At 68.1% G+C, this 57,671-nt stretch carries 32 protein-coding genes and 5 pseudogenes (1 of these 37 running past the window's edge); 12 read left to right on the top strand and 25 right to left on the bottom strand.

Going from position 1 to position 57,671, the window contains the following annotated elements:
• Together tnpA and tnpC are read left to right on the top strand one after the other, a co-directional pair.
• Nucleotides 1-167, top strand: the 3' portion of a protein-coding gene (gene tnpA / locus ACLF3G_RS23490) for an IS66-like element accessory protein TnpA (protein WP_430671865.1). Its footprint begins 142 nt before the window's first position; the window shows 167 of its 309 coding nt (coding positions 143-309); its start codon lies beyond the left edge, outside the window; it ends in the stop codon at nt 165-167.
• A gap of 163 nt (nt 168-330) precedes the next feature.
• Nucleotides 331-1,440, top strand: a pseudogene (gene tnpC, locus ACLF3G_RS23485) (IS66 family transposase); the annotation flags it as partial.
• Between the two features lie 73 nt (nt 1,441-1,513).
• Here the strand turns inward: tnpC and ACLF3G_RS23480 are convergent.
• The 7 genes from ACLF3G_RS23480 to ACLF3G_RS23450 form a co-directional block, all read right to left on the bottom strand.
• Nucleotides 1,514-6,121, bottom strand: coding sequence for an AAA family ATPase (locus tag ACLF3G_RS23480; protein ID WP_430671836.1), 4,608 nt, complete (start codon nt 6,119-6,121; stop codon nt 1,514-1,516).
• 22 nt (nt 6,122-6,143) lie between these two features.
• A complete protein-coding gene (locus tag ACLF3G_RS23475) occupies nt 6,144-7,757 on the bottom strand; it encodes a CHAT domain-containing protein (protein ID WP_430671835.1) in 1,614 nt (537 codons plus the stop codon).
• 255 nt (nt 7,758-8,012) lie between these two features.
• Nucleotides 8,013-8,795, bottom strand: coding sequence for a peptidoglycan recognition protein family protein (locus tag ACLF3G_RS23470; RefSeq protein WP_430671834.1), 783 nt, complete (start codon nt 8,793-8,795; stop codon nt 8,013-8,015).
• A 236-nt stretch (nt 8,796-9,031) separates the two neighbouring features.
• Nucleotides 9,032-12,412 (bottom strand): hypothetical protein, encoded by a 3,381-nt coding sequence (locus ACLF3G_RS23465; RefSeq protein WP_430671833.1) that lies wholly within the window; start codon nt 12,410-12,412, stop codon nt 9,032-9,034.
• Between the two features lie 13 nt (nt 12,413-12,425).
• Nucleotides 12,426-20,042, bottom strand: coding sequence for a neuraminidase-like domain-containing protein (locus ACLF3G_RS23460; protein WP_430671832.1), 7,617 nt, complete (start codon nt 20,040-20,042; stop codon nt 12,426-12,428).
• A gap of 3 nt (nt 20,043-20,045) precedes the next feature.
• Nucleotides 20,046-20,417, bottom strand: coding sequence for a hypothetical protein (locus tag ACLF3G_RS23455; RefSeq protein WP_430671831.1), 372 nt, complete (start codon nt 20,415-20,417; stop codon nt 20,046-20,048).
• Between the two features lie 50 nt (nt 20,418-20,467).
• A complete protein-coding gene (locus tag ACLF3G_RS23450; protein ID WP_430671830.1) occupies nt 20,468-28,183 on the bottom strand; it encodes a SpvB/TcaC N-terminal domain-containing protein in 7,716 nt (2,571 codons plus the stop codon).
• A gap of 1,055 nt (nt 28,184-29,238) precedes the next feature.
• Between ACLF3G_RS23450 and ACLF3G_RS23445 the strand changes: the two genes are divergently transcribed.
• Nucleotides 29,239-30,468: an IS110 family transposase gene (locus ACLF3G_RS23445; protein WP_430671829.1), complete on the top strand. Its 1,230-nt coding sequence runs from the start codon at nt 29,239-29,241 to the stop codon at nt 30,466-30,468.
• Nucleotides 30,469-30,702: 234 nt separating this feature from the next.
• On the opposite strand, the gene ACLF3G_RS23440 is transcribed toward ACLF3G_RS23445, so the two are convergent.
• From ACLF3G_RS23440 to ACLF3G_RS23415, 6 genes and pseudogenes are all read right to left on the bottom strand, one after another.
• On the bottom strand, nt 30,703-31,200 hold the full coding sequence (locus ACLF3G_RS23440; RefSeq protein WP_430671828.1) for a DUF5681 domain-containing protein: 498 nt from the start codon (nt 31,198-31,200) through the stop codon (nt 30,703-30,705).
• Nucleotides 31,190-32,602: a site-specific DNA-methyltransferase gene (locus tag ACLF3G_RS23435; RefSeq protein WP_430671827.1), complete on the bottom strand. Its 1,413-nt coding sequence runs from the start codon at nt 32,600-32,602 to the stop codon at nt 31,190-31,192. The genes ACLF3G_RS23440 and ACLF3G_RS23435 overlap by 11 nt, the downstream gene beginning before the upstream one ends.
• Before the next feature lie 36 nt (nt 32,603-32,638).
• On the bottom strand, nt 32,639-33,004 hold the full coding sequence (locus ACLF3G_RS23430; protein WP_430671826.1) for a hypothetical protein: 366 nt from the start codon (nt 33,002-33,004) through the stop codon (nt 32,639-32,641).
• Nucleotides 33,005-33,561: 557 nt separating this feature from the next.
• A pseudogene (locus tag ACLF3G_RS23425) lies at nt 33,562-33,900 on the bottom strand (ATP-binding protein); the annotation flags it as partial.
• Nucleotides 33,900-34,221, bottom strand: a pseudogene (locus ACLF3G_RS23420) (IS21 family transposase); the annotation flags it as partial. The pseudogenes ACLF3G_RS23420 and ACLF3G_RS23425, both read right to left, overlap by 1 nt.
• Before the next feature lie 645 nt (nt 34,222-34,866).
• Nucleotides 34,867-35,106 (bottom strand): LOG family protein, encoded by a 240-nt coding sequence (locus ACLF3G_RS23415; RefSeq protein ID WP_430671825.1) that lies wholly within the window; start codon nt 35,104-35,106, stop codon nt 34,867-34,869.
• A gap of 429 nt (nt 35,107-35,535) precedes the next feature.
• Here ACLF3G_RS23415 and ACLF3G_RS23410 point away from each other — a divergent pair, with 429 nt between their 5' ends.
• From ACLF3G_RS23410 to ACLF3G_RS23380, 7 genes and pseudogenes are all read left to right on the top strand, one after another.
• Complete coding sequence (locus ACLF3G_RS23410) at nt 35,536-37,134, top strand: MBL fold metallo-hydrolase RNA specificity domain-containing protein (protein WP_430671824.1); 1,599 nt, start codon at nt 35,536-35,538, stop codon at nt 37,132-37,134.
• Between the two features lie 130 nt (nt 37,135-37,264).
• A pseudogene (locus ACLF3G_RS23405) lies at nt 37,265-37,456 on the top strand (VIT1/CCC1 transporter family protein); the annotation flags it as partial.
• Between the two features lie 809 nt (nt 37,457-38,265).
• Nucleotides 38,266-38,715 carry a host attachment protein gene (locus ACLF3G_RS23400; protein WP_430671823.1) on the top strand — a complete coding sequence of 150 codons (450 nt, stop codon included), beginning with the start codon at nt 38,266-38,268 and terminating at the stop codon, nt 38,713-38,715.
• Nucleotides 38,716-39,177: 462 nt separating this feature from the next.
• Nucleotides 39,178-39,471 (top strand): universal stress protein, encoded by a 294-nt coding sequence (locus tag ACLF3G_RS23395; RefSeq protein WP_430671822.1) that lies wholly within the window; start codon nt 39,178-39,180, stop codon nt 39,469-39,471.
• A gap of 309 nt (nt 39,472-39,780) precedes the next feature.
• Nucleotides 39,781-40,362: an Hsp20/alpha crystallin family protein gene (locus tag ACLF3G_RS23390; protein WP_430671821.1), complete on the top strand. Its 582-nt coding sequence runs from the start codon at nt 39,781-39,783 to the stop codon at nt 40,360-40,362.
• A 2-nt stretch (nt 40,363-40,364) separates the two neighbouring features.
• The gene (gene groL / locus ACLF3G_RS23385) at nt 40,365-41,987 is read left to right on the top strand and encodes a chaperonin GroEL (RefSeq protein ID WP_430671820.1); all 1,623 of its coding nucleotides are present in this window, start codon (nt 40,365-40,367) and stop codon (nt 41,985-41,987) included.
• Between the two features lie 61 nt (nt 41,988-42,048).
• The gene (locus tag ACLF3G_RS23380; RefSeq protein WP_430671819.1) at nt 42,049-42,342 is read left to right on the top strand and encodes a hypothetical protein; all 294 of its coding nucleotides are present in this window, start codon (nt 42,049-42,051) and stop codon (nt 42,340-42,342) included.
• 1,089 nt (nt 42,343-43,431) lie between these two features.
• Here ACLF3G_RS23380 and ACLF3G_RS23375 read toward each other — a convergent pair.
• From ACLF3G_RS23375 to ACLF3G_RS23320, 12 genes and pseudogenes are all read right to left on the bottom strand, one after another.
• Nucleotides 43,432-43,575: pseudogene (locus ACLF3G_RS23375) on the bottom strand (IS5/IS1182 family transposase); the annotation flags it as partial.
• A 361-nt stretch (nt 43,576-43,936) separates the two neighbouring features.
• On the bottom strand, nt 43,937-45,181 hold the full coding sequence (locus tag ACLF3G_RS23370) for an anaerobic sulfatase maturase (protein ID WP_430671818.1): 1,245 nt from the start codon (nt 45,179-45,181) through the stop codon (nt 43,937-43,939).
• Nucleotides 45,168-45,569, bottom strand: a complete 402-nt coding sequence (locus ACLF3G_RS23365; RefSeq protein WP_430671817.1) for a hypothetical protein — start codon at nt 45,567-45,569, stop codon at nt 45,168-45,170. The genes ACLF3G_RS23370 and ACLF3G_RS23365 overlap by 14 nt, the downstream gene beginning before the upstream one ends.
• A 12-nt stretch (nt 45,570-45,581) precedes the next feature.
• Nucleotides 45,582-45,986 (bottom strand): YidH family protein, encoded by a 405-nt coding sequence (locus ACLF3G_RS23360; protein WP_430671816.1) that lies wholly within the window; start codon nt 45,984-45,986, stop codon nt 45,582-45,584.
• Between the two features lie 207 nt (nt 45,987-46,193).
• The gene (locus ACLF3G_RS23355) at nt 46,194-47,408 is read right to left on the bottom strand and encodes a hypothetical protein (RefSeq protein ID WP_430671815.1); all 1,215 of its coding nucleotides are present in this window, start codon (nt 47,406-47,408) and stop codon (nt 46,194-46,196) included.
• A 69-nt stretch (nt 47,409-47,477) separates the two neighbouring features.
• Nucleotides 47,478-49,850 carry an arylsulfatase gene (locus tag ACLF3G_RS23350; RefSeq protein WP_430671814.1) on the bottom strand — a complete coding sequence of 791 codons (2,373 nt, stop codon included), beginning with the start codon at nt 49,848-49,850 and terminating at the stop codon, nt 47,478-47,480.
• Between the two features lie 185 nt (nt 49,851-50,035).
• Nucleotides 50,036-51,058, bottom strand: a complete 1,023-nt coding sequence (locus ACLF3G_RS23345; protein WP_430671813.1) for a hypothetical protein — start codon at nt 51,056-51,058, stop codon at nt 50,036-50,038.
• Complete coding sequence (locus ACLF3G_RS23340) at nt 51,055-51,870, bottom strand: hypothetical protein (RefSeq protein WP_430671812.1); 816 nt, start codon at nt 51,868-51,870, stop codon at nt 51,055-51,057. The genes ACLF3G_RS23345 and ACLF3G_RS23340 overlap by 4 nt, the downstream gene beginning before the upstream one ends.
• Before the next feature lie 317 nt (nt 51,871-52,187).
• The gene (locus ACLF3G_RS23335; protein WP_430671811.1) at nt 52,188-52,991 is read right to left on the bottom strand and encodes a hypothetical protein; all 804 of its coding nucleotides are present in this window, start codon (nt 52,989-52,991) and stop codon (nt 52,188-52,190) included.
• Nucleotides 52,988-53,677 carry a DUF3313 domain-containing protein gene (locus ACLF3G_RS23330; RefSeq protein WP_430671810.1) on the bottom strand — a complete coding sequence of 230 codons (690 nt, stop codon included), beginning with the start codon at nt 53,675-53,677 and terminating at the stop codon, nt 52,988-52,990. The genes ACLF3G_RS23335 and ACLF3G_RS23330 overlap by 4 nt, the downstream gene beginning before the upstream one ends.
• A 130-nt stretch (nt 53,678-53,807) precedes the next feature.
• Nucleotides 53,808-54,332, bottom strand: a complete 525-nt coding sequence (locus ACLF3G_RS23325) for a fasciclin domain-containing protein (protein ID WP_430671809.1) — start codon at nt 54,330-54,332, stop codon at nt 53,808-53,810.
• A gap of 380 nt (nt 54,333-54,712) precedes the next feature.
• Nucleotides 54,713-55,972, bottom strand: coding sequence for an AAA family ATPase (locus ACLF3G_RS23320; protein ID WP_430671808.1), 1,260 nt, complete (start codon nt 55,970-55,972; stop codon nt 54,713-54,715).
• 151 nt (nt 55,973-56,123) lie between these two features.
• Between ACLF3G_RS23320 and ACLF3G_RS23315 the strand changes: the two genes are divergently transcribed.
• Both ACLF3G_RS23315 and ACLF3G_RS23310 read left to right on the top strand, forming a co-directional pair.
• Nucleotides 56,124-56,957 carry a DUF2092 domain-containing protein gene (locus ACLF3G_RS23315; RefSeq protein WP_430671807.1) on the top strand — a complete coding sequence of 278 codons (834 nt, stop codon included), beginning with the start codon at nt 56,124-56,126 and terminating at the stop codon, nt 56,955-56,957.
• 455 nt (nt 56,958-57,412) lie between these two features.
• A complete protein-coding gene (locus ACLF3G_RS23310) occupies nt 57,413-57,628 on the top strand; it encodes a hypothetical protein (protein WP_430671806.1) in 216 nt (71 codons plus the stop codon).
• The last annotated feature ends 43 nt before the right edge of the window (nt 57,629-57,671 follow it).

Raw genomic sequence — 57,671 nt, 5'->3', positions numbered from 1 at the left:
GGGAGATGCGTGCCGGTGCCGCCGCGCGGCTCGATTTCGTGCCGATCGTGGCGGAGGCGCCGGCAGCAATACCCGAGCCGGCGGCTGCGCTGGCCAGCACGTTGCCCGCGGTCGAGGTGAGGCTTGCCGGCGCGGTGCTGCGCGTCGAGCCCGGCACCGGCAGTTAGGGACGAAGTCGGAACGGCTGCCCGAAGACCAGCCGCTGTTCGCGTTTGAGGAGATGGAGGCGACGCTGGCCGGCAGTGCGGTCGAGGCGGGCAAAGTCTCGCCGACGCGCGACAACCAGGCCAGGCGCCGCCGGGCCGGCCGCGGCCGACTGCCCGCCCCGGCCGTTTCGAGGTGGTGCGCCACGTTCGGCCTGCGTTCTCCTGCCGGAGCTGTGAGGCGATGACGCAGGCGCCGATGCCCGCGCTGCCGATCGAGCGCGGCAGGCCAGGACCTGGACTGCTGGCCCATGTGCTGGTCTCGAAATACTGCGATCACCTGCCCCTCTATCGTCAGTCGGAGATCTACGGCCGCGACGGGCTGGACCTGCCCAGGGGGCTGCTGGCGGGCTGGGTCGGCAGGTCGGCCGCCCTGGCCGAACCGATGGCAGCGTTCATCGGCCGCCACGCCCTGTCCGGCCCGCGGGTGCATGCCGATGACACGCCGATGCCGATGCTCTCGCCTGGCCGCGGCAAGACGCAGACGGCAAGGGTCTGGGCCTACCTGCGGGATGACCGGCCGTTCGGCGGGCCCGACCCGCCCGCGGTGTTCTACGAGTTCACGCCGGACCGGAAGGGCGAGCACCCGCAGCGGCGCCTGCGCGACTTCTGCGGCATCCTTCAAGCCGACGCCTATTCGGGGTTCAACGCGCTCTACGACACCGGCCGGGTTGTCGAGGCGGCGTGCTGGACCCATGCGCGGCGCTACTTCCATGACGAGTTGCTGGCGAACGGCAGCCCGATCGCGCGCGAGGCAATCGAGCGCATGCAGCCGCTGTTCGCCATCGAAGCGGAGATCAATGGCCAGGTGCCCGAGGCGCGCTTGGCAGCGCGTCAGGCCCGCTCTGCGCCGATCATGGCCGATCTGCACGTCTGGCTGGAAGCGACGCTGCGCCGCATCTCTGGCAAGTCCGACCTGGCCAAGGCCATTCGCTACACACTCGCGCATTGGACCGCGCTGACGCTCGTGCTGCGCGACGGCCGCGCCTGTCTGCACAACAACGCGGTCGAACGGCGGATGCGGCCTCTGGCGCTCGGCCGGAAGAACTACCTGTTCGCCGGGTCGCTGGAGGGCGGCAGGCGGGCGGCGATCATCTACACCCTCGTCGGCACGGCGGAGCTCAACGGCTGGGATCCGCAGGCCTACCTGCGCGTCCTGCTCGAGCGCATCGCAGATCACCCGATCAACCGCATCGGCGAGCTCGCCCCGTGGAACCTTCGGCCTAACGCCAACTGAGCCGCGTCAAGCCGCCACGGCCGCAGCCGACAGCGCACGCTTACTCATTATATAGCTTCGCGCGTGTTGCGTGTCACGGCGCGACACAGGGCAGCCCCCCGCGCGCATCTGGAATGAAGTCGCGCACCTCCTCGGCCGTGAGCTGTCGCCCAGCGACACGACAGGCTAGCGCGAGGAGTTTGTCGAGCGATGTGTGCCAGAGCCTAACCGTACCGTCGGCTCCGTGGCTGGCAATGCGGCCATCAGGGAGGAACGTCGCGCCGAACACGCTCGCCTCGTGCCCCTGGAGGACCAGCGGCGCGATTCTTGGCGCGGCCGGATCCCAAAGCCGCACGCTGTGGTCCTCGGCAGTAGTGGCGAGCCACCTGCTGTCTGGGCTGAAGATCACAGAGAGGACGCGCCCGGTATGGCCGCGTAACGCAGCCGCGTGCGGCGCGGCACCATCGCCCACTACGCCGCCCAGGTCGAGGACCTGAACGGTTCCGTCCCAGGAGCCGAACGCAACACGCCGGCCGTCCGGGCTGAAGGCCGTCGCGAAGACGCGGTCATTGAAGATGGCCTCCGCTCGCTGGCGCGGCGCCGTGCCGGGCTGGATGGCGTAAAGGCGCCCTCGGTGGTCGAATCCTGCGGTCGACAGCCAGGCGCCGTCTGGGCTCAGCGCGACGTGCACAATTTGGTCGTGCTGCGGCCCCGGCGACTGGGACGCCTCGCATGGATCGGGTGCGCCGAGATCCCATACGCGGTGCGCCGACGCGCCCCCCGTCGCCGCGAAGCGCCCGTCCGCGCTCCACGCGGCCGCGCGCGCCCCCGGTCCCTGCCGGCACAGGTGCCGCGGGCGGGCGTTCGGAGGGCCGGATGCCAAGTCCCAGAACGCCACGCTTCCTGCTTCGTCCCAGACGGCAGCAAGGAGCCAGCGGCGGTCGGGGCTGAACTGGAGGCTAGCATACTCCACCGGGCCCGGCGCGGTGAGCGTCAGCGGCGCCGCCTCGGGCTCCGCCAGGGACCACAAGGTGATGCGCGGATCGGTGTTGGACGCCGCGGCCAGCCAACGCCCCTCGGGACTGAAGGCGACCTCCCGTGCCGGAGCCGGCAGGTCAAGCATCCGGGCCGGCCGTCGCGGATCGCGCAGCGACCACAGCACGATCCTGCGTTTGTCGTTCGGCGCGGTTGCGAGCCACGCCCCGTCCGGGCTGACCGCGGCGCTCAACAGGGCCGTGCCGTCGTCGCGCAGCACCAACGGGTCGACCGCCGTATCAGGAATCCGCCAGAGCCTCGGCGTCGCGTCATTCCCCCAGGCGACGAGGTGGCGCGCACCCTCGGCACCCCCGAGGGCCAAGTTGGCGATCGGCCGGTCTTGTCCGACAAGGCGCCGCATCACGAGGGCACGCGGAGTGCGCAGGTCCCATAGCAGCGCCGTCGTATCAGCCGCTCCGGTTGCGAGCCAGGCCGAATCCGGACTGAACCGCATCGCGCTGAGCGCGGCGGTATGGCCGTGCAGAAGGATTGGTGCCGTGTTGGGCCCCGCTAGAGACGAGAGGTCCCAGAGGCGCCCTAACGCGTCGATGCTGCCGCTCGCCAGCCAGCGCCCGTCGGGGCTGAAGGTGAGCGCCGTGACCCATTGGCCGTGCCCGGCACGCAGCATGGCCGCAGACGGCGGAGTGTCTCGCGTCAGGTCCCAGACCTCGGCAGCATATCCGTAGCCGGCCGCAAGCCGCGTGTCATCGGGGCCGAGGGCGACCGCCGTTAGAACATCTTCCGCGTACTGCACCTGCTCCTGGTTGTAGATGAGCTTCCTCGGCGGTCCTGGCGTCGGGGTTGCCGCAAGGTCCCTCAGATGGACATGTTTGTCGTTGCTGCGCAGCGCCGCGCTGGCAAACCAGCGGCCTCCGCCGCTGAAGGAAACACTGTCTACCGTGCCGCCGTGCCTGCCCTCAGTGCAGGGCGACGCGTCGAAGCCTTCGGCCGAGAACGCCCAGAGGCAGACGTGGCCGGACGCCGTCCCGAAGGCAAGCCAGTGCCCACCAGGGTGGATCGCCACGGAGTGCACCGCGCCGAGTTCGGGCGGCGCGGCGTGAGGCCCCTCCGTCACGCTGCCCTCCTCCGGACGCCAGAGACGCAGCGTGCCATCCTCGCCGCCGGTCGCCAGCCAAGCACCGTCTGGGCTGAAGGCCAGCGCCCGAACCGCTCCGTCGTGGCGCCCGGCCGTCAGTGGCGGCGCGACGGGATCGGGACCGTCGAGCCTGCGTATCTGAACGACGCCGTCCTCTCCACCCGTCGCCAGCAGGCGCCCATCGGCCGAGATCGCGGCAGTCGTCACCCGGCCCTCATGGCCAGCGAGGGGCTCGCCGCCCGCTGCGCGAAGCTGGCGACGCACCTCGTCTAGCGTGTCCAGCGGATGCCCCACGCCGGCCCTGGTAGCGATGTTCGCCGAATGCACTGCTAGCAGCAGGCTGCGCTGCGGCATCGGGGCGCCCTCGGCCGTGTGGCGCGCGATGGTCTGGACAGTCGCGGCGACCTGGTTTGCACGTCCGGCCTCTTGCCAGTTGCGCCAGCTGACCCAAGCGAGGCCGGAGGAGAGGACCGCAGCGATGGCAAGCGACGCCATGACCGCCGCCCTGATTCGTGCGCGCCGCCGCCGTGTGCCCTGTGCCGTGCGGGACGACGCCTCGACGAAAGCGCGCAGCGACGCGTCGATCTCCTCGCCACGACGCAGCACGAGGTCCTCCGCCTCGGACAGCGGCAGTCCGGGCGCAAGCAGCAGACTGGGACGGTCTGTCTGCGCAGCCTCGCGCCAGCGGGACTCCGCCTCCTCCAACCGCGCGCGGGCGCGGAGGTCGCGGCGATCCTCCGTGATCCGCTCGCGTGCGCGGTCCCAATGGGTGAGCAGCGCCTCATGCGCCACACGCACCCGCACGCCACCCTCGTCGCCCTCCACCACGAGGATACGTGCCTGTGGCGCGGTGAGTGCATCCACCAGCCGGCGCGCTTCGCTGCCCTCTGGGAAGCGGGAGAGCGGGGCGGCACGCGCGGCCGGCGCCCCGGAGGCGCCGTCCACCACGACCAGGGCGCGCAGCACCGCGGGGAAGGCGGCCTGCACGGGCAAGGGCAGCGCGGACAGAACCTCCTCCGCACGACGCCCGATCGCGCCTTCCAGGCCGCCGAGCGCCTCGTAATCAGCGAAGCGCAGCATCCCGTGGTCGCCGCGCCGGTTCCACAGCTGGTCGAGAAGGTAGCTGAGCAGCGGCAGGGCGCCTGGGTTCCGCGCCGCAGCCTCTCGGATTGCGTCGTCCAGGGTCTCCCCCGTCCGCTCCTCTACCTCGAAGCGCAGCCCGGCCTCGCGCGCCGGGCGGCGGATGATCTGGCCGATCTCGCCCCCGTCCGGCGGCGTCAGCACGTAGGTGCCCTCGCCCGCGCAGAGTGCCGCGAGGACCGGGTTCGATGCGAGGCGGCCGAAGAAGTCGCTGCGCATCGTGGCGAAGACCCAGACGATCCCGGACTGCGCCAATGCCTCCAGTGCGGCCGCGTAGCGGGCACTGGCCGCCGGTGCGATGCCACTGGTGAACAGCTCTTCGAGTTGGTCGACGATGAGGACGAGCCGCGCCTCGCCGAGTTCGGTCAGGCCGGCGCCGCGGCCGGCGGCGGAGAGACCCTGGCGGATCGGCTGCGCCGCTTCGGCAGGCGCGGCGTCGAGCAGCCGCTGGAGCGACGCCGCCCCGTAGCCGAGCGGCGGCTGCGCAAGCTCCGGCAGCGCGTTTGGGGTCAGCAGCGCCTGGGCGAGCCCGGCGATCGGGTCCGCGGCAGCGCCGGGGCGGGTGATGACGTAGCGGCACAGCGCGACGCGGCCGACCATCCCCGGCAGCAGCAGGTCGGGCAGCAGCGCGGCCTTTACGAGGCTCGACTTGCCAGAGCCGGAGGCGCCCATGACGGCGACGAAGGTGGTGCCCTGCGCGATGCGGCGCTCCAGCGCCTCACGCACCTCATTGCGTGCGCGGGTGCGGCCGAAGAAGATCTGCGAATGGTCGAGCTCGAACGATTCCAGGCCGCGGTAGGGCGATCCCTGTGTCCAGGTGATCGTGGCAGGGGTCTCGATGTCAGCGGGCCCAGTCAGGCGGCGGCGGAGCAACGCACGCAGGTGCTCCTCGAGCAGCGCCTCGAACTCGGCCGAGCCCGCGAACTCCCAGGAGGCGGCGGTAAAGGCTCCACCCTCCGCCGCGCGGAACCAGCGTCGCATGAAGGCGTCCACCAACTCCGTCTGGCGCTGCTGTTCTTCCAGCACCGCGCGGTCGCCGAGCTCAACGGTAACACGCGTGCACTTGCGGTAGAGCAGCAGGTCCGGCAGCCCGGCGCGCTCAAAGCCGGCGACCGCGTCCTCGAACTCCCATTCAGTGCCGGTGACCGGACCGAGCGACTTGGCGCCGCGGAACCGATCCACCGGCAACGGCACGCCAAGGCGCGACCAGAGCACTGTCACCACAATGTCCGCCTGGCTCGGCGGCAGGATGAGGTCCTGGAAATGGTGGGTCGCGAGCAGCGGCTCGCGTTCCCACAGAATCGGCTCGACCTTAAACTGGTAGGCGAACTCGCGTGCCAGCCGCAGGATCACACGCTCAGCCAGGAGCCGCTCGGACCGGACATCCGAGGGTGAGGAGATGAAGATCCGGATTGAGCGCTGTGCGGTCAAGTCAGTCCCTCCTCGCGACAGGCTAGATGTGCTCGGCAAGGAAGGGCGCGAGCTTGGCCGCAAGCGCGTCGCGCGTCGTGGCGATCATCGTCGCCCCGATCGCAGCCTGCACAGTTGCGAGCTGCAGGTTCGTGTACGCGGCGACCTGGGTGAGGAGCAAGGGCGGGTGAGGCTCCGGCGGGATGTCCACCGCCGGGAACGTCGCGGTTAGGATCGCCCCACCCGAACCGTCGCCATCGAGCGCCGCGAACCCAAGCCCGCCGATGCGGCCCTTGCCGCGTGCCTTGCGGTCCAGCAAGTCGAGCCAGGGACCGGCAGCGCCCGCAACGCCGATCCCGGCCAGCAGATCGAGGATCGCCCGGCCGGTCCGGCGGGTTCTGAGCAACGCCTGCAGCGCCGGCAAGAGCGTCTGGTGCAGCACCGTCGTCCGGCCCTCTGTCCTTAACTGCTGCGTTACCTCGTGATCGACCCTCCAGCGCAGCTTTCCGAGAACGCCCGTGCACTCGGCGAACCATCCGGCCGCGTCCTGTCCGCCCTGGGCCTGCCTGTCGGCGGCCGGGTCCGCGATTAGCAAGCCATGGCTCAGCACCGACCGCACCGGCTCCGGAATCGCAATATGGAAGGCGACGAGTTGCTGCCCCACGACGACGAGCGGCGACGCTGCCGCGGCGCTAACCGAAGCATGCGCCACGCCGCAGTCCGGCGCCTCCGCCGGCGGAAGCTCCTGTGCATCGACGAAGGCTTCCACGCCGAGTGGCCTGCTCATCTCCGCCGGTGTCACGTCCGGGTACGCGCCCCAGGTTTTGCTTTCGGGGCGCAGGTCGTAAGCTGCGCGCCGGGCCGCGAGCGTCGCGCTGCCGACATCCGCGCCGCCGAGCATCTCCGCGTAGAAGCGGCGCGCGAAGGCCTCCTCGGCATCGTCGTCCACGGCCCAGCCCGCCGCTACGACGCAGCTCACGCCGGACCGGATCAGCTCGTCCGCGACGCTCGCTGCGAGTTCCGGCTGGCCCGCCATCTCCGCCTGCCGCGCCGCGTCCTCGGCATGCGAATCCAGTTTGCCAAGGTGGCAGCGATTTACGAAGACGATGCTCGGGCAGACCGGCAGCTTCGACAGCACGGATGGGCCGAGCACCACGCCGCCGCCCAGCACGACGCACGTGGCCGGCCGTTGCGTTCCGTCCGGGCCTGGCAGCGGCTTGTTCACGATGCCATGCGCGGCAATTTGCACGATCTCCCACGCTTCGGCGAAGAGCTGACGGCAGACCTGGTCCAGCGTGACGCCAACGCCAATCAGCATCTTCGCGGTGAAGCCTTTCCCGCGCAGCCACTGCTCCACGGCCTTGGCTTCCGCTTCGGCGGCCGGCAGCCTGGCGAAGCCCTCGGTCGGCACGCCCCGAGGGTCGCCGACGATGAGCACCTTCCGGCCCTGGGCCGCGGAGTCGAGCGGACCGAGGTACATGCCGAGGCGGCGACGTTCGGTCAGGCGAAAGCGGAGCGCGCGGTCGAGCTGCGCCTCGGCGCCCGCGAAAGTGTCGCCCTCGTAGTGGCCGACCAGGATCGGATGGAGTGCGAAGACGAGGTGGCCGTGAGCGACGGTGAGGCCAATGCTTGCGTGGTCCGTGGCAACGTTGTTCATCGGGCGGCATCGCCCGCTTGCGATGGAAGCACCTTCGGTCGGGCGCGGCCGGCCGTCGGCATTTAATCGCTCCTCCCCACCTGACCCCGGCGCCGCAGACGTCGGCGATTCCCGCCGCGCGATCGCCGCGGAATGACGCGATGTCCGACCCCGCAGCGATGCACGGGCCACACGCGAACGGATCAAGCTCTCGTTCCTCACCGACGAGGTAACGCTCGGCGCTGAGACTGTTTGGCGTCGCCGGATCGTCGCGGCTCAGGCCACGGTGACCGTGCGGCTTGCCGGATCCCACGCGATTTTCCGGCCGAGCCGCGACGTCAGGTCCTCGATGTCGACATGGGCTTGTCCGTTCATCTCAATAGCAGGGAGCGGCGCCGGCGGACTGCCGACACCGGTGAACCGGACATCATCCTCGCCTTCGGCGACTGTCCAGTTCAGGAAGTGCGCGATCTCTCTCGCCGCGGCCCAGGTTCCCCCGTCGGCCATGAAGGCGGACCCCACCGCCTTACCACCGACCACGACACTCACCTCGCGCACCCCTTCCACCGGGTGGCCGCCTTCCAGCGCGCTCTGCACCAACGCGCGGAACGCATTCCCGACCTCGGTCTTGCTTAGGTCTGGGTTCCAGGGGAGCATCATCGGATCCCATTTACCCCTCTGCTTGATGCCGAGTTGGATCTCAACCTCACCGTGGCCCAGCACCGTCGTCGGGCTGACTGGGATGCGGTAGAAGCGGCAGAGCTCGGCGACGACGGCGGCCATCGTATCCCACTGTTTTCGCAGCATCGGGCTCCTGCCGCCCTTGAATGGCTTCTCGTGTGCTTCGGCCATGCAGCACGCGGCGACGCCGATCGAACCGGTGTTGCAGCCCAGGGTGTGAGCTGCGTAGACCTTGTCCTTCGTCGAGACGTTGTCCTCGATGCTGTGCGTGCCACGCACAAGTCGGCCATCGGCTTCGATGAGGATGTGATAGTGCTCGTGGTCCAGCGCGCTCGCCTTGTGCTGCCCCGCCGTCCAGTGGCAGATCACGCGTTTCATCGCGCAATGTGGCATCCAGGACTTTTGCAAAAGAGCCATCGCACCAGCCCTCCATTGCCGCCAATGCACGCTCCGCATTTCATCGCGGGCACGAAAGGCTATCGTTCAGTGCCAACCGTGATCAAGTGCTTTCTCCTGGCAGGAATGTGGCGGCGCGTTCGTGCTCATTCCGAGACATGAATGCCGGGACGCGACCGTGGCGCCGGACTACTTGAGTGTTGACATTGGCGCTTCCGTTAGGCCGACCGCCACTCGATCGCTAACCAGGCATCTAACACCGCGTTGCTTTCAAAGAAAATCGGCACGGCACCGGCCGGGGTCCAGCCCGCACCACCCGCGCTCGGCGAGCCCTTTGCGAAGTCGCCGGTGAAGAGCCCCGTCTCGGCGTCCTTGCCGAGCGTGTCCCGCTCCCCCGCCGCGGCCGCGGCCTTGCCGGACACCTCGAACGCCGCGCCGACGGCGGCATCCGGCGCTACGAGGAGCTTGGCGGCGACCACCTCCGCGAGCTGGCCCCGCGTCCAGAAGGGATAGTGGCCGTCCGTGAGCTCGACCGCCATGCCGACGAACTCGCCGGGGTTGGCGGGCTTCGCGGCTTTGAAGCGCGCCCACTCCGTCGGGAAGTCGTGGCGGAGCGAGAAGAGCCGCACGCGCCCCGCCATTCGTGCGTCCTTGAGCCGATCTCCGATGGACGCCTCCGCCTTCGCCTGGAGCAGCCCGCCCGCCTGCCGCGCCGTTATCCGCATGTGCAGGATGAGATCGGAAATCGTCGCGTAGTCGAACGCGCGGAAGCGCTTCGGCAGTTCGATGCGCCACTCGCTGACCGCCCCCGACCCCTCGAAGGGCATTAGGCGCTCGTCCCGCGGCCCCGCCTCGAACACGCCGGGGTCGTTTTGCGCCGTGCTCGTGACCATGGTCTCGAGGCTGCCCATGTGGTCGTCGAAGCGCCGATCGGCCTCCCCGTCCCGCTCGTATGCGCCGTCGAGCAGGTTCGGGCTGACCCGGATGGAGCTGCGGACGAGGGTGAGGCGGCACCGGACCGAGGCGTAGGGGCCGAGCACGCAGGGGATGGTGACGGCGACGGAGCGGATGCGCCGGAAGTACTGGCCGGGCGCGTCAAGGTCGAAGAACTCCTCGGGCACGCGCACGGTGCAAGCCCCGGCGGTCCGGAGCGCGACGAGCGCCAGCGGGTCGAGCTGCCGGAGGCTGACGTGCCGGACCATCTCCAGCTCGCGCCGGTTGGCGTCATGGTATCCGCTCTCCATCCGGCGGACGTCGAGGAGAAGCCGCTCGCCCGCGAGAAGCCCCTCGCGGCCAGCCGCGTACCCGCCGTCGATGAACCGGGCGGAGCGGTCTCCGAGCTCGTGCTGAAATGCCCGCTCGGCCTTCCGCGCGACGTCGAGGGCGAGCTGGAAGGCCCGGCTGTGCAGGCCGCGGGTCTCCTTGCGCATCCAGGCGTAGAGGGATTTCCTCGTCACCTTACCCTTGCGTTCGTCGGCAAGGAATTCCTCGACCGCCCTGGCGTTCTCGATCTGCTTGCGGTGGACCTCGAGCTCGCGCGCCGCCATGGCCTCGCGGATCTGGGCCGCTCGGAGCTGCCGGAGTATGCCGTTGATCTCGAGGGCGGCCTGGTTCGCCTGGAAGGTCCACTCCTGCTCGCGGCGGACAAAGCCGCCAATCTTGGCCGCCCTGCCCGCCTGATAAACGACCATGTCGGCGACGTTGCCGAGCGCCTGAGCGGCAAACTGCGCCACCGCGGAGATCTGCTTGCCGCCGATCGTCACGGAGCCGCCCGCGCCCAGCGGCGCGGCCCATATCCCGATGTCGGGGATGGCGCCGAGCGGCCCGGCGAGGAGCGAGGCGGTTCCGGCAGCGTCCTTCAGTGTCTGGGCCGTCAAGAGGAGGTCCATCTCCGCCTTCTCCTGCGGGTTCAGCGCCCTCCCCTGCAGGTCTCCCGTGAGCCCCGCCGCCGCGTCGTATTCGACCTCCGCCCCCGGCATCTCCGGCTCCGCCGCGCGCAGGCGGAGGGCGGCGAGCGCATCCATGTCGATCGGGTCGAGCCCGGGCGGCGCGGACGGGTTCTCCCCGAGCAGCCTGTTGAAGTGCGTCCACCGGGCGGCGGCGGCGGCGAGCGTCCGCTCCACCGCCTCGCGCGACTTCGCCGCCTCCTGGACCGCCGCGTAGCGGGTCTGCTCGGCGAGCTCTAGGACGGAGCGCTCGTGCCGCGCGCGGAGTATCTGGAGCGCCTCCCCGTCCTCCTTCTCCATCGCGGACAGCAGCGACGCGCCGAGGGACTGCACCTCGCGGCAGAGCTCGGCGGCACGCTGGACGAGGGGCAGGAACCGCTGTGTTGGCAGGGGCTGGTTCAGCCCGGCCAGCACGGCCGAGACATCGAGCCCGCTGGCCGCGGCGCGCGCGAGGAGCGCCGGGTCGATCGGCGGCTCGAAGAGCGGGAGCTGACGGAAGACGCCGAGGAGGTTGAGGCTGTTCCTGATCTTGAACAGGCGGTCCGCGACGGTGTCCCAGTAGCCGAGCAGCCTGTCGTCGCGCGGGACGCAGAAGTAGAGGCTCTGCCCGATGGACTCGATGGCCGCGGTCCCGCGGCCGCCCTGCGCCGCGCCCGGAGCCGGTGCGGGCGTCATGTTGAAGACGACGTCTGCCTCAATGTCGCGGAGCGCGTTGCCGAACTCGTCGAGCGATGAGCGGAGCTGCATGTAGCTCTGCGGGGCCACTTGACCGCGGCTGGGAACGCGCTGCGGCCGCCTGCCGAGGATGAGGGAGGCGAGCACGTAGTGGCTCATCGCCTCGTTGATGCTCTCCCGCGTGTCCTGCCGGAAGAGCAAATCCCCCCAGGCGATGAGGTTGTCGAGGTAGGCCGTGACCGTCCTCACCATGTAGGCGTCGGGCCTGAAGCGGGCGACGAGGTGCGGGTTGAACGGCTCCCGCTCCCACGCCTCGATGGCGGCGACCGTCGCGTCGCGCAGCGCCGGATCGGCTCCGGTCGCGAGGTTCGTCATGAGGCGTTCGGCGCTCGTGGCCTTTGCGGTCCTGAAGGGCCGGAACTTCCAGAAGCGGGCAGGCGCCGGGGCGTCGCTCCGGTCCGTCGGGTCGAAGATGTTGTGAAGCCAGCGCTGCGCGAGCTCGTAGCGCCCCTCCGCCGTGCAGTGCGCCGCGACGGCGAGGTGCACGTGCAGGAACAGCTCGTCGTTGTAGACCCCGTAGGCGCTGCCCTGCCCGAACTCGAGGCGGTGCACGGGATGCGGCGCCGAGACGAGAGCGGTGGGCGCGTAGGCGGGGAAGAATTCCTCGTGGAGGAGCGGCCGGGTCGATCCGTCGGGCAGTTTGGCGCCTCCTGGCGCATCCTCGACGTTCGCGGCCTGCAGCCCCGCAACCGAACCCTCGGCCAGCCGCTCGACGAGGGCGGTGACGAAGGGGTGCTGGTGGGCGGTGAAGGCGTAAGCGAGCGAGCGCCGCTCCGTCAGCGTCGGCCCCGGTGTCAGCGGAAGCGGGATGTTGATGTCCGACAGGTGACCCTTCCCCAACTTCCCCGTGGCGCCGTCGACGAACCAGTCGATGTGATCCCGGCCGTTGTGGAACGTCGCGTTCAGCGGGTTTGTCATGTCGCCGTTCCTCTCAGCCGCCGCCGCCGAGGCGCACGCCCGCGCCGCGCCGGAAATCGGTGAACCCACCCCCGCCGAGGAGGTCTCCGCGGTTGATTCGCCGGATGTCCGTGACGTCAAGGCCGCCATGCCCGACGACGCGGCCGGGGCGCGAGAACCCGCCCTCCTCGCGGATCGGACCGAAAGCATCGCCGAATGCATCGGGCTGGAGGACGGCAGCGCCGTCCGAGGGCGTGGCTGCCTGCCCGAACACGGCTCCGGCGTTGATCCGGCCGGGGTCGCGCACAAGCTCGTTCGCGCCGACGGCGTCGAGCACTGCGCCGACCGACGGCTTCACGGCCACGAGCTGCTCGTCGCTCCCGCCGAGCCCGACGCGGACGAGATCGAGAGCGCCGCCGCGGCCGACCACGCGGTCGCCGAAGGCGACGACGGTGCCCGGCGTCGTTAGCCAGTCCCGGGGGATGTCCGGCCCGGCCAATCGCGGTCCGCCGAGCGGTCCGAGCGGGTCGAGGAGCGGTCCGATGCCACCCATGGGGAACGGGATGCCGGGGCCCGTCTTCGGGATGATCCAGGGCTTGCCGCCCTCGCCCATCCAGGGCGCCGGGTCTCCGGCGTCGAGCGGAACCCTCGGCCTCGGCAGCGGGATCTGGGGCAGCACCGGTACGCCGTCCCAGAACTTTGGCACCTTCCACATGTCGTTCCACTTGATCGGCGGCGGCACCCACTCCGCGTACGTCTCGAGCGTCTCCACGGTGAGGGTCGGGGAGACGAAGAGCAGGTTCTCCACATCCTCGTAGAAAAACGGGGCGGAGAGCCTTGCGAACTCGCTGTTGCCGCCCAGTGACGGATTGCTCACGACGAGCCGGTGGCCGCCTCCCGCGCCGAGGATCGTCTCCGTCGCCTCCTTCGGCTCTCCCTTGCCCAGGGGCAGTTCCGAGATGAACTTGACCGTCAGGTCGCCGGATCCGAACAGCCCGGCGCCCGTCCCCGCTTCCACGTCGTACGGCTGACCGCCGCCGCCCATGCCGCGCACGGTCGTGGGCGGCGCGCTCGTGCTCGTCAGCCTGATCGCCCCCCCGCCGGATAGGCTCAGGATCACCGCGCGATCGCGGCCGGACGAGTCGAACTCCTTCGCGGGCCGGAGCGAGCCGCTCGCCCCGTTGAAGTCGCCGCCTCCGAAGGTGAAACTGCCCGCGTCCGCGCTGAAGGGGCCATTCCAAGCGCCCTCCAGGAACTCGGCCCAGTTCAGCCGGGTCGTGAAGGAGCGCTGAACGAGCTGGCCCGGCGACTTCTTGGCAGCGGACTCGATGGTGCCGCTGTCAGGCCGCGGGGCGCGCTCGATGTAGGTGACCCAGAAGACAAAGGTCCGGCCGCGCCACGGCAGCACGCAGGCGAGGTCGCCTTCGATTTCGACATCGACCGGGACCCAGGGGCGCCAGGCGCCGTCCCGCGCGGTCCGGTAGAAATGGCGCCTCGGTGCGCGCATCGTCCTGGCGAGGACGTGCAGCTCCGACCTCGTGGAATCGCGCGGGTCCGTCTCCGTCCAGAGCGACACCACCTGCAGCCGTGCGATCTCCTCGAGGCCGCGGAGATATCCCATGAAGGCGGCCTCGGCGCGGTCCTCCGTGACCTCGCCCTGCAGCAGCGTCTCCTCGAGCTCGCGGAAGAGATGCGTCCTATCGTCGCGGAGCGACGGCTCCAGGAGCTGGGCGGGGTGGAGGAAGATGAGGCGCGAGCCCGCCCAGACGGGGTAGCGCCTGATTTTGTCCCAGCGTTCGGCATCGATGGCCTGGGGCGGCACCTCGCGCTCGAGGTTGAGCAGGCAGCGCTGCACGAAGGTCTGCACCGCGGCCACGGCGAACTGGAGCGGCGAGGTGAGCACGACCGGCTCCATGCCGGGGTCCATGAGATATTCCTCGAAGAGCCGCTCCCGCTGGTCGTATCCGTCGCGCTGCATCAGGTAGGCCACGAGCGCGTCGCGCCGCCGCTGGCGCAGGCCGTCGAAGATCGGCTTGGCGGCGGCCCGCCAGGCGGCCGCGTCGAAGCCCGCGCGCACGGCGTCGCGCAGCCCCGATGCCGCGCGGGCATCCGGGTTCGGCACCGTCCAGGCCGCGAGCTGCGCCACGCGCAGGCGCATCGCCGAGGCGAGCCGGAGCATCTCCCAGAGCCGCCGCAGCCGTGACGGCTCGGCGAAGAGGCCGACGCGGATCTCGAGTCCGGCCGCGCCCGCCGCCGCCGAGGCGCCGCTCCCGAGCAGCTCCGCCGCGGCGGCGACGTCCTCGGGCCTGCGCCTGGCCACCTCGGCGAGCCGCGCGAAGAGGTCGTCCAGGGCCGTGCGAATGGCGTCGGCGTTGGACGTGCCTGCGGGGTATGTCCGACGGGCGAGCGCGAGCAGATCCGCCATCTCCGTCCCGCCCCCCGCCATCTCGGTGCGGAGCCGCCGGAGATCGAGGAGCGCGAGGACGCCGCGGAACAGGGCGGGCGCGTCGCTTGCCTGCCCCTCTGCCTCGTCGAGCGGCAGGGCACCGAGGGCGAAGCCGCCGAAGTCCTCGGGGTGCGCGGCGATCCCGGACAGCTCGTCCTCGGACAGGTCGAAGAGGCGCACGACGGCGAGCGCCTTCGCGAGCCGCTCGGCGGCGCGCGCAACCTGCACCGCGGCGCTCTCCGGGTAGAGCGTCAGGGCGTCCAGCCCGCCCGTCGGCAGCGCGTCCCCGGTGACGGTGACCGACAGGTCGCCGTCGGCGGCGTCGAATGCCTCGAGCATGAAGCGGATGGGCTGGCCCGGCTTCAGGTCGGCGGGAGCGCTCGTGGCCGACCAGGCGTCGCGGTCGGCCGTCGCCTCGAGCGCCGCGTCGCCCCCGTCGCCGAGCTTCAGCCGCACCCGCGTCCCGGCCTTGGAGGCCAGCACGGTGAAACGGTGCGCGCCGCCCGACGCCGCCTCCACCCAACCATCGAGCCGGATGGCATTCGTGCCAGGCGGACGCAGCGGCCCGCCGTCCGCGCCGCGCACGGATGTGTCGCCGGAGGCGATCCGGAGGGGAGCGCCGGGCGCGCTACCGTCGGCGTTGGGCGAGAAGACGGCATCCAGCCCTCGCTCGGCGGCCGCCTCCAGCGCATCCGCAAGGCGGCCGCCGCCGTCTGCGGCGAGCAGGCGGACATCGTTAATGAAGGATTCGACGAGCGCGGGATCGGCGCCCGTCGCCGCCGCCATCGCCTCGGCCGCCTGGACGCGGGAGAGGCGCCGCCGCAGGAATGGCAGGAGGCGGCGGGCGAGCAGCCCGCGCCTGGCCTGCTCATGTGCCTCCTCGTCGCCTCCGGCTGCGAGCGGCGCGAAGAGCGCCTCGGCGTCCGCCGCCTCCAGGAAAGCGCCGAAGGCCGACGCGAACGCCTTCGCCTGCCGCTCGGCGACAGCGTCCAGCGACTTCTCCAGGACCTCGTTCCCTGGCGCGAGCGCCTTCAGGCGCGCGATCCCGGGGGCCGTGGCGAAGCCGCGGTGCACGAGCCGCTGCGTGCCGCTGCCGCCGAGATGAGCCACGGCGGCGATCACCCGCTCGTCCCGGAACAGCGCGGGGACCAGCGCGTCGGCGGCGGCCACTCCTGGGATGTCGACCTGCGTCAGGCCGCCCCCCGTCCAGGACGCCATGAAGGCGTCCGCCGCCGCGGCGGGGACGGCCAACGACAGTTCCGCGGCGATCCGCTCGTCCGTGAAGGCCAGCGGCTCCGCAGGGGCGGCATGGTCGGCCGCAATCCGCGCGATCGAGGCGCCGAGGCTCCGCATGAGGGTCACGCCTGCGCGCGGGTCCGGGCGCCTGGCACCGGCGGGGTCGAAGCGGTGGCGGAGGAGCCAGTCGAGTTCGTCCGCCCTGACCCCAGCCTCGCGGAGCTCCCCCGCGACGCGGATGAACCGCAGCGCCTCGAGCGGCCGATCCGCCGCGGCGGTTGCCGGTTCGTCGTCCGGCAGGGGCGCGAAGGGGTCGACGCCGGTGAGGCGCTTGAGGGCGAGGAGCGACGAGACCGAGATGCGCAGGCTCCGTGCGAGCAGCGCGTGGCGGTGCAGCGCGGAGAGCGTGGCGAGGTTGAGTGCGGCCGAATCCGTCGCGCTGGCTCCGGCCTCCGGCTTCACGCCGACGTCCAGCAGGATGGCTTCCACGCCGGCCGCCGAGAGCCGGAATGCCCCGAGCGCGGCGGCCAGGTGGGTGCGGAGCGGCACGTTGCCGCCCGCGATGTCCTCGGGCTTCGCAGGATCCCACCCGAAAGGCTGCGAGGCCGCGGCACCGGGCGGCGTGAAGGCGAGATGCTCGCCGAGCGGATGGTCGAACGCCGGGTCGGCGCCCTCGTCGCGGGGGCGGAGGAACATGCGGGCGTAGGGCGATGCGGGGCCGCGCGTGTCCATATCCGACCAGAGCGCGAGGAGCGCGCCGTTGCCCTCGCCACGGCCGAGGTTCAGGGAAGCCGCCGCCTCCCGCATGTGCGAGATGTGCAGGATGGCGGCTCGGAGAGCGGCGCCGAGCGTCCCCCTCTCGGCCGCTGGCACGCCGAGGGCGCCCGAGACGGGACGCAGCTTTGCCGGGATGAGGACGCGAAGCGCCCGGTCGGTCTCGTCCACGGTCCATCCGAGGCGCCGCCAGAGCCGCACGAAGACGGAGAGGCGGGCGTAGACGAAGCCGTCCGCCCCCTTCCCGTCGAGGAAGGCGAGGCTCGTCTTCGAGAAGTCGGAGGAGGCCGGGCCGGTGAGGGCGAGCATCCCGGCCAGCTTGCCCCGCGTGGAAGCAGAGCCCGCCCAGGCAACCGCGTCGAAGCCGCGCACCGCCTGCGTTCCCGAGAACGCCTTCAGCCGCCCCTCCACTGCTTCGGTCTGCTCCGCCGAGAGCCCCGGCATCCCGAAGAGGCCGAGATGGGCAGCGAGGGTGGAGGGAGCGACGCCGATGCGGGGCAGCAGGGCGAGCGCCTCGGCGGCGGGGTTGACGAACCAAGTCCGGCAGATCGAGGCCAGCTCCTCGTAGCTCACGGCAAGGCGGCGCGCGAGTTCCTGCGCCGAGGCGAGCGCCTTCAGCGCCTCCGCCTCGGTGCCGAAGCCGTAGAGGCGGAACCAGTCGTCGAGGCCCGCCTGATCAGTCAGGAGCGCCGCCTCGAGCGGCCCGACGCCGAGCCGCTCGGACGCGACGGCCCGCAGCCCATAGGCCGCGGCCGGGTCGTCCAGCTCGTCGCCCGCGCGCATCGTCGATAGCGCGTCCGCCAGCGTCGTGCCTGCCCCGGCGAAGAATGCGCGGGCCGTCTCCAGGGGCAGATCGAAGGGCAGCGGCGCGGGGAACACGGCCGCGGCCAGCTTTGCGTAGGCGTCCGGGTTGGTCCGGTGCGGCTCGGCCACGAGATCCTCGGACCGCGCCTCGCCCACGTCGAAGAACGCCTCCGGCTCCACCCTGCCCTTGGCGACCGACCATTCCAGGACGCCGTTCGCGAGGTCGATGTAGGGGAGCGCCGTCTCGGTGTTCTCGCAGGTCAGCGGCAGGTGGGCGACGTCGGGTCGCCGCCGCATCAGGGCTTCGAAGGGCTGGAGGAAATTGACCCCGTAATCCTCGCCGCGGCGGAGCTTCCAGGCGTCGAGGAAGCGACCCCACTCGGCGTCGCCGGGGTCGAGGAAGCGAAGCAGGTCCACGAGGTGCGCGGCCGGGCTGGTCACGGAGGAGCAGCCTTCGCAGCCCGCGAAGTCCTGCGAGCCGAAGAGCGCCTCGAGCGTCGGGTAGGCGGCAAGCAGCGCCTTCCGGTCCTCCCCGCCCGCCGCGCCCTCGCCGCCATTTCCGTCCTCCCGCGCAGTGGCGTGCAGGGCGGGCTGGGCGGCCGCGGAGCGGACGGCGTTGAAGACGTTGTAGGTGATGAGGCTGACCTGGCGTGCCTTGCGGAAGGCCATCTCCAGCCTCTCCCGCCCGACGGTCTTCTCGTGGCGGACGAGAAGGTCGTCCCAGCGTGCCTGCGCGATCTCCAGGGCCGAGGTGAAGCCGTCCTTCAGGAGGACCGCCGCGGTCTCGTCGTCCGGCGTGACCTGGCGGATGCGCTGGAGGGACTTCAGCGCATCGGTCGCCTTCCTCTTCTCATCCGCGCCCATCCCGCCGAACACCGCTGCCTCGTTCTCCCGGACGAAGCGGGAGACGGATTGCCGGTCGATGTCGAACCCCTTCGCCGCGGCGGCGCGCAGCGCGCTCACGACGGGCGCCTTTGTCCCGGCGTGGCGGGGGCCGAGATCGATCTCTGCGTTTTCGACCATCCGGGCCGCGACGGCGGTCGGGAAGGAGAGCCGAACGCTCCGCGCCATGCGCGCGGAGTAAGCGTCGAGCGCGGCGTCGAGGTCGGCGCCGTCATCCGGCATGGGGACGAGTCCCTTCAGCTTTTGCGCATCGCCGCCCGCGACCGTCTCGAGCCGCTTCTTCCATTCGGCCGGGCGATGCAGGTCACGCTCCGCCAGGGCGGACACGTCGTTCCCCGCCAGATCGGCCTGCAGGGATTTAACAAGTTCGGGGTTGTTCTGGGTGAGCGCCGCGAGCTTGCCCTGGAGCTTGAGGGTTGCAATCGCTACGTCGTCGAAGCCCTCCCGCTCCGCGGCCTTCCAGAGCTCCTCGCCGCGTAGCTGGTCAACATAGGCGAGCCGCTCGAGCTTCGCCCTCTCGGCGGCGCCGAGACCAGCGTCCTCCGCAAACCGGCGGGGCGCCGCGAGCTGGCCTGGTGCGGCGGTGGTGGCGAGCGTTTCGCGGGCGAACTCTGCATAGGCGTTGAGGGCCGCGGACGTCGCGCCCGCGTCCATCTCCGCAACACCCCCTGTCACTGACTTCCCGATCGCGAGCTTCACGCCTTCGGAGCCGACCGACGCCAGCGCGAGCGGATCGGTGGGCAGCCCGACGCGGAGCAGCGCGTAGGCTGCGTCCTCCGGCAGCTTCGCGCCTTCGGAGAGCCGCGCGGCGCTCGCCGCGAGCGCGACGACGCGCGGATCCCAGCCCGTCTTCTCGCTCAGCGCGTCGATGTCCCGGCGGTCGCCCTCCTCGCGAATGTCCGAGAGCTTGGCGCCCACTCCGAGCGCCGCCTTGAGCGCGCCGGAGACGGCCGTGAACTCGGCGCCCACGGCCTTGGGCGCCGGAGCGACGAGGTTGACGTTCGCGAACCCGGCGGGGTTCGGCGAAATTCCCGCGGCCGGGACGGCGACGCCATCCTTCACGAGGCGCAACTCGAACTCCGCCCCGTCCTCGAGGTGCGCGCCGAGGGGCAGCGAGTAGAAGCCGTCCTCGTCGGCCTTCTCGCGCGCCACCTCTGCCAGGGCGCCGCCGACGGACCGGCGGAACAGCGCGACCTCGATGTCGCGCCCGACGGCGCCGTCATCGCGGACGACCCGCCCCTGCGCGCGGCCGACACCCTGCGCGCGGGCCTGGGCCGCGGCCTCGAGCGCGGCCTGCGTCGCCTCGTCCGCGATCCCCGTCGGCGCGACACCGAGCTGGCCCTGGAGGTTCATCAGCGCAGCCTTGGTGCCGGACCCGAAGACGCCGTCCTTGGCCTCGGCGGGAGGCACGGCGACGCCGAGCTGCTTCAGCTTGCCCTGGAGCGCCGATACCTCTCCGCCGAAGGCGTTCAGTGTGAGCTGCGGCATGGTTCAGGCTCCTCCATCCTGCGTGCGTCCGGACTTGCTTCCGAGCTCGTTCCCGTCGTGGCATTCCTCGCAGACCCACAGCTTGCCGTCGGGTGTCTCAGTCCAAGCTGACCCGAAGTTTTCCAGGCAGATGTCGCAGGTGTCGGGCCGCACCTCCGCCACCGACCACAGCCATTCGTCAGTCGGCGCGAGCAGCTTCCGCCACGTGTTGGATCGCCAGCGCTTGTGCCGCTCCGGGTCCGTCCAGCGGAGCCGCATCCCGGCCGCCTCACCCGCCTCTTGCAGGATCGCGAGCTCGTCGAGCCTCCATTTGCCCCTGTCGGAAACCTCCACGGGCTGCCGGTCGGCGACGCGGACGCCGCCGCCGCCCGGCAAGGGGGACCAACCTTCGGGAAGCAGGCCGGGCGCTGCGCTTGGAACGGCCATCAGAAGCTCACACCGATGCCGACGGCGGGCTGAGGCGACGACCGATCCGGGTCTGGCATCACCACCCCGGCCCCGCCGCCTAGACCGCCGCCGAGCTGCAGCGGCGTGCGCGTAATGATGTCGAGGCCGGGCACAGCCGCGCGCGCCGACCAGATGTTGGCTGTGCAACTCGGGCAAATCGGCTTGTCGACGCCGAGGAAGATCTTGCCCGCGAGGTCCGGCCTTAGACTGGTGCCTTCCCCGAACAGGACGTAGTTCAGCAGCTTGAACTCGGCATCCATACCGCGATCGATTGGTGTGCCGTCCGCCTTGGGAACTGGGAACGGCTCCAGCGTCGGGCTTGCGCGCTCCGGGTGCGGCGCAGGCACGGCCTTCTGGGCGCCGTCCGGCACCTCGACGTTGATGGCCTTGTTGCCAGACTGCGATCCCTTGCCGCCGCCCGACAAGGTCGAGGCCCGCACCGGCTCTCCGTTGATCTCGCCGAGGATACTGCCCTGTGCTCCCGTCTTGCCTGTGTGGCGCGCTGCAGCGTCCGCCTTCGCGGCCCCCAGCGTAGCCCGGGCCTCGGCCTGCCGGGTCGCGTTCTCGGCCGCCTTCCCGCCAAGCCGACGGCCCGCCCCCTCGCCCACCTCCTCGAGCTTCGTGATGCCCGCGCGGACGGCGCGTCCTGCGGAGACTGCTGCCTTGGCCACGGGGTTCTTGGACACTCTGACGGAGTAGGTAGCGCCAAGGACAGCCCTTCCTGCCCAAGTGCGCGCCGTCGATGAGGCTATTTTGGCAAAAGTCGAGGATCGGGCCAGCGCCTGGCCCGCCCCGGCGAACGCGGCCCCCGTAACCAAGCCGATGGCCCCGGCTTTCACGACGTTCCCGAGGGTCAGTTCCCTGTTGTCGATTTTTGCCTCGACCACCTCCCCGACCATGCCGCCGACCATGCCGCCGATCGCGCCTGCGACGATTGGCCCTGCCACCCCGCCCGTCAGCGCGGTGACCGCGACGCCGACGACGATGGCCGCCCCGATCCCGACGACCTGTCCCCAGCTGAGCATCCCGTCTGGATCGCGAAGTGCGATGGGGTTGCCTCGGCAATAGGCGTAAGGACTTGGGCCGTCGGCGTGGCCCGCCGGGTCTGGGACGGTCCAGCGGCCGAGCCACGGCGCGTAGTGTCGGCGTCCCGAGTAATAGAACCCGGTCTCATCGTCGCGCTCATTGCCCGCGTGCTTGCGCCGTCGGCGCCCCGCCAATCCCGGGGCTGCCGAACCTTCGAAAGACGTCCCGCCGAACGGGTAGAACTCCTCGTGCGAAACCACCTCACCCGTCGCGTCGAGTTCCAGCCCGACCGAGCCGAGGTGGTCGGCGAGGGAAAAGCGGACATCCAACGCCGGTCCGGCATCGGCGCCGACCGTCCGCAGTTCGACCGACGCGGGAACTCCGGCCTCTTCCCCCGTCGTCACGGTGACGCGCTCGAGGACGACCGTCAGACCATCTGCCGCGTAGCTCCGATATATCTCGAGCTGCCCGAGGTAGAGCCGCTCCTCCCTGAGCGTGCCGCCCGCCGGGCCTGCGCCGCTGCGAAACGTCGCTTTCCGGAAGCGGCGTCCCTCGGCATCGCTCTCGTAATAGGTGGTCTCTGGTACCAGCCCCTGGCCGACCATCTGCCGCGCCGACGCATGCAGGTGCTCGTCCTCGTTCCAGGAGAGGCGCGAGAGGTGCGGCATGCCGAGCATCCGCCCATGGACGTCGTGCTCGAATTCCTCGGCGACATCTGGGCCGCCGCCGCCGGAGAGCCTGCACCCGGTGAGCCAGTTCCGCACCGCGCCCCGCGCCGCCTCCGCCACGAATGGGCTCGTGGCCTCCATTTGGAAGCGGCGGTTCCAATTGGCGGCTGGCGCGGACGGGACGGCGTGCTCAATCTCCGCGAGGTTCCCGGCGGCGTCGAAGCGGTAGCGCTCGACGTAGCGCCTCATTGCGCCGCCGTCCGACGGGCTGGCGAGACCTGCACGTCCAGGCGTGTCCCATCCATCCCAAGGCGCGCCCGCCAGCCCGGCGTGTTCCCGGCCCTCCGCGCGGACGAGACGCCCGATCGCGTCGTAGGCGTGCCGCCTCTCCGGCTCCGCGACCGCGTTGGCAAAGAAAATCGCGTCCTGCGCATCGTCGCGGATGAGCACCACGTTCCCGACCGCGTCGTAGTGGTACCGCAAATTTCGCACGCCGCACGGGGTGGCACCGGGGACGGGGCAATCCGCAGGGAAGGCGGGCCCGCGATCCGTCATGACCCCGCGCAGGCGCCACGTGTCCGGCTCGTAAGCCCATTTCGTCACGGCCCCGTTGCCGAGGGCCGCCATGGTTTTGTGGCCCTTCGCGTCGTGTTCCTGGGAGCGCAGGAGGACGTGCGTCGCAGTCGCCGGATCGAGGGCGGCCGGAGGCGCGGCGCCGAGGCCGACCCAGACGCGGATAGAGAGGAGCAGTCCTCCCGGCCCGTTCTCCTCACGGATCACGTGGAACCCGCCGGGGTCGCCCGGTCGGTGGGGAAGCGTCCGCTGGAACGGCGCGCCGCCCGCATCGAAGATGGCCGACGCCTCGTATCCGACCGGCTCGAGCAGCGCCTCGCTCCCGGCGCCCGCATCGGGCCAGTGACTCTCCGCGCGGGGGTCGAGGCGCGCGCGTCGGCGCGTGCGGACGACATTGCCGCGGAAGTCGCAGGCGAGGATTCGCTGTTCGCCCGTCTCGTCGAGGAGGCGGATCGCCCTGCCGCGGAGGTTGGCGTCCTCAGGGCTCGCCTCGGCCTCGCCGTAGATCGTGCGCCGGGTCGTGCGCTGGTGGGCGCCCGCGAGCTCAAGCGTCTCGCTGACCTCCCGGCGAAGGGGATCCCTGTCGATGCTGACACGCCTACCGTCTTCCCACAGGGCGAGGAACGGCTTGCCGTCGGCGTCGGCGAGGCTCCAGCGCCTGCCGTCGTCGAGCCCCTCGTGCGCCGCCCAGCGCCCAAGCATGTCGTGCTCGCGCCGGACCGCGGTGCGGCCGAGCGGATCAACCAGCTTCAGGAGGTTCCCTTCGATGTCGCGGAAGATGCGCGAAAGGTGCGGATCGTCGTGCGCCGCTCCGGGCGGGGCGCCCTGGGGATGGAGCCGGAGCACCTCGACGATGTCCCGACCGAGAGCGTCGAGGCAGGAGCTGCTTGGCGTGCGAGCGTGCGCGGCGGAGGCATCGGCTGCGGCCCTCTCCTCGGCCCGGACGGAAGCGTTCCCGGGCAAGGCGCCGCCTGTGTCGTCGAAGGCTGGCCACCGCGCCAGGAGGAGACCGGCATCGGTCCGCACCCCGTGCCAGGTCGGCAGGATGGCATCACGGGACAGGCGTGACACAGCATCGCGCAGGTCCGGGTCGGCCGTCGGATCGTCGAGCACGGTGTCGTCCCGCCCCCAGGCGTCCGTGCGCCAGGGCGAGAAGACCACCTTCTCCCATGTGCGGTCGGGATGCAGCGTGGCGATGACTCGACCGAGCGCGTCGCGCACGATCGTGGAGGCGATGCCTTCTTTCCGATCACGCTCGTAATCCGCCGTGCCGGAAAAGAAGGGCTCGTATTCCCGGACGATGTTGCCCTTGTTGTCCGGCACGATCCAGCCGGAGCCGATCCAGCGCGGCGTGGCTACCGGGCCGCCGTCCTCCAGCGCCCCGGGTTCCGTCAGCGACTTCCGCTGGATCTCCCGGCCAGCGCCGTCCGCATGGCTCACGATCTGGTCGATTTCCGGCCGCTCGCCCGGACCCAGCTCCGCGTCGTGCCGATCGCGCCTGCTCAGCGTCCAAGTGAAGGCGGGCGTGGAGCCGCCGCTGCGGAGGAAAGCGAGCGGATCGCGGAGCGTGCGGGCGGTGGCCCGGCCGAGCAGGTCCGCGCCCCGCCCGACCGGGTCCGCGATGGCCGCCGCCAGCGTCGCCTCGGCGACATCTGCCTCGATGCCGTCCAGGCGATCGCCGAGCGCCTGGCCGACCTTGCCTATGACCGCGACGGCTGTGACCTCGCCATGCGCGTCATAAAGCGCCTCCTCGCGGTTCCCATTGATGTCCGTGACCATGCGAGGCCGGAGCACCCTGTAGTCATTCCCCTGCTTTGCGAGCGAACCGTCGCCCGCACGCTCGCCGACTGTGACGAGGTTGCCGAGCGCATCTTCGGATTCCTGCGGGAGCAGCGAATAGGCGTCGAGCCGGATCCGCGTCGCGTTGCCGAAGGGATCGAGGAAGCGCTGCGGCTGGAGGAAGGTGCTGGTCGCATACGCAAGCTCGAGCGCCGGGCTGTCCCCTGGATTGGGCGAGAGCAGCGTGCGCCCGGACGGCGCCCACCAGGACCCATCGGGTTCGCTCTCGAACCCCGCTGCGGACAGGTCACCTGGCCCGATCTGCCCCCCATAGGCCCGGGCGAGCATGCCCGGGGTGAACGCTTGGCGCCGCGTGTGGTGGGCCAGGCCGAGCCGACCTTGCTCGCCGAACGGCAGTGGCCCTTGGGCATCGTCGAGGTCGTCGCGGCGGAAGAAAAGACGCACGTGCTCGACCGCGCGCAGCTCGACGGCTCCTGGCGTGGGTGCGGCATCATATTCAATGCGGGCTGCGCTGCGGACGACGGCATCCGCAGCCTCGAAATCCAGCGGCAGAGCTACTCCGGCTGGGACCGCCCCCGTCAGCTCCGACGTGACGGAGCTGCAGGGCAGCGGCGCGCGGAAGTCGTCCTCCAGGTCGATCTCCAACGTGAAGCCGCTCTCGACGGCCGTCGCCAGCGCCTGCGCCTGGCGCGCCTGGTCGTCGGCCGACAACTCGGGATCGGCCCCCGACCTGCCGTAGGCGATGGTGGCCGACCTGAGCACGTTGCCGAAGCCATCCACCTCTAACGTCAGATCGTGGACGACGCGCGGGTCTTGGGCATCGCCCTCGACGTGACGCGTAACGCGTTCCCGCGCCACGGGCAGGAACACGGCGTGCGCGTTCGCCCCCTTCGGCTGGACGGGGCGGACGGCGTGGGCGTGCTCGGCGACGAGCAGGGGATGCCCGAGCGCGCCTGACCTGTCCGGTGAGAACACCTCCTCGCGGATCGAGGTGCCTTTCAGGGCGCGGCACGCCTCGAACTCCTCCTCCGCCGTGAGGCCGGGCGGCAGGGGCGCGTCGGCGAGCAGCCCCTCGATGAAGGGCGCGTGCGCGGGGTTGCCCGGCGGCGGCGCGCCGTGGAAGTCGCGCGCGAGGTGCGCGGCGAGCGGTCCGCCGGGCAGGAAGGACCCCGTGTGCGTCCATATGCGCGTCAGCACGGGCGGAAGGCGGGATCCGGCAACGAGGTCAGCGTCGAGGCCCGGCCCGCCCCCGTCCTCCAACGCGCCGATCTCGTCGCCGTCCCAGCGCTCGATGAACGCGAAGCCGCGGAACTCGCGCTCGCGCCCGTCGAAGTGGCCGTGGTGGTAGGCGGTCCTCGTGACGAAGCGGTTCCGGGAGACGAGGTCGGCCGTCTCCACCCGCTCCACGACGTGGACGGGGAACGGCAGCCGCGTCACCCAGGGGCGGCCCGCCGCGCGGTCATCGAGGAAGAAGCGGGTGGAGGCCGCGTAGGAGACGCGCGTCTCGGCACCGAGGTTGTTGCGGACGAGCTTGAGGAGGTGCGGCTTGCCGTGCCGCATGAGGTCCACGAAGCGGAGCGGGCGCCCCCCGTCGGCGGGCAGCGGCGAAGACCAGACAAGGCACGACGTGCCCTTCCCCAGGAGGTCCACGAGGTCCACGGCCGAGACCGAGTCCACGCCGGGGAAGGCGGGGAGGCGGATCGGCGGCGCCCAGGAGTTGCCCATGCGGTTCAGGTGGACGTCCACGCCGTCCGGGCCGAGATAGACGATGTCTGTGGTGCCGGAGCCGTCCGTATCGGCGAGGCGGACGAGGTCGGGACGGAAGCGCCCCTCGAGGTCCAGGCGCGGCGCGCCGTCCATCGTCACCTTGGCGCCGAAGCGGCCGTGGCCGCGGCTCGGCCAGTAGGCGACTTCGCCGTTCCTGATGCGGACGATGTCCACGAGGCCGTCGCCGTCCATGTCGGCGAGGTGGACGGCCTGGTGCGCGTCCGAGGAGACGAGGCGGGGGCCGCGCTCCTCGTCTGATGGTGCGGGGATGCGGCGCGCGCCGTCGAACCCCGCTTCGCCGAGAGATCGGTGCCAGACGATCTCGTCGCCTTCAGTGATCAGGAGGTCCGCGAGCCCGTCGCCGGAGAGGTCGGCCATGCGCAGGGCCGGGTCGTTCCAGTCAAGGACGGGAAGAGACGCGAAGGCGCGGTGGTCCGTCCAGCTGCCGTCCCGCGTCCTATCGTGGAAGCCGGGCGCCGGACCCGCGAACTCGACGAAGTCGACAGTTCCGTCACCGGCGAGGTCCGTGAACTGCTGCGCCGCGCCCGCGGGGAAGCCTGCGGAGGGACGGGAGGGGAGCGCCTCGGCGCGGCCGAAGCGACCCTCGCCGAGGTTGCGCTTGAACCACCACGAGCCGCCATGCTCTGCAAGGATGCCGGGCAGCCCCTCGCCGTCCAGATCGACCCAGCGGAGCGCCTTCCCGTCAACGCCGCCCGGCATGTCCGCAAGCGCGTCCGGATCGGCCTCACGCACCTCGTCGGAGAGAGCCAGTTCCGAGTACGCAAGATCGAGCGGCGGCATCGCGCGGCGCAGGTAGCCGCCGTCCTTCCGCCGGAAGCCCGCGAGGGTGGCGGAGGCGAGGAACGAGCCGAGCGGGTGGCCGCGGGCGGGATCGCCCTCGCCGCCCGGCGCGTCGGCGCGGTAGGCCAGTTCGAGCGCGCGGACGAGGCAATCCCTGCCGACCTCCGCCTCGGCGGGGAAATGATGGAACATCAGGACGCGCTGGCAAAGCCGCTGCGTCCGCAGCTCGAAGCCCGGCCGACGGTTGGAGAAGGGGTCCCTGCGGAACGCGGGGGCGCGATCCGCTGCCGGTGTCGGGACATCCCGGTCGTGGTCGCCGTAGTCGAGGACGAGCTCGAAGTGGAATGCGGCCGCCTCGTGGTCGGGCTCGACGGCGGTCGGCTTGCGTCGTCCGTAGCGGACCCGCTTGAGCAGGCGGTTGGCGGCGACGTCGGCGCTGGTGCGGTTCGCCTCGTTCGTGGCGCCGATATCCGCGCCGCCGCGGTCGTCGACGAGGTATCCGAAAAGCATTGCGTCGCCGCGGACGTCGGTAACTTCCTCGGCGAGCCAGGAGAAGACGCGCGCTGGATCGGCCGGGTCGGAGATGCGCGAGGCGGCGCTTCGCCCGAGCAGCGCGGTGACGTTGTCGCGGCTGATCGTGCGCCAGAAGGTCTCGCCGCCGTCGTGCCGCGTCCAGCGCTCGATCCGCGAGAACAGCCCCTCGATGCGTGGCCTGTAGCGCTCAACGGACCAGCCCTGCCCGTCGCGGTCGCGCCTGTCCTTATGGCGGCTGCCGTTCGGCATCAGGACCGGCACGAGGTCCTCGGCGCCGGAGAGGATGAAGGTGTCGGACCCCGACGCGTCGTCGTAGCGCGGGATGCCGCGGTCGGTCTTTCGCGTGATCGACGGCACGTCCAGGCGTAAGCCTATGCCGAACGGGCCGTTGCCTGCGGCGCTGTCGTAGGTGAGCGCGAGGGAGGGGCCGAAGCCGTTGCGGCCCGGGCTGAGCGGGAGAGGGAGCGACAGCGACGCGCTGCCCGTCAGGGGATTGGCCGCGAACTTCTCGCCGAGGCCGCGCACGGCGCCGCCGCCTTTGGGCAAGCTGAGCGAAGGCGCAGCGAGGACGGACGGAGCTGCCTCGGGCGCCTTGGACGCATCCTGGTCGGCGCCGCGAGGAGGCATCCTGCGCTCCCTGCGAGGGGTCGCCCTCGCCGTCGCCCCGTGCCTGGAGCGGAGGCGAGCCTGCCATCGCGGGAGAGCGTGCTGCAACAACAATCAGGCGCCACACCAAACGCACTCGTGTGCGGATTGCGACCGACCCGCTGCTTGTCGAGAAGGTGCGCGAGTGCATAGGCCTCTTCCTGAGACCGCCAAAGCGCCCCCCGATGCTGTGCGTCGACGAGAAGTCGCAGATCAAGGCGCTCTACCGCACCCAGCCCTCTGTTGCCGATGCACTCTGGACAGGCCGATAGCCGCACCCACGACTACACGAGAACGGCACCACCCCGCTGTTCGCCGCCCTCGACCTCACCTCCGGCGTATTCGCCAGGCGCTGCTATCCGAAGCACCGCTCGAGCAATTTTTGCAGGTTCCTGGACCAGGTCGAGGCCGCCATGCCCGCCGATATTAACGTCCACCTGGTGATGGACAACTACGCCGCCCACCAGACCAACCCGTGCCCGACTGGCCGGCCAAGCGCCCGCTCTGGCACGTCCAGTCCAGGCCAGAAGGTGCGCCCTGGATCAGTCAGTCAAGTGCTTCTTTGCCGATCGGACCGAGAAGCAAATCCGGCGCGGCGTCCACCACTCCACCGCCCAGCTTAAGGCCAGCAACCGCGCCTTCATCGACTCCCACAACGCCGACCCCAAGCCTTCCGTTACCCTGCATGATGGCCCTGGTGCCTTGAGGTCCTGCTGACCCGCAAAGGTTGGCGCTATGGTGAGACCATCCGGGACATGGGGCACCGGGAGCACGCAAGTGCGGGCAGGCCGACTCTTGAACCATGGGCTGCGAGCCCGATCCGTTATCTGGCCACCCCTGCGGCTCGCCCGGGTGCGCTGTGAGCGCGAATCCGTAGTTGCCGTGTTGCCCGCCAGCTCCCCTATCGCAAAGTCGATCAAGGAGGAGGAGGACCAATGCGGATCGTAGGCTTGGACATCCACCGCGTCTTTGCCGAGGCGGTGATGCTGGATGAGGGCAAGGTGATCCGGCTGGGCCGCGTCGGGATGACGCGCGAGCACCTGGACACCTTCGCCAGGACCGTGCTGACGCACGACGATCACGTGGTGGTGGAGGCGACCGGCAATGCCACGGCGGTGGCCGACGTGCTGGCGCCGCATGTCGGGCGCGTGGTGATCGCCAAGCCGCGCCAGGTGCGGCTGATCGCCGAGGCGCGCATCAAGACCGACGTGATCGACGCGACGGTGCTGGCCCGCCTCTACGCCAGCGGCTTCCTGCCAGAGGTCTGGGTGCCTGATGCGCACACGGAGGCGCTGCGGCGCCAGGTCACCCGGCGGATGCAGATCGTCCGCCAGCGGGCGCGACTCAAGACGATGATCCAGTCGATCCTGCACGCCCATCTGATGCCGCAATGTCCGCATGCCGACCTGATTGGGCCAAAGGGGCGGGTCTGGCTGCTGGCACAGCCCCTCCCGCCAGACGAGGTCGATGCGGTGGCGCGCCACCTGCGCGAGCACGAGCGGCTGAGCGAGGATCTGCGGGTGGTCGAGCGGGAGATTGCCCGGGACGCTCTGGCCAATCCCGATGCCAAGCGGCTGATGACCATACCCGGCATCGACATGGTGGTGGCGGTCGGCCTGCTGGCGGCGGTCGGGCCCGTCACCCGGTTCGAGGCGCCCGACAGGCTGGTGTCCTACCTTGGCCTCAACCCGACGGTGCACCAGTCGGGCGAGGGCCCGCCTCGTCACGGGCGGATCAGCAAGCAAGGCCGCACCCACGCCCGCACCATGCTGGTGGAGGCCGCCTGGCAGGCGGTGCGCGGCCCAGGCCCGCTGCGCGCATTCTACGAGCGGATCGCCCGGCGGCGCGGGGTGCACATCGCGGCCGTGGCTGTCGCGCGCAAACTGGCTGTCATCATCTGGCACCTGCTCAAGAAGGGCGAGGACTACGCCTGGGTACGCCCGGCGCTGCACGCCCGAAAGCTGCGCGACCTCGAGCTCCGCTCAGGGCAGCCGGCCCGCCGCGGCCAGCGCGGCCCGGCCTACGCCTATAACCTGACCAGGACGCGGCAGGAGGAGCGCAGGCGGGGCGAGCAGGCCGAGCTGGCCTATCGCCGCCAGACCGAAGGTTGGACCCGCCGAGGACCAAAGGCGCCCACGGGTGCCGCAAAGGAGGAGCGACGCTGAAGGCTGCGCGGCCGGGCTCTCACCTCGTGCCCGGCTCTTTGCCGCGCGGTCACCCGTGAGCAGGAGGAGAATAGCACCGGCTCACGCCAACGGCACTGTTCAACCTCATCCGTGGAGGGAGTTCGCCAAGGACATCTTCGCCGCCATCGAGCGCTTCTGCCTCCAAGAACGCAATATATCGGAGCAGCTACGAAACTAGGACGGGTGTCTTCCAGGGCTGCGGCTAGCCACAGCTCACTTCTTTGGGTCACGCGGCTTTGGATCACCCGGCGGCATGATGGGAGGCGGGCGCTCCTGCTTCCCCTCAAAGATGCGCGCAGCCTCGTAAAGCACGATCAACTGCTCGGTCGTCATGCTCGAATAGTCGATCTTCGAAGCATCGCGAATGTCATTGGACGGCCCTTGTTCACCAGGAACGCCAGGAATTGCTGCGTGATCAACAGTCGGGCGCCGGCGATCCATTTCGGCCAGAAGCTTGATAATGCGCGCGTCGCCGCTGGCCGCCTTGTTGACCAGCTGCTTGGCAATTGCCTCCAACTTTGTGATGCTGTGGCGACTGCCACCCTCATTCACCATGACCCTTTCGCCGAGCGCTTTAGCGATAGCCATGCTGAAGGTCACGCTATCCTTCGTGCGTCCTCTCGGGTTGCCGCTCTGACCTGGTTTAAAACGGCTGTGCTCGGGCGGCTTACCGTAGCCTACCTCGTATTTGCGGACCGGTTTATTTGCCATTTCCGGCCTCCGGCTGCACCAGAGTGAGCGCTTCCTGCGTTCTGCCTTGCATGTCGTTGAAGGCGCAGCCGGTCACAGCGTGTCGGACAAAGTCGCCTGTCAACTCCTGCCAGCGGCGAACAATGGTATCGACGTACAGTGGGTCGAGCTCGAAGCCGCAGCAACGCCGGCCCGTTCGCTCGGCCGCCATCAAGGTTGTACCGCTGCCGAGGAACGGATCAAGCACGAGCTCGCCGCGAGCCGTGCAGTCGAGAATAGCATCCGCCACCAGGCGCACTGGCTTCACCGTTGGATGCATCGCAAGCAGGTCCCCTTCCTCCGAACGCCGTCCAAAGGAGTTCACGCCGGGGTAGGACCAGAGGTTGCTCCGATGGCGGCCGTGCTGCCCAAGTTCCACGTTGTTCCGGTGGGGTGCCTTGCCCGATTTGAAGACGAAGACGAGCTCGTGCTGGCTGCGGTAGAGGGAGCCCATTCCGGCGTTGTCCTTCGCCCAGACGCAAAGATTCTTCAGCTCGGAGTAGGCCTCGTGGCCCGCAGCCAGAAGCTCAGGAATGTGGCGCCAGTCCATGCAGACGAAGTGCAGCGAACCAGCCCGGCTGTGTTGAGCGGCCAGCCCGAGCGCGGTGGTCAGAAAGGCGGTAAACTCAGCACCGCTCATCTCGCCGGATGCCATGGGAAACTCCCGGTGGCTGATGACGCCGAGGCCACTAACATGGCCGGCGATCCGAACGTTGTAGGGCGGGTCTGTAAAGACCATGGCCGCGCGTTTCGCCGGCAGTAACGTCGCATAGCTCGCCTGCTCCAGGGCACTGCCGCAGAGCAGCCGGTGACGTCCCAGCAGCCAGAGGTCACCGGACTTGCTGACGGCGGGACCTGCAGGACGCTCGGCGAGCACATCCGCAGGATCGGGTGCTTCTTTGGGCGGGGCGTCCAAACCCTCAATCCGGAGATCAATCTCCGCCATCTCGAAGCCAATCACTTCGAGCTCGAAGTCGAGGTCCGCGAGGGTCAGCTCGCGCAGCGTTTCCGCAAGCAGGCGCTCGTCCCAGGTGGAGATTTCAGCAAGGCGGTTGTCCGCCACCATGAAGGCCTGCATTTGGGCAGGTCCAAGATGGTCTAGCCTGATGGTTGGCACTTCGGTCCAGCCAAGTTGGCGGCAGGCCAGCACCCGGCCATGGCCCGCCACTACCCTGTCATCAGGGTCGATCAGGACTGGGACATTGAAGCCGAATGTCGCAATGCTTCGGGCGATCTGTCTGATCTGGCGCGGACTGTGGGCGCGAGGATTGCGCTCGTTCAGCCGCAGGTCGGTAACTGCCCGGTACTTGATATCGAGGTGGTGCGAAGGCGCGACCCGGCTGCGATCTCTGGGCTGGAGGTTGGTCGGGACTTTGGGTGGCATGGATGGTCTCCGTCTGGTTGGGAGACCACCCAATGATCATGCTAGAGTTGTGGAATTAAACGGAAAAGTGCAGCTCGTGTCCGATTCATTGACCTCGGCCAGCCGACGCAGCAGTTCCGCCTCCCAATAGGGCTTTGCCATTAGCCAACTGAGCTCCCGGCCCGTCGTCACGCCAGCCCGCTGCATCTCAAGGCGATTTTCGTCGTGCCACGCCTGCTCGCGCTTCAGGAGGCGCACCGCTTTCTGATAAAGGCTGCGAAGGGTTTCGGCGCCGACACAGTGACTGGTCTTCGGCGCGCCTCGACCAGCGACCAGCCAAGAGACCCTAAGCGCATTACATGCCGCGTTCGATGTACGGTTGCTTCTGACCATCTCTTCTTGAACAGACAGCCAAACCTCCATTAGGCGGGAGGGTTCATAGAACGAGGGCCGGCCACGCTTCCTCGGGGCGCTGCTCGGCAGTAGAGGCGGCTGGCGTTTTAGATCTGCTCTCACGATCTTCTCCGGATTCAGCTACTCACGAACCCGTGACCCTAACTTGTCCGGCTGCCAATTGCTAGTTTGTTCTTACCGCCGAGTGCTCACCGCCGCCAGCACCATAGCACAGCCAAAATCGCTGATCAGCAGAATGTTTTCCCTGATCCGTCGCTTAGGGAAGTGATGCCGATGCGGCGCAGATCTACGGCCAACGCCAGGGGCACATCTCGGCGCGACCCTGGAAGCCTGTGATTTTGCCTGATGTTCCCTGATGAACAGGGTAATGAGCCGCAGAGACTGGTTCGCTGACGACTGCGCCCACAACCAGAAATTCCACAAACGATTGTATCTGAGATTTTTTCGTCAGTCGGATTCGTTCCGAAGGGACGAGACCCAGATGGGATATATCACCGGGAGACAGGCCCGCCGGTCCGACCCCGCCGCAGCAGGCTAGCCATCCACGTCGTCCAGCGCGAGGGCCGATGGTACCGGCGGCGGCGCCTTCCCCGGACCAGCACCACGTTGCGCTGATGGGCCAGGACGTTGCCTGTCGCGAGGTCGCACACCAGGGCCTTGTTGATCGGCGTGCCTTCCAAGCGGAAGTCATCCACGTCCTGCGCCAGCGGCAGCTTCGATGCGGTGATCTGGTACTTGATCGAGCGCGCCTGGTTCTCGGCGATCTCGGCGCCGACGAAGTCGCCGTTGACCTGCTGCGGCTCGTGCTGGCGCTTCACCGCCGTGGTGACGACCTGGTCGAACGCCGCTCTCATGCCGAACAGCTTCAGCTCGCCCATTCTGGCGAGGATCTCGGACCGCTCCATCACGCGCTTCTCGGCAGATTGTCATAGCGGGCGCAGTCGGCCAGCGGCTCGTGCCGCAGCCGCAGGGCACCTGGCGTCAGGATGGTCTGCGGCGCCGGGGGCTCGCGCTGGCGAGCCAGGATGTTCAGTACCACGTCGGTGGAGTGCGCGCCTTCCCGCGGCGCCTCGGCACAGGCTGCCTCGACCGCCACTCGGCCCGTCGCTGAGCACGGCGGTGAGGATGTCCACCATATGCCGGTCGCCATCACCAACACCGACCAGCTTGCGGCGCAGGCGAAAGGATCGACCAGATAGTGGCTGCACATCTGCAGGAACCGGCCATTGCAGGCGCGAGTGCGGCCCCCCGGATCATATCCACCGCCGTCTTTATGTTGTCGTAGATCCCGCGCGTGCAGGCGCCGCGAAAGAACGCAAACGCCTTGTCGCTCCTTCTTTCGTAAGCAGACCCGCCAACTCGACGGGGGCCGCGAACGATTCGTCGCGATTGCCAGAACGAGCGTGACGCCCACCGCGTTTCGGCTGAGCAATCTCAAGAGGTGCAGCATGCGTCAGGTACTAATCTTGGCGGCGGTGGCGACGGTTGGTCTGGCTTCAACCGCGATGGCGCAAGCTCAGCCCCCGGACCTGCGGCAGGCTCCGGCAACGGCCGAGCGTGCCCCGCCGGAACCATCCCCACGCAGCACCCGCTCACCGGGTCCGCCGACCGATCGCGGGCCCGAGACGCCGAATGCGGATGCGGCGCACCGTGGTGGCGGCGTGGTGCTGGAGGGCGCGCCGGGTGCGCCCGCGCCGCCCCCAATGCCGACGCCGCCGCGGTCCGCGCCATCGCGTTAAGCGACCGCATGCCGCCAGGACGCGCGGTACCGATGGATGGGCTTGCCTGGCCAATACATAAGCAGCGAACTCTGCCCATACACGAGGGCAGCGCGAGCGATCTTGCGCCCCCTCTAGCAGGCTACAGGCCTTTTACGCACGGCCGGCGCAGGACAGCCGGTCAACGTCGGCCTGCTCTACCATGCCCGCCTCCACCAGCGCCTCCCAGCGGATCAGGCCGCGCCAGAAGGCTTCGTCTACGAGCAGGCTCGGCAGCGGGCCGACGCGCCCGGTCTGGCGCAGGGTCAGCAGTTCGAACCGCTCGTCCAGCGTTCCGAAGCCGCCTTGGAATACCACGAGCGCCGGCGCGCGCATCGCCAGGGCGTTGTGCACGGGTTGGGCTGTTGCTCCCGTGCCAGGCGGATGTTGAAGCCGATGGAAAATGCCCCGGCCTCCCAGGCCCCGCGACAGGCAGCTTCCTTGATCTTGGGCCCACCGCCTGTCGCGATCACGTTGTCCTGCACGCCCGCCACGAGCCTTAGCGTCCGCCTCGCTCGGAGGCGATACGGCGCAAGCGCCGCGCCCCAAGCGCGCAGCGCCTCGTCCGGCTGCGTGGATTCCACCTGCAGCCGCACGCCCCGCATGGTGGGGCTCAGCAGGACGTCGCGATCGAACAGCGCCAGCCTATAGGCCGGCGACGCCGCAGGGTCGCGTGCGGACGACGGTGGCGGCTCATTACGCCCCCTCATGTCGGCGCAGTGATGACCGGCGGCTACGCCCGCGCCTATACTGGCGGCGGATGTCAGGCTGCGGGAGGGTGCCTTGGCAATCGGCCTGAAGGTCTGTGGCGCGGCCCGCACGGTGACCGGGCTCTGCTTGCTGTTCGAGGCGCCGCGGGCCCGCATCCTGGTGGACTGCGGCATGTTCCAGGGACCCAAGACGCTGAAGGCTCTGAACTATGAGCCGCTCCCCTTCGAGCCTCGAGCCATTCATGCCGTACTGCTGACGCACGCGCATATCGACCACAGCGGCCTGCTGCCGCGCCTGGTCAAGATGGGCTACCGCGGCCGCATCCACTGCACGGAAGCGACGCGGGATCTCTGCTCCTGCCTCTTGCCCGATGCCGGCCACATCCAGGAGATGGAGGTGGAGCAGCTGAACCGCCGCAACCGCCGTCGCGGGCGCGAGCCGGTCGCACCGATCTACACCGCGCAGGACGCGGAGCGCACGATGCGGTCATTCGACTTGGTGACCTATGGCAAGTGGATCACCCCGGCCGAGGGCATTCGCGCGCGGTTCTGGAACGCGGGGCACATGCTTGGCTCGGCGTCGATCGAACTGGAGTTCGAAACTGGGGACGGCCCCCTGCGCGTGCTCGTCTCCGGCGATATCGGCCCTGGTCTCGGCCCGATGCAGCGCGATCCGGAGGGACCCGCGGGCGGCATCGACCACGTCATCGTCGAGAGCACCTATGGCGACGAGGATCGCCCCGCCATCGCGCCGGCGGAGCGCCAGGCTGCGTTGGGGGCGTTGGTACGAAGCGCGGCGCGACAGGGCGGCACAATGCTGGTTCCCGTGTTCGCTGTGGAGCGGGCGCAGGAGGTGATGCTCGACCTCGTCACGTTGATGCGGACCGGTCAGGTGCCGGAGGCGGATATCCACCTCGACAGTCCGCTGTCCGGCCGCGCCACGCGTGTCTTCGCACAGCATGCGGCGCTGCTGGAGGACGGGGCCGCGCTGCTCGCGGCGCTCGCCGACCCCCGGCTGCACGAGGTGGAGGACGCGCAGCAGAGCATGCGGCTCGCGCGGCAGGAGGGGTTCCGGATTGTGCTCGCCGGCAGTGGAATGTGCGAGGCGGGGCGTATCCGAGCCCACCTGCAGGCTAAGCTATGGGATCCGCGGACCGTGGTTGCGCTGGTCGGCTTCCAGGCCACGGGCACGCTGGGGCGGCTACTGCAGGACGGCGCCGCGCAGGTTCGCATCCGTGGCGAGACGGTGAAGGTCGCCGCACGTATTGCAATGGTGGAGGGATATTCCGGCCATGCCGACGGGCCGGAGCTTGGCCGCTGGATCGCCGCTCGCGGACCGGTGCGCGGCGGCATCTTCCTGGTGCATGGGGAGGAGGCTGCGATCGAGGGCCTGGCGAAACGCGTGCTCGGCCGCGGCATCGTGCCGGAGGCAGGGCTGGTGAAGCCCATGCTGGACGAGGCCTTCCGTCTCTCGCCCGGCCGCACGCCGGAGCGCGATGCCGCGGCTTCTGGCCACCGGCGCGAGCACCCCGAGCGCGTCGGACGCCCGGACTGGCACAATGAGCGGGCGGCGCTGCTGCTCGGCATCGAGGAGGCGATTGAGCAAGCGGGGGACGACCGGACCCGCGCCGCGCTCTTGGAACGTCTCCGGCGCGCGCTGGAGGACCACTGAGTACCATGGCTCAGTGTGTGCGCACAGGAGAAATACGCGCAGCCGCCGCACGGGCTGCTGGAGCGGGTGGTGCACCTGTGTCCACCACACGCGCGCGACAACAGGCCCCGATCTCCGCGAGCGACGCCACCTGGACTCCGAGCGCCATCTGGTCTCGCGCATAAGATGGCCTCAGGCCGCGGTGCTCGGGGCAAATGATGGTATCGTTTCGACCGCAAGCCTGATCGTCGGCGTCGCGGCTGCCGCAGCCACGCAGAGCGACATCCTCATCGCCGGCGTGGGCGGGTTGTTCGCGGGCGCGATGTCGATGGCGGCCGGCGAGTAGGTTCCCGCGATGGATGCTGCGGGCGTAACAAAACCGCACGGCTGGGACATGGGCGCGGTGCTGCGCTTCACCCTGTTGATGGGTCCCCTCTCCGCCATCTTCGGTCTGGCGACCTTCGCAATCCTTCGTTTGGGCCTTAGGCGCCACTCCGGAGGAGTTCCGAACCGCCTGGTTCATCGAAAGCATGGCGACCTAGGTCCTGATCATCTTCGTAATCTGCAGCCAAGGCCTAGCGTGGCGGGCGGTGGCACCCCATCCCACGCTGCTCGCGACGTCGCTCTGGGCCTTGGCGCTGGCCTTCACGCTGGCCCTCGGCCCGCTGGCGGCGATGCTCGGCTTCGCGCCCCTTCCGAGGCGCGCTGCTGGTGGTATTTGCCGTCCTGGTCGTTGGCTACCTGGTGGCGGCCGAAGTGCTGAAGCGGCGGGCCACCTGGGCAGGTCAAGCTTGACGCAGACACCATCGAGTCCGCCAGGGACATCCCGCTGTGCTAGTGCAGGTTGCACAACATCAGCCTGAAGCCTCTCGCGTTGTTGCCAATCGCCCGCTTGTGACTTCGCTGGCTGCCGCAAGGAGATGCTGTATTCGCTGGCGGAGAGGCCGGTCGGCATGTCGAAGACGCTGTCGGTTGATTTGCGGGAGCGGGTGGCGGCGGCGGTGACGAGCCTGACGCCCGAGGCGGCCAACGCGCCGCTCGTCCGGCCGTGGGCGGGCAGTGACCGGTGCGCGCGTGTCGTAGCCTTGATGCAGGTCATACGCCTCGCGACCGCTCGGCGGGTATCTGATGCGCGGAAAGGAGGAGGACTCCATGGGTACCATCACGGAATGGGCGGTGATCGCTGACGCACAGCACTGCCGGGTGTTCGCCCGCGCGGCGCCCGCGGGCCGCTGGGACGAGCTTGCGGAGCGGGCGATCGAGATCTCCAACCCGCGCTCGCACGAACGGGGAACCGATCAGCCGGGCCGCGTGCAGGAAAGCGCGACCGCGGCCCACCACGCCATCGAGCCACGCAGCGATCCGCACCGCGAGGCCAAACGCGCCTTCGCACGCCAACTGGCTGAGAGACTGGAGACGGCAGCGACAGAGGGCAGCTTCGGGCGCCTCACTCTGGTAGCGCCACCGCCCTTCCTCGGCGACCTGCGCGCAGCCCTTCTCGACCGCGCGCGCGCGCGTGTTGTTGCCAGCCTCGACAAGGACCTGACGCGCCTGCCACAGGCCGAAATCGTGGAACAGCTTGAATTCGCTCGGAGCAAGTGAGCAGTAGGCGTGTAGCCTTGGCCGGGTCCGGAACTGTCCACCGGAGGCGGAAGGCGGCGGGCCTTTGGCCAGCGGTCGCGGGCGTCTCAACGGGCAAGCACCTGCTCCAGTGGCAGCGCGGCCTGCCCGAGACTTTCCGCCACCGCGATATGACCCATGCGCCCGCATGCACGTTGTTCTTGCGCTCGAGGCGAGGATCCTCCGGCGCTGCTCCGCGCCACCTCTTGTCGGCCAGCGAAAGAACAAAGGGCAGAGGCACGCCTTCGAGCGCGACCGATGCGGTGCGGGCGACGGCACCCATTACTCATGCGCCTTCACCTCACCCCATGAACCGATGCGCATCATGTTTTCATTTGGAAAGAACGCGTTGCAGCCAGCTTGATCCAGCGCCGGAACTGATCACGTACAGTCACTCCAAGGTCGGGAAATTGTGCATGGCGCGCTGATGCGGGAAGACCAGCCATGGGCACCACGGCCGTCGTGGCCTGGGACAGGACCGTCGAGACCAACAACACCTGGCTTGACGATAGCATTGCGCGGCATCTGGCTCGCCACGGGCTTCCGGTGACTGTCGAGCGCAGCGCCACCGCCGAGATCGGCGCCGGCGACATCCTCCTCAGCCGCACCGCCGTATTCGCTGCCGACCTCATCGTCATCGGTCCCTGTAGGCACGTGCGTGTCCACAAGTTCTTGCTGGGCAGCGTGACGCGGACGCTGCTGCGCCACATGACCGTGCCGGTGCTGATGTCGCACTGAGCGCTTGTGAAGGCCTACCCCGCAGCGCCGACCTTCGAGGGAAGAGCCAGTGGCATCAACGGCAATGATGCTCACGCTCGGTTCGGCAACATGCGCCGAGACCGGGTCGTCGGTGCATCACCAACGGCTCCGCCACCGGCAGCGCCTTCATCAAGATCGATGCGGCGCGAAAAACTTTTCGTGAAGCCGATGCGGCCGTGTGCTTGATCTGGGTCAACCTGCATGCCGCCGTGCGGGAATATCCTGCTTCACAAGAGCACTACAGGCCGTGCCCTTCCTGTGCACTTCGAATGAAATCGCAGTCAGGATGTGGATCATGAGCGGATCGAAAAGCATGGCGAGATCCGAACAGAAGGCGCTCGCAGCGGGCGCTGTCCAGCCGAGAGCTTCTGGCAGCCATTCGTCGCACTGCGCAGTGAGGTGGATCGGCTGTTCGACAGCTTCTGGCGCGGGAATGAAACAGGCGGCCTGGCGCGCCGCGCGGAGGCCGAGCCACAGCCCCTCTGGCGGTTCGAGAGCGGCTTCGGCCCCGCCGTTCCGGCCATCGACGTGCTGGAGACGGAAAAGGAATTCCGGATCGAGGCGAAGTTGCCGGGCATGGATGCCAACGACGTGGAACTCGCGCTTTCGGACGGCGTGCTGATGATCAAGAAAGAAGGACGAGCACGAGAAGAAGACAGAAAACTATCGCTTCGCGAAGCGCCGCTTCGGTTCCTTCCAGCTTCCTCGTGGCGTCGACCAGGCGCGAGCCGCGGCGAGCTTCGACAAGGGCGTGCTGACGGTGACGCTGCCCAAGAGGGCGGACGCAGCCGCGCAGCAGCGCAAGATCGACATCAAGCAAGGTCCGTGATGGCCGGCCACCAGGCCGGAGCAACCTTCGGATGGAGGTAGTAGTGCCAGCAAAGCAGGTTCTGTTCCGCTCCGCGGCGCGGGAGAAGATTCTGCATGGCGCAGGTGCGCTGGCAGATGCCATCCGGGTCACGCTCGGGCCGCGGTCGAAATCCGTGCTGATCCAGAAGCACTGGGGGTCGCCCATAGTCTGCAACGATGGTGTGACCATCGCCAAGGAATTCGAGCTGAAGGACGCTGAGGAGAATCTCGGCGCGCAGATGCTTCGGCAGGCCGCGGAGCGGACCGGCGATGCGGTGGGCGACGGGACGAGCACCGCGACCGTGCTGGCCCATGCAATCCTGGCCGACGGCATCCGCAACGTCGTCGCCGGCGCTAGCGCCGTGGAGCTGAAGCGCGGACTGGACCGAGCGACACGCGCGGCAGTCGAAGCGCTTCAGAGCCTGTCTCGTCCCGTCAAGACCCGCCGCGAGAAGGCACAGGTCGCCACCATCTCCGCCCACAACGACCCGACGATCGGCGAGCTGGTCGCCGATGCGATGGAACGGGTCGGCAATGAGGGCGTCATCACTGTCGAGGAATCGAAGACGACGGAGACGACGCTCGAAGTCGTGGAGGGCATGCAGTTCGACCGTGGCTTCGTCTCGCCCTACTTCGTCAGCAATGCGGAGCGCATGGAGGCGGAGCTGGAGGACGCGTTCGTCCTGCTCGCCGACCAGAAGATCCGCACCCTGACCGACCTGCTGCCGTTGCTGGACCAGGTGGTGAAGGCGGCCCGACCGTTGCTCGTGGTGGCGGAGGATGTGGAGGCCGAGGCGCTGGCGACGCTGATCGTCAACCAGCTGCGCGGCGGGCTGAAGAGCTGCGCAGTGAAATCGCCCGGCTTCGGCGACCGCCGCAAGGCGATGCTACAGGACATCGCGGTGCTGACCGGCGGCATGGTGATAGCTGAGGAGATTGGCCTGAAGCTGGACGCCGTGCGCCTGCCGCAACTCGGCCGCGCGAAGCGCATCGTTGTGGACAAGGAAAACACGACCATCATCGGCGGCGCCGGCGATCGCGCAGCGATCGAGGCCCGCACGAAGGAGATTCGCCGCGAGATCGAGAAGGCGGCCAGCGACTACGACCGCGAGAAGCTGCAGGAGCGCCTCGCAAAGCTGGCAGGCGGGGTGGCGGTAATCCGCGTCGGTGCCCCGGCGGAGCCCGAGATGAAGGCGAAGAAGGAGGCGCTGGACGATGCGATCAGCGCCACCAAGGCGGCGGTGGCGGAAGGCATCGTCCCCGGCGGCGGGCTGGCCCTGCTGCGCTGCATCGACGCGCTGGCGCCGGTGGAAGCCGACTGCCAGGGCGACGAGCGCACCGGCGTGCAGATCCTGCGACGCGCGCTGGAGGCGCCGGCGCGCCAGATCGCCGAGAACTCCGCGGCCGATGGCGGTGTGGTGGTGGCCCGCATGCTGGAGGGCACCGGCAACCGCGGCTTCGACGCCGCGCGCAAGGAATATGTTGACCTTGTCGAGGTTGGCATCATCGACCCGACCAAGGTGGTGCGGGTGGCGCTCGAGAACGCCGTCTCCGTCGCCAGCGTGCTGCTGCTGACCGAGGCTACGATGACTGAGCTGGCCGATCCGCCCAAGGCGCGCGGCGAGCAGTCCGACCTGCCGCTGTAACCTTGCGCGTTACCGGCGGCATGCGATCGGCCGGGCGGGCTGGCGCCTCGCGGTGCGGACGATGGTATCGTTGCATGGCCTGCTCCCCCTGCACACCGCACTGACCGTGCTCGGCATCCCGCTGGCGGTGCCGATGGTGGTGCTCGGCCTGTTCTGGTGGGACGCGATGGACAGCATGGTCGGGCTGCAGTTCGACCGCATGGAACGCGGCGATGCCCTCGTGGCAGTCAATGATCGCCGCCCCTTCCGCGCCGCGCGAGAGATGGCGCGCCTGCCCGGTGTGCTGGCGGCAGAAGGGCAGCGCTTCGTGCAAACCCGGCTGCGAGCGGCCCAGCGCAGCCGACCCAGGCCGTGACAGGCCTGCCGGCAGGCGCGGAACTCCGCGTGTCGCGCAACGCCGATCTCCGCCTCGACCCGATCGCGCAGGAAGGGCTCGGTCGGCGTCAGGCCGAGCGGCGTGGCATGCGAGAGGCGACCCCGTCCAGGTGGAGGTGCTGGAAGGCATGTCGCGCGCGCATGACCTGGAGGTCGCAGCGCTGGTTGATGACATCATCGGCTACGCGCGCGGGGGGCCTGGGTGGGGTTTGGCGACCGCTTTGGTGTGGATGCGTAGATTGCAGTCGAGACGCCGAAGATACAGTGCTGATGCCGGTCAGCGCGCTGTTCCGGCGCGGCGGAGGCTGGGCACAGTTCGTGGCGCAGGATCGCGCGGCGCGTTGAGGTCGCCCTCCGTGCCGTGCGCAGAGCCAAGGTTGCCGAGGGCGTAGCACCAGTCGAGACCGTCACCCGTTCCCGCCAAGCGCTCTCCACGACGGCGCCTGCGTCAGGCGGGTGCGCTGAGGCGCCCGGTTCGGCAGTTCAGCCGAGCGCAACCGTTCCCCCTTCTGCTTACCGGGATGCGCAGGTAGTGGGCATCATTCTTCTCCGCACCCGGGAAGCGACCAGCGGGGATGTTCACCTGGATCGAAGGCAGCAGGAACGCTGGCGCGGCCTGCTCAACGAGGTCTTCGCCGGCTGACCCTCCTCATCACTGCCTAGACCATGGCTCGAGGTTCGGCCTGACGAGTCAAGGCTTGGGCGCGGGCCGTTCAGTTGCCCTGGCGCGGCGGCGCCGGGCGGGGGTCGCCTGGCGGATCTCGCCGGGATGAACCTGCCCGGCCCATCCGATGAGAGCCGTACATTAGTTCCTGGCGCTGGCCGGGCGCCATGCCCTGCCAACGTTGGCGCATTCCCTCCGCGTTCGGCCCCTGGAGGCCCATGCCGCGGCGGAACCGTTCCTCCGCCTCACGTCGCCGCTCCGTGGAGAGGCTGCCCCAGTTCTCATCAAGCCCACGATGCCGCTCGTCCAGATCGGCGGCGGAAGGTTCGCGCACCTTGCGCTGTATCAGCCGCACCTCGAACCACACAGCCAGAATTTTTCAGAGCCCATCCGGGAAGATCGGGTTCACGCTGAAGACTTTGCCGCCAGCCGCCGAAGCATGATGCGGATCATGGCCATGCGAACGAAGGCGGCGGCGATGCGGCAGTGCCGCTCGAAGTCGCGGGCGAGGCGGCGGTTGCGGCTGATCCATACAATGGTGCGCTCGACGGTTCGCGCCCATTCCGCGTCCGTCAGGTCAGAGGAATGGCGCAGGCCGCGCCGATCCGCTGCACCCCGATGCTCCACCGTCCACGGCATCCGTCTGCTCCCGCAAGTCGTCCGCGAAAAGCAGCGAATCATAACCGATTCAGGCGATGCAATGTCTTCCCGGACGGGCTTCAAGGCGGTGGGAACCTGCCGCAGTGTTGGCGCTGAATTAGCAGGACCGAACACTGGTCGGTTGCCCTAACCCAGCTGCGTGATGGCGCGGTGCTGCTGCCCAACGCCCTGCAGAAACCCGTGCCAGAACCGGCTATCCCGTGCGCGGGCGTACTCGTTTTTCCGCCCTTCGTGCTTCGCAGCGCGCCTCCTACCGTACGTCAGGCTGCCAAACATACTCGTCGGCGTAGCGTCCCCGCCGCACGAGATCCGCCATGACCCGCATCGGCCCATCGATATGCTCGAAGAATGCCTTATAGCCGGCACAGAGGTAATTCAATCCGGCTTGCCCATCCGGCGTCTCGATGAAACGGTTGCGAGGGCATTCGCCATAGCAGGCGAACAGGACCGGGCACTCCCTGCAGTAGCGTGGCAGCGTATCGAATTTCGCGTCACCAAACCGGCGCTGCTTTTCTGATGTGACAAGCGTGTGCAGCGACATCCGGTCGATATTGCCAAGAAGGTGACCTGGCTCGACGAAATGATCACAGGAATAGACGTCGCCGTTGTGTTCCAGAACCAGAGCATCGCCGCAGCGCGGCGCGACAATGCAGAGGTTGTGCTGTCCGAGCCAGCTACCGAGCGCAACATCGAAGGTGGTCACAAAGACCCTGCCAATATCGTGCTGGACCCACTCGTCGAATACGCCGATAAGGAAGCGGCCAAACTGCTCCGCGCCGACTGTGCGGTGTGTGACGAGCGAACCGTCCTGCCGGTAAAGCGGCCGATCGATGCCGCGCAGCCCCCCCCAACCGCGGTTCGCCACGTCCAGCGTTTCGCTGGTGGCTCGCTCGACGATCGGGATTAACTGGATGAACTGCGCGCCGAGTTGGTCACGGAAAAAGCGATAGACCTCCAAGGGGTGATCCGCATTGGCAGCATGCACCGTACAGAGAACGTTGGTCCGCACACCATGGCGGCGGAGCGTATCCCATCCGCGCAGCACGTCGTCGAAACTGCCCTGACCCTTCTTGTTGACGCGGTAGGCATCATGCAGGTCGCGCGGTCCATCCAAGCTGATGCCGACGAGATAGTCGTGACGCTTGAAGAAGGCGGCCCACACGTCGTCGATCAACGTGCCGTTGGTCTGGATCGTGTGGAGGACGACCTGGTATGGCTTGCGATAGCGCTCGGCAAGCTCGACCGATTTTCGGAAGAAGTCGAGCCCGCGCAGCATCGGCTCGCCGCCCTGCCAGGCGACCTGCACTTCCGGCCCGGGCGAGGATTCCAGCAGCTGCTTGATATACTGCTCTAGCCGCTGCTCCGGCATCAGGTGGCTCTCGCCCGGATAAAGGTTTTCCTTCGACAAGAAAAAGCAGTACTGGCAACCGAGATTGCACGCCGCGCTTGCTGGCTTTGCGAGGAGGTGGTAGGCGGCCGTTTCACGCTGCATCATGCTTTCTGCTCCGCATTGTGCGCGCAACGCGTGTCGTGACGCCGCGCAGGATCAGATAGGGAATTAGCGCGATCAGTACCGCGAGGATGATCGCCTGACGCAGCAGCACATCACCGTGCAGGATGACTTGATAGGCAATATCGAGCCCGATCGCGAGCAGGAAGACCTTTCCGATACTCTTCCAGGCGTCCCGGATAAGCTCAGCGCGGTCCGCCCGAACGGATAGAAGTTTCCAGCCGAAGGGCGCCTTCCCTGCGGCTGCATCGTGAAGGCCCGCGCGGATCGCAAGGATGGAGGCGACGAGAGGCTGCAGGATAAGCCGAAGTGAAAGTGGTCCCCCGGCCCGCTCGGCGAACTCCGCGGCAATGATGGTCCAGATGCTGTCCATGTGAGACCTCTGTCAGACGAGGCGCGCGGCGATCGCAATGAAGAGCACGACGCCGGTGAGCGAGATCAGCAGCGCCAGAAGGACCGTGAGGCGCCCGAGGCGAAGGACCCTCTCCACGTCGAGCATCTGCAGAGTGTGCCGGTACTCGAGGATGCCCATGATCATCGCCAGGACGCTCGCGAAGGAAAGAACCAGGCCCACACGCATTGGCAGTGTCGGCGATACCACCTGGCCTTCCACAACGAAGCCCTGGAGCACTTTGTAGATCGTGAACCCGAAGCTTTGGAGAGACAGCGACGTCCGTACCCACGCCATCAGCGTCCGATCCGCCGACATGATGGTGCGCAACGTCGAGAGCTGATTGCTCGTCAAACGCGTAACCAGACTTGCGCCGATTTCCTTGAGGACGGTCGTCATGTGCGTCCGCCTTTCGACCCATGGACGCGGATCGCCACATGGATCGCTATCGCAGCGAGCCGGAGTTGCTGCACGGTCGACCTCCTCTGCACCACTATGCCTCGGTCCGCATCAACAGCGGCCTGTTAGGTCCGGCATCCAACGAGTAGGGCGCCCGATTGGCGGCCGCTATCCAAAACCCGCCATGCGCGCGGTGCACCGGCCGTGTCAGGCGCCAAGCAACTTCTCGAGCACGTGGGCGGCGATCTCATCCATTGGGAACTCGAAGAGCAGAAGTGGCAGCATGGGAATGATCCCCGCCATCGCGTACTGCACCACCATCTCCTGTGTGACGGGCGCAATCTTCATCTCATCGATGACCTGAACACTATTTCCAAGATCCGCGAGGCTTTGCAGGTCGGCGCTGCCGAGCAGATCACGCTCCCCTGCGCCACCGCATAGCCACTTCGCATCGAAGGCGCCCACATAGCCTGCCGCCAAGTCCGCGTACGCGGCACGGCCGCGCAGCCGTACCCGCCAAAGCCGACCGGCGAACATGAGCAACGGCGCGATGAATGCCGTCGCGCAGGCAAGCAGCGTGACGACGATGGTGCCGTAGTGACTTCGCAGGTGACCACCCTGTGTGGCGATCTGTTCAGCGATCGCCGCAGAGACGACCGTGGCTACAGCAGCGGTCAACAGGATGAAGCCTAGCTGAACCTCTGCGACGAACCGCAAGCCCCCCACCCGGTCCGGATGGGTAGGTACGAGGTTCAACTCGATGCGGGAGAGCCGCCACAGCAAGAGGTACCACACGCCGAGGCGGAAGACTGCGCGCAGTAGCAGGAAGCGGAACACCGGCAGGCAAACGAGCCAGTACCAAAGGCCTGCAGCAGGCATCTCGGCTCCCGTATGGACCGGACGCATGGCCGTCGCCCCGAACACAGGGACGTCCATGGAGACCCAGTCGGGCACCGTCGCGACGATGAACAGCAGCACCTCCGGCAGGCGTGAGGACGTCAGCCGGTTGAACCGGTCGCACTCTCGCTGAAGTGCCGTCACCGCAGCGCCACGCACGATTTCGGAGACCATGAGCCCGCGCACGAAGGGCCCGAGCGCGGCCTCAACTACGCCCTCGCAGGCGAGGATCAGTGGCAGGGCTACAAGAATCCGCACATGGCCTGCGATGACCGACAGCGACAGGAGTTGGTTGAGCGTACCGGTGGCCGCCGCCAAAAGCATGAGGACTGCCCAGAGCAGGCCGGCGATCGCAAGGCCGAGCAGAAGCGTGTTCGCGGAGTCGGGCCTTATCAACCCCAACCGCACGCCGAGGCCATGCAGCGGTCCCGCCATCAGCGTCGGCACCGAGGTCAACTGCCGATCCCCGATCAGCTCCGTTGTGGTCTGCAGCGTCGCCTCCGTATCGGTCCCTCGTTTGGTCAAGCCAGGGCAGCCTCGGCGGGTAGGCGGGCGGCCAAGGCCCATCGGCGCGGTGGCCGCCCGTCCCGTTCTTTACTGGCGTGCTAGCGCCATGCGCACGGCGTCCATCGGATCGACCAGGTGATCCGAGTTCTCCGCCGCGTCGGCGATGGCGAGTTCCACGCCCTTCACGCGGCCGTTGAAGTGGTTACTGCCAGGTGGATAGTCGGGCGACACAGGCGCGCCGCTGTCCTCGCCCACGTCGCAGCCGTCATCGGCCGAGAAGACGATCGCCAGCGTCGCGCCTATCTCACCTTCGCCGACTTTCCTGCCATCAATGTAAAGCGTCGCGATGCCGCCCTTACCCAGGCCGCCACCGGCATACGCGAACTCCATGCGAACCTGATGCGCACCGGGCGGAATGGGCTCGGACGATTCCACCATGAAGTGCTTCAAGCCGCCCCAGTTGTAGCAGTACTTCAACTTGCCGCCCTTGGCGTAGAGGCTCCAGCCACCGATGTTGGCGCCCTGGGAGATGATCACTCCTTCAGCACCCTGAGCCGGGACAACGATCTGGGCCGTCACGGCGTGTGACTTGTTCTTCAGGTTGAGGACGCAATTCTCCGAAAGTCGACCCATGCCGCCCAGAAGCAACTGGGTCTTGCCGCGGATCAGCACCGGACGCCCCGCGGTATCGGGGTTCATCTTCTCCATCATCCGGTCATCAAGTGGCAAGACCTTGTAGCGTCCCGCCTCGATCAACCAGAGGCGCTGCAACTCCTGCAGCTTCTCCGGTTTCTCCGTTGCGATGTTGCGTGCCTGGCTCCAATCACCGGGGTCGTAGAGTTCCCACACATCGTCGTCGAGGGCAGGCACCGGCTTGTCCAAGGAGGCCCAGGGCGTGCGGTGTTTGGTCACCGCGGTCCAGCCCTTGTGGTAGATGCCGCGGTTACAGAACATCTCGAAATACTGCGTCTCGTGGTGCTCGGGCGCCTTCGCGTCGTTGAAGGCGTAGAGCATGCTCACGCCCTCGATTGGATCCTGCGCAATCGCGTCGACAGACACAGGCTCTGGGATCCCCGCAGCTTCCAAGATCGTGGGCGCGACGTCGATCACATGGGTGAACTGGCTACGCAGTTCCCCCTTGGCGCTGATACCCTTCGGCCAGGACACGATGGTGCCGTTGCGCGTACCGCCCCAATGCGAGGCAACCTGCTTGGTCCACTGGTAAGGCGTGTTCATCGCCAGGGCCCAGCCCACGGCATAGTGGTTGTAGGATTCAGGCCCTCCAAGCTTATCGAGGCGCGCATTCAGGTAGTCTGGCGTCTCGAAGTCCTGCAGGCCGTTAAAGTAGCTCATCTCATTGAACGCGCCATTGATCCCGCCCTCGGCAGAGGCGCCGTTGTCGCCGATGATGTAGTAGATCAGCGTCTCCTCGAACGCGCCGAGCTTCTTCAGCCCGTCGATCAGCCGGCCGACGTGATGGTCGGTGTACTCCATGAAGCCTGCATAAACTTCCATTTCGCGTGCGAGGAACGGCTTGAAGTGCTCCGGCATTTCATCCCACTTCGGGACGTCGGCATTGGGCGCGGTCAATTCCGCATCCTCGGGGATCACGCCGAGCTTCTTCTGGCGCGCGAGGGTCTCCTCACGCAGCTTGTCCCAACCCTGATCGAACTGCCCCTTGTATTTGTCGGCCCAATTCTTTGGTACGTGGTGCGGAGCGTGGGTTGCGCCCGGTGCGAAGTAGACGAAGAACGGCTTGTCCGGCGCCAGTGCCTGCTGTTGCGAGATCCAGCTCATGGCCTTGTCGGTCATGTCTTCCATGAGATGGTAGCCTTCTTCGGGCGTCTTCTTCGGCTCGACGGGTCGCGTGCCCTCGAAAAGTGTGGGGTACCACTGGTTCGCCTCGCCTCCGACGAAGCCGTAGAAATACTCAAAGCCTCCACCGCCGGTGGGCCAGGCATCGAATGGACCGGCCGGACTGGTCTGCCACACCGGCACCTCATGGCACTTGCCGAACTGTGCCGTGTTGTAGCCGTTCAACTTAAGGGTTTTGGCTAGCGGCGACATGGAGTTGGGCAGAACTGAAGAATAGCCCGGCGCACCGGTCGCGATCTCGGTTATGCCGCCCATGCCGGCGGAGTGGTGGTTTCGTCCGGTCAGCAGGGCCTGGCGCGTGGGAGAGCAGAGCGCCGTGGTGTGGAAGCGGTTGAGCTTCAGTCCGCCCGCGGCGAGCGCCTCGGCGTTTGGCGTCTGGCATGGTCCGCCGAAGGCACTGGATGCGCCGAAGCCGGCATCGTCGATCAGGATCACCAGAACATTGGGCGCGCCCTTCGGCGGTCGCAGCTGCGGGATCGGCGGGAACTTGCTGTCCGGGTCGCGGGCGTCGTAAGCGATGAAGCGCGTCCGCTCCGTGTTTCGCATCGGGAGATGCGACCGATGTTTCCCGTCTTCACCATTCATGTCTCCACTCCTTGTCCCTGAGGGGCCTGAGCTACGATGCAGCTGCCGCAACGATTGCTTGGTCGCATCCGCAGTGACCTGGGTAGACCTGGCTGACTGGCATCAGCTATCCGGTTCCAGCAAGGCGGCGTCGCGCGTGGGTCGGGAGCGATCTGCGAACGCCTGGGCGTCAGGCATTTGCGGACTCAGAAACTCATCCCAATTCCGAAGGAGTAGCCGGTGACATTGTTGTCGCCGAAGAAGTACCGGCCAATCATGCGCACACGCGTCAGCTTCAGGCCCATGGCACCGATCTCGTGGCGTCCCACGTCGAATTCGATGCCGCCGCCAATCTTTGCCGACCAGGCGAATCCGATCGCATCGCGTTGGTCGCCGAGATAGCTGGTGGCTGTTCCGTCAAGCACCCAGCGGATCGACCGGCCAAACGCCTCTCTCCCCGTGGGCCACCGGTAGCGGGCCCAGAGGCCGAGTGTCTGGGCCGTTGAACTTCCTGCCGCGGCGGGAATTGTATCGCCGAAGGTCTGCAACTCGATGTGTGTGTAGCGAAGCTCCACATCGATGTCGCGCGCTGGCCGATAGTCATAGTAGGCCAGCACGAGCGAGCCACCATAGCCCCAGATGTTCATATGCCCGTCGGTCAACGCGGATATGTCGACGCCACGCCGATAGCCCACGAAGGCCCCGAACAGCGACGCGTCCGAGGCCGCGTAGCCGGCCGAGAAGTTGATGATCGGACGCAGCCATAGATTCTCTGCCAGTGCGATGTCGTAGCCAATCCCGATCGTGGCAGCGACATTGTTCCAGCGCAGCGGCAGCCGGCGCACATCCTCTCCGGTGAAGAGCGCGCGAGGATCATACCGCGCCGCCCCTACATAGGTTTCGAGGAAGATCGGAAGAGACTCGCTGACCGTGAAGCCAAAGCCGAACTGGCTGAGCTGAAGGGTGGGACTCGTATCCTCGCCGCCGGAATTACGATCGATCTGAAGGGCATTGGCAGACCCATCCGGCGTAACGTTGTAGCCCATCAATCCCAGCACACCCCCAGGTTTGGCCGCCAGCGTTGCACGAAGTTGGTCCGCACGATTGGTCGCGTCGGCAACCTGGCGCTGTGCCGCGGCGGGCTGCAACGTGCCGAGCCCGATCGATACAAGCGTCAGCCATCGTCCCAGCCTGGCCGACGTAGTGCAGCAGCGCGACTTCGCGCTCATGCCCAGTCGGTGAACGTCGACGTAACGGTCGGTGGGTTCGATAGGCTGTCGGCAGGTGGGATGGCGTTGCCGGGGGGTAGCGGTGGCGCGCAGGAGGTGCCTGCCGGCATAGGCGACAGGGCACGCGGAAGAAGGTCCGCTGCGCGGCGCAGCGCGTCCTCCGCGGCGCGTACGCTTCGTGCGGTCTCCTCCTGGCTGAGCCGTGAAGCATTGGCCTTCAACAGCGCATGGCCCTCAGCGATGCGCGCCAGAACAAGACCGTAGTTGGTGCGTGCAGCAGCGGCCGTTGCATAGTCGCGGTCTCGCATGACCCCGACGTCGAGCAGCGCGCGCCGCGAGAAAGGGTCCGTAGCCGCGTCTTCGAGCGCTCGATAAATATCCGCAATGGAACGCCGCTCCTCCGCAACACTGGTCGCAGCATCCCTCACAGCCTTCCTCATTGCCGCGATCAACGCCTGCACGCTCCCGTCGCTGTCAACGATGATCTCGCCGAGCTGCGGAGCCCTGGCATTGCGTTGTTCTGCGCGGCGCAGGAGGCTACCCAGTGTATCGACGGCCAGACCGCCGGCCTCGCTTGCCGCACCAGCGCGGACGGCGAGCCCGACAAATGGATCCTCGCGATGGGTTAATACCCCATCGGCAGACAGGGTACTCAGTGCCGAGAGGTAGCTTGAGAGCGCTTCCTGCATGGCGAGCGTCGCGTCGCCCAGAAATGGCGCCGGCGTCACAGAACCATATTCGGGATGGAAGCAGGAGGCGACGATCGGCGGGTAGTCGGCGGCCCTGCTTGCTACGCCTGCCCAGTCCCGCACGGATGAGTAGTCCGGCGCGCTACATGCAACGAGTACTGCACTGCAGACCGCCACTGCCGCGACTGGACGATGCGGAAAGCGGCGGAGCGGTGCGCAGCGACTGGTGAGGTTGCAACCCATCCAGATGCGGGATCGGCGCAGAGACATCGCGGCAGCCCTTATCGCCGTGGTGGATCAAATTCTCCTCGGCCGCGCTGACGGCTGGAGCTAAGGAATCGTTCCCTGAACTGCGGATGGTTGTATTCTCCGATCCCGCTTACCCATCGTTGCTGAGGTCCTCTGCGTACGGACACGACGCCCGTTGACATCGGCGCGGCTCAGAATCGAAAAGTGCCGCCAATGATGGGACCGCTCAGCGCGATATCGAGATCAACAGCTCCGCGCGATAATTCGACCTCGATATGTCTGTAGCCCAGATGGGCGGTAATGCGGTCGGTTGCCTGCCAATCTAACGCTGCGATTACCTGCCAGGTCAGCCTGGACCCAGTCTTGAATCCACCGATATCGACATAGGTGCTGAAGCCTATGCGTTCAGCAAGGTTCACCTTGTACCGAACCGCCAGCAGCGGATCGAGGACGTTCGCAGTTCCACTTGCAGATCGGGCTGCCGCGACGCCGGAGTTCAATGAGAGCTTGGAGTCGATCCACCAGCCGCGTAGTCCGGCGCCAAGGTCCAGGCTCCATGAAGGTGTTTCACCAACGCGCACAAGGCCGACCATCGATAGCTCGGTTGCCGTCATGCGCGAGGTGCCGCCGTTGAACAGGACGCCGCGAGGGGTTGAGACGTCCTGCTCCGTGGTCAGCGTCATCGCATCGACAACCAAGCCGAAGCGCCCGCGGCGTGCCTCAAAGATTCCCATCGCGCCAATCTGAAGTGAAGACAGGATGTCGCCAAAATCCGCTTCGACGTCTCGCGACTCGCGTGGCAGCGCGACCTCACCACTGACCCCCGAGAACCACATGTACGGAGTTAGCGAGAAACGCCAGCTATCCACCGTCTGCACACTTTCCTGTGCCGCAGCGGGCGCAGTAGCAAGCAGCAGGGCAGCGATGGCATAGTCGATGCGCCTCGTCGTCTCACCAAACCGGGCGGTGGCTGACCTCCATGAAGCCCAGGTCATGACGGCGCTTGACAGTTCGGACGCTGCTGCACGCGGCACACGCGGAACGCCGTCTGCGCCGCCCAGAACCGCACGACGCTCTGCACGTCGTCCCAGCGCGAGGTTCGTACCCGCGCTCCGGCAGTCGCATCGCGCGAGTCAACGGCGGCGGCGAGAAGCTGGCCCGTCTCGCTGTCCGTAACAGCCATCTCGCCGGCGGCGCCTCCAACCATTGGATCGCTGCCGGTCATAAGATTGGCACCCTCACGCGCCAGCCGTGCCGGCGGCATGAAGGTGGAGATCGTACTCAGGACGGGGTTTCCGCCCTCTCTCACCTCGCGTATCGCAGTGCTGATCACCATGGTCCCCGGGCCTGGACGTTCGACGATCTGAAGGTCCCGCCCTAGATGCTCACGCAACGCAGCGTAGAAGGCGTTTGCCACGACCTTTCTTTGCTCTTCAGTGAGCTTGGAGTTCTCGGGAACAAGCCATAGCTGAACCGGCTCGATGATTACCTTATTGTAGCGCCGGAGGTCGATGTTTGGGTTGATATAGAGCCGCGAGCCTGTGTCAGATGGACGCAACAACGCCACGGTTTCGCGCGAGAGGAAGCCGCTTGGCTGCGGCGGTGCTGCAGCTTGTTGGGTTGAACTACAGGCCGAGATCAGCGCCATGGCGCTGACCGCGGCGACCAGGGATGTCTTCATGGCCTGAACTGCCTCTCACGAAACTGACCGCGCAGGTTGCGCGCTATGGCTAGGAGGGGTCGAAGGCGCTTCTGCGCGAGAGAGGCCGGGGCAGCTTGGGGCGGCTCCGATCGCCTCCGCGTCACGCCTTTCAGCGCAGGAGAACCCCGTCGATTGCATGGATGAAGCCGTTGGAGCAGGCGATGTCGGCGCGGGTGACGTGTGCCTGGACCCCGCCGGCGCCGGTCACGGTCGTCACACCGCCCGACGTAGTTGCGTTTAGTGGCGTACCGGCCATCGAACGAAGCTGCCCGGCCTGCGACATCGAGGCAGCGTTGCGTCGGCCCTGGACGATATGTGCGCCGACAGCGGCTGGTGCGAGCACCGGATCTGCACGACGCTCACCTTCCTCGGTCGGGAACAGCCGTTCTACAAACACCTGGTTCAGCCGCGAGACAGCCTCGTTGGTCGGCGCGAAGATCGTGATCTCGTTGGCGTTACGCAGGTCGTCGACAAGGTGCGTCCGCACGATCGCGCTGGTGATGCGCGAGAACTCCGGCATGGCCGTGAGGGTGTCCACGCAGCTGCGTAGCTGGGCCGAGGCGCCTGTCGCGAGGCCGGCGGTGAGGGCGGTTGCCAGGAAGGCTGTGCGCAAGGCAGAAGGACGGCTCGACATCACATCTCTCCTCGATCGCGGGCTGTGGCTTCGTAGGCATCAGCGCCGCTGGTTTCCACTCGGCTAGCGAGCCCGGCTCGAGGTCTCGCTGGCTTCTGTTGGTACGGAGAACACCTGCATCCACGCTATCCATTTTCAGCAGAACGACGACTACCAGCGGATCTCGAGAGATCCGCGAGCAACTGCCCGGCAGCCTTAAGCAGAGATGGAGTGGCCCGCATCTGCGCGTTGACGAGCCGCAAGCGCGTGAGCTCGAAGGAGGTAGTCCGGCGCGCAGACCCTGGCTCATTGGAGGGGGCCTGGTGCACGGTGGAATCAAGCACGCCGACAGGCCCAGGCCGATCGCCGTGAGGCTACGCTTTCGGTGGAGCGGTCTCCTCTCAGGGGCGCGTTACGACCAGCAGATCGGTGATCACTGAATCGGGCGTGATATCGGCTTCCTTGGCCGCGTCCACGAGGTCCAGGCGGTGCCTCAGGACATCGTGCGCAACAGCAATGATATCTCGCGCGGTTACCTGCTGGCGAGCGGACAACCATGCGTGCGCCCGCGCGCAACGCTCCAGGGCGATACTGCCGCGGGGGCCGGCTCCGGCGCGAATCCAGCGGGCTGGTCCGGTCCTGGTTGGGCGGCCACCACGGGTCGCTGCGACGAGAGCTGTAATCCAACGCAGTGATCGCGGGCCGGTGCGCACCGCCTGCACGCCAGCGCGCGCCGCAAGTAGGGTGGTCAGCGGCAACGGTTTCATGGTGGCAGCTCGCCTGGTTGCCGGCGCATCCTCGGTACGGATCAGGTCGAGCATGCGGCGTTCATGCGCCTCGTCTGGATAGTCAACACGCAGATGCAGCAGGAACCGGTCGCGTTCGTTGAGTCCGAGAAGCTCGGCGGTGGGTGGCGTGTGGATCAGGGTGCGGGTGGCGCAGACGAGAAAGACATCAGGAAGCCGGATCATTACTCCACCAACCATGACTTGGCGTTCGGTCATCGCATCAAGCAAGGCAAGGCGTACCTCCGGCGCGGCTCCATCCACGCCCTCCGCAAGCAGGATGTTGGCAAAGACCGGGTCCGGCTGGCGGTCATGCGCGCCTTGAAGAGAAGCGACGGAAGCTTCCGCGCCAAATAAATGCGACATGCGCTGGCCTGGGCCGAGCGCGACCCTTCGAAAGGTCGCCTCAATCGCTTCGGCAAGCGCGGTTACGACGCGCGTCTTTGCAAGGCCAGGCGGGCCGTCGATGAGAACATGGCCATCGGCGAGCAACGCGATGAGTAGCCCTCGCACAAGGTGCGCGCCTCCAATGACATGTGTAACAAGGTGGGCTTCCAGGGCCGCGATCGCCGCTCGTGGTATAAGTGGCAGCGGGACAGGGTCGTTCACGCGCGCTTTACGGCCACGCTTCCGATTTTGGTCGAAGCTCACACCAGAGCCCCTGGAATCGCGCAACACGTCGCAGCGTCTTTCCGCGCGCCGAGCGGTTGCTCGGCCTTCAGCCAACGCAGGCGGAAGAACAAGGCGAGACGCACGCACTTCCTCCCTGAGGCAACGAAGGTCTGCTTCCGCAAGCCGATCGGCGAGCGGCGACACGTGGTTACGTTGGAGCAAGACTGAACCTCGTCGCCCGGTGCGACTATCCGAATGCAGCATTGGCGGTGCGCCCAGTGCTGCTAGATGCAGTGACGGTGTTGCGGCCGCATGAACCAGATTCCTGCGGCGGCGTGCCGGATCCGGATAGTCCGCGCCTCACCGGCTCCCGCATCCTGATGGCGCTCGGGCAGGTTTGTGAGAGGGCGCGGACATGAAGTTGCGACACGCACGTTTAAATTTTCCGTCTATGGGACTCGCCGCGTTCATCGTAGCTGGAGCCTGCGCATCGACCGCTCTGGATCTGACACCTGCGCGGTCGCAGGGCGCGGCAACTTCGCCCGCGACATCTGACTTGGATGCGGGCGTGGCTGCCGCCCTGCGGGAGATGGCAGAGACCCTTGCCGGCACACCGGAACTGACGGTCTGGTTTTCCAGTCTTCGCGAAGCCGCCATGCGCGCAGGAAGCGACCAGCAGGTGATGCTGGGCGGTACGGTGGCCGTGGGTATCCGGCGCCCGGATCAGCTTGCCGCGCTGGTCGGAAGCGACCGAGGCAGCTTCCGACTGTGGTATGATGGTGAGGTAGCAACGCTGCTCAGCCTGACGGCGAATGCCTATGCTCGGCGTGCCATACCCGGCGATATCGACACAATGCTTGAGGCGCTGGAAACGCGCCTGGGTGTGCAGGTTCCGCTGCGTGATCTGCTGACGGCCGATCCCTTTGCCGCGCTGACGGAGGACGGGACCACGGGCGTGCCTGTCGGACGCACGCTGGTGAACGGGGTGGCGTGCGACCAGTATGCACTGCGCAATCGCCACGTGGATTGGCAGATCTGGATCGCCTCCGAGGAGCCCAGGTTGCCTTGCAGGCTTGTCGTAGTGGAGCGAAATGTACCGGGCGCACCGCGCGCAGTGCTTGAGTTTTTCGACTGGAACCTCGCACCAGGGCTTGAGGCGGAGACCTTCACCTTCGAAGCGCCCTCGGACGCGCAGGAAGTCGTCTGGCTTGAGCGGCCAGCCTCTTCGCCCGCAGCGGAGACACGATAATGTCGGTCCAATTGGCGATAAGATCCATTTGGCTTGGCCAATTCGTGGTGGCCTTCTGGTGTACGGTAATGCTGATTCCGCCTTGGACGGCCGAAGCGCAGGTACGGCGAAGCCAGCCCAGCGCGCAGCGACCGGCGCCTGCGGCGCGCCCGGCCACGCCCCCCGCACAGCGGCCGACGAGCAACAGTGCAACGCGAAGCAATGTTCAGGGCGACACGCGGGTCGGTGCCGGCGCGAATCTCGCGATCGGCAACGACATCAACGTCGTGAGGCCGCCCTCCGGCGGTTACCCGGGGGGCCGACCACCAGCCTACAGGCCGCCCGCCGCTAGCTATCGCCCTCCTGTCGCGGTTCCGATCTATCCAGGCTATTCCAGCTACTCTGGCCCAAGTACGGGGGAACTGCTGGCAGCCGGCGTCGTCGCCGGTGCAACGGCAGGTCTGGTCTCCGGCGCGATGCAACAGCCCAGCACGACGAGTGTGGTCACCGCGGCACCGGCGGCGCAGCCAGTGCCGACGCTTACGGTCGGCACGCAGCTTTCTGCCCTGCCGAGTGGCTGCACCGTGCAGGCAGTTGGCAGCGTCACCTACCATCGCTGCGGCACCGCCTGGATTCAGGGATATATGCAGGGCTCCCAGGTCGTGTACGTCGTGGTGCCAGCGCCTGGTTGAGGTGCTGGACGAATTCAGGCGCGGCTCCAGCCTGACGCGGATT

Source organism: Falsiroseomonas sp. HC035, from assembly GCF_050563525.1.
In the GTDB taxonomy this organism is placed as follows: Bacteria; Pseudomonadota; Alphaproteobacteria; order Acetobacterales; family Acetobacteraceae; genus Falsiroseomonas.
Note: the sequence above shows the minus strand (reverse complement) of the source record. Positions and strands in the feature narration are given on the sequence as shown.

Coding starts and splice junctions, on each gene's coding strand:
- ACLF3G_RS23460 (WP_430671832.1), bottom strand. CDS start 20,042: ATGCCGCAGCTCACACTGAACGCCTTCGGCGGAGAGGTATCGGCGCTC.
- ACLF3G_RS23440 (WP_430671828.1), bottom strand. CDS start 31,200: ATGGCAAATAAACCGGTCCGCAAATACGAGGTAGGCTACGGTAAGCCG.
- ACLF3G_RS23325 (WP_430671809.1), bottom strand. CDS start 54,332: ATGTCGAGCCGTCCTTCTGCCTTGCGCACAGCCTTCCTGGCAACCGCC.
- ACLF3G_RS23400 (WP_430671823.1), top strand. CDS start 38,266: ATGGGTACCATCACGGAATGGGCGGTGATCGCTGACGCACAGCACTGC.
- ACLF3G_RS23310 (WP_430671806.1), top strand. CDS start 57,413: ATGCAACAGCCCAGCACGACGAGTGTGGTCACCGCGGCACCGGCGGCG.
- ACLF3G_RS23445 (WP_430671829.1), top strand. CDS start 29,239: ATGCGGATCGTAGGCTTGGACATCCACCGCGTCTTTGCCGAGGCGGTG.
- ACLF3G_RS23345 (WP_430671813.1), bottom strand. CDS start 51,058: ATGAGCGCGAAGTCGCGCTGCTGCACTACGTCGGCCAGGCTGGGACGA.
- ACLF3G_RS23350 (WP_430671814.1), bottom strand. CDS start 49,850: ATGAATGGTGAAGACGGGAAACATCGGTCGCATCTCCCGATGCGAAAC.
- ACLF3G_RS23435 (WP_430671827.1), bottom strand. CDS start 32,602: ATGCCACCCAAAGTCCCGACCAACCTCCAGCCCAGAGATCGCAGCCGG.
- ACLF3G_RS23315 (WP_430671807.1), top strand. CDS start 56,124: ATGAAGTTGCGACACGCACGTTTAAATTTTCCGTCTATGGGACTCGCC.
- ACLF3G_RS23365 (WP_430671817.1), bottom strand. CDS start 45,569: ATGGACAGCATCTGGACCATCATTGCCGCGGAGTTCGCCGAGCGGGCC.
- ACLF3G_RS23370 (WP_430671818.1), bottom strand. CDS start 45,181: ATGATGCAGCGTGAAACGGCCGCCTACCACCTCCTCGCAAAGCCAGCA.
- ACLF3G_RS23320 (WP_430671808.1), bottom strand. CDS start 55,972: ATGCTGCATTCGGATAGTCGCACCGGGCGACGAGGTTCAGTCTTGCTC.
- ACLF3G_RS23465 (WP_430671833.1), bottom strand. CDS start 12,412: ATGACAAACCCGCTGAACGCGACGTTCCACAACGGCCGGGATCACATC.
- ACLF3G_RS23395 (WP_430671822.1), top strand. CDS start 39,178: ATGGGCACCACGGCCGTCGTGGCCTGGGACAGGACCGTCGAGACCAAC.
- ACLF3G_RS23360 (WP_430671816.1), bottom strand. CDS start 45,986: ATGACGACCGTCCTCAAGGAAATCGGCGCAAGTCTGGTTACGCGTTTG.
- ACLF3G_RS23475 (WP_430671835.1), bottom strand. CDS start 7,757: ATGAACAACGTTGCCACGGACCACGCAAGCATTGGCCTCACCGTCGCT.
- ACLF3G_RS23330 (WP_430671810.1), bottom strand. CDS start 53,677: ATGAAGACATCCCTGGTCGCCGCGGTCAGCGCCATGGCGCTGATCTCG.
- ACLF3G_RS23380 (WP_430671819.1), top strand. CDS start 42,049: ATGGTATCGTTGCATGGCCTGCTCCCCCTGCACACCGCACTGACCGTG.
- ACLF3G_RS23430 (WP_430671826.1), bottom strand. CDS start 33,004: ATGGAGGTTTGGCTGTCTGTTCAAGAAGAGATGGTCAGAAGCAACCGT.
- ACLF3G_RS23470 (WP_430671834.1), bottom strand. CDS start 8,795: ATGAAACGCGTGATCTGCCACTGGACGGCGGGGCAGCACAAGGCGAGC.
- ACLF3G_RS23335 (WP_430671811.1), bottom strand. CDS start 52,991: ATGACCTGGGCTTCATGGAGGTCAGCCACCGCCCGGTTTGGTGAGACG.